Source organism: Mesorhizobium sp. M3A.F.Ca.ET.175.01.1.1 (assembly GCF_004791945.1).
GTDB lineage: Bacteria > Pseudomonadota > Alphaproteobacteria > Rhizobiales > Rhizobiaceae > Mesorhizobium.
This window is the reverse complement of sequence record NZ_SRTP01000001.1, coordinates 56,592-113,538: the sequence shown is the minus strand read 5'-3', so window position 1 is coordinate 113,538 and position 56,947 is coordinate 56,592. Positions and strand designations below refer to the sequence as shown.

Annotated in this window: 50 protein-coding genes and 1 pseudogene (2 of these 51 only partly in view); 23 read left to right on the top strand and 28 right to left on the bottom strand. The window is 64.1% G+C overall.

Features of this window, described 5'->3' with window-relative positions; genetic code table 11:
- Positions 1-32 carry the final stretch of a PilZ domain-containing protein gene (locus tag EN818_RS00530; protein ID WP_095806094.1) on the top strand. Its footprint begins 280 nt before the window's first position, so the window shows 32 of its 312 coding nt (coding positions 281-312); its start codon lies beyond the left edge, outside the window; the stop codon is at positions 30-32.
- 43 nt (positions 33-75) lie between these two features.
- Here EN818_RS00530 and EN818_RS00525 read toward each other — a convergent pair whose 3' ends face one another.
- The 3 genes from EN818_RS00525 to EN818_RS00515 all read right to left on the bottom strand — a co-directional run bounded on the left by EN818_RS00525 (position 76) and on the right by EN818_RS00515 (position 4,770).
- Positions 76-1,881, bottom strand: coding sequence for an ABC transporter ATP-binding protein (locus EN818_RS00525; RefSeq protein ID WP_095806175.1), 1,806 nt, complete (start codon positions 1,879-1,881; stop codon positions 76-78).
- A gap of 366 nt (positions 1,882-2,247) precedes the next feature.
- Positions 2,248-3,927 (bottom strand): NAD+ synthase, encoded by a 1,680-nt coding sequence (locus tag EN818_RS00520; RefSeq protein ID WP_095806095.1) that lies wholly within the window; start codon positions 3,925-3,927, stop codon positions 2,248-2,250.
- A gap of 123 nt (positions 3,928-4,050) precedes the next feature.
- Positions 4,051-4,770, bottom strand: a complete 720-nt coding sequence (locus tag EN818_RS00515) for a DNA-3-methyladenine glycosylase I (RefSeq protein ID WP_095806096.1) — start codon at positions 4,768-4,770, stop codon at positions 4,051-4,053.
- Between the two features lie 319 nt (positions 4,771-5,089).
- On the opposite strand from EN818_RS00515, the gene EN818_RS00510 reads away from it, so the two are divergent.
- Both EN818_RS00510 and EN818_RS00505 read left to right on the top strand, forming a co-directional pair.
- Positions 5,090-5,653 carry a DUF1003 domain-containing protein gene (locus EN818_RS00510; protein ID WP_095806176.1) on the top strand — a complete coding sequence of 188 codons (564 nt, stop codon included), beginning with the start codon at positions 5,090-5,092 and terminating at the stop codon, positions 5,651-5,653.
- The gene (locus tag EN818_RS00505) at positions 5,650-6,258 is read left to right on the top strand and encodes a DedA family protein (RefSeq protein ID WP_095806097.1); all 609 of its coding nucleotides are present in this window, start codon (positions 5,650-5,652) and stop codon (positions 6,256-6,258) included. The genes EN818_RS00510 and EN818_RS00505 overlap by 4 nt, the downstream gene beginning before the upstream one ends.
- An 18-nt stretch (positions 6,259-6,276) precedes the next feature.
- Here the strand turns inward: EN818_RS00505 and EN818_RS00500 are convergent, their stop codons facing one another.
- Positions 6,277-6,636 carry a diacylglycerol kinase gene (locus EN818_RS00500; protein ID WP_095806177.1) on the bottom strand — a complete coding sequence of 120 codons (360 nt, stop codon included), beginning with the start codon at positions 6,634-6,636 and terminating at the stop codon, positions 6,277-6,279.
- A gap of 77 nt (positions 6,637-6,713) precedes the next feature.
- The gene (locus EN818_RS00495; RefSeq protein WP_095806098.1) at positions 6,714-7,133 is read right to left on the bottom strand and encodes a GFA family protein; all 420 of its coding nucleotides are present in this window, start codon (positions 7,131-7,133) and stop codon (positions 6,714-6,716) included.
- Between the two features lie 323 nt (positions 7,134-7,456).
- Here EN818_RS00495 and EN818_RS00490 point away from each other — a divergent pair, with 323 nt between their 5' ends.
- The 3 genes from EN818_RS00490 (at position 7,457) to EN818_RS00480 (ending at position 9,702) form a co-directional block, all read left to right on the top strand.
- Positions 7,457-8,527, top strand: coding sequence for a GGDEF domain-containing protein (locus EN818_RS00490; RefSeq protein WP_095806099.1), 1,071 nt, complete (start codon positions 7,457-7,459; stop codon positions 8,525-8,527).
- Positions 8,528-8,597: 70 nt separating this feature from the next.
- Positions 8,598-8,975: an MbcA/ParS/Xre antitoxin family protein gene (locus EN818_RS00485; RefSeq protein ID WP_095806178.1), complete on the top strand. Its 378-nt coding sequence runs from the start codon at positions 8,598-8,600 to the stop codon at positions 8,973-8,975.
- Positions 8,935-9,702, top strand: a complete 768-nt coding sequence (locus EN818_RS00480) for an RES family NAD+ phosphorylase (RefSeq protein WP_095806100.1) — start codon at positions 8,935-8,937, stop codon at positions 9,700-9,702. Before EN818_RS00485 ends, EN818_RS00480 begins: the two co-directional genes overlap by 41 nt.
- A 66-nt stretch (positions 9,703-9,768) precedes the next feature.
- Here the strand turns inward: EN818_RS00480 and EN818_RS00475 are convergent, their stop codons facing one another.
- The 4 genes from EN818_RS00475 to EN818_RS00460 form a co-directional block, all read right to left on the bottom strand.
- Positions 9,769-10,473 carry a hypothetical protein gene (locus EN818_RS00475; protein WP_095806179.1) on the bottom strand — a complete coding sequence of 235 codons (705 nt, stop codon included), beginning with the start codon at positions 10,471-10,473 and terminating at the stop codon, positions 9,769-9,771.
- A gap of 180 nt (positions 10,474-10,653) precedes the next feature.
- Positions 10,654-12,027, bottom strand: coding sequence for a 3-deoxy-7-phosphoheptulonate synthase class II (locus EN818_RS00470; RefSeq protein ID WP_095806101.1), 1,374 nt, complete (start codon positions 12,025-12,027; stop codon positions 10,654-10,656).
- 156 nt (positions 12,028-12,183) lie between these two features.
- Positions 12,184-15,681: a transcription-repair coupling factor gene (mfd, locus tag EN818_RS00465; RefSeq protein ID WP_095806102.1), complete on the bottom strand. Its 3,498-nt coding sequence runs from the start codon at positions 15,679-15,681 to the stop codon at positions 12,184-12,186.
- A gap of 11 nt (positions 15,682-15,692) precedes the next feature.
- Positions 15,693-15,980 (bottom strand): succinate dehydrogenase assembly factor 2, encoded by a 288-nt coding sequence (locus tag EN818_RS00460; protein ID WP_095806180.1) that lies wholly within the window; start codon positions 15,978-15,980, stop codon positions 15,693-15,695.
- Positions 15,981-16,294: 314 nt separating this feature from the next.
- Between EN818_RS00460 and recG the strand changes: the two genes are divergently transcribed.
- Positions 16,295-18,403, top strand: a complete 2,109-nt coding sequence (gene recG, locus EN818_RS00455; RefSeq protein ID WP_095806181.1) for an ATP-dependent DNA helicase RecG — start codon at positions 16,295-16,297, stop codon at positions 18,401-18,403.
- On the opposite strand, the gene EN818_RS00450 is transcribed toward recG, so the two are convergent.
- The 3 genes from EN818_RS00450 to glmS all read right to left on the bottom strand — a co-directional run bounded on the left by EN818_RS00450 (position 18,355) and on the right by glmS (position 21,478).
- On the bottom strand, positions 18,355-19,110 hold the full coding sequence (locus tag EN818_RS00450) for a DUF502 domain-containing protein (protein ID WP_095806182.1): 756 nt from the start codon (positions 19,108-19,110) through the stop codon (positions 18,355-18,357). The genes recG and EN818_RS00450 overlap by 49 nt on opposite strands.
- Before the next feature lie 83 nt (positions 19,111-19,193).
- Positions 19,194-19,493, bottom strand: coding sequence for a HigA family addiction module antitoxin (locus EN818_RS00445; RefSeq protein ID WP_095806103.1), 300 nt, complete (start codon positions 19,491-19,493; stop codon positions 19,194-19,196).
- Positions 19,494-19,654: 161 nt separating this feature from the next.
- Positions 19,655-21,478, bottom strand: coding sequence for a glutamine--fructose-6-phosphate transaminase (isomerizing) (glmS, locus tag EN818_RS00440; protein ID WP_095806104.1), 1,824 nt, complete (start codon positions 21,476-21,478; stop codon positions 19,655-19,657).
- A 109-nt stretch (positions 21,479-21,587) separates the two neighbouring features.
- Between glmS and EN818_RS00435 the strand changes: the two genes are divergently transcribed.
- Positions 21,588-22,172, top strand: a complete 585-nt coding sequence (locus EN818_RS00435) for an MAPEG family protein (RefSeq protein ID WP_348626981.1) — start codon at positions 21,588-21,590, stop codon at positions 22,170-22,172.
- Positions 22,173-22,282: 110 nt separating this feature from the next.
- On the opposite strand, the gene glmU is transcribed toward EN818_RS00435, so the two are convergent.
- Positions 22,283-23,650, bottom strand: a complete 1,368-nt coding sequence (gene glmU / locus EN818_RS00430) for a bifunctional UDP-N-acetylglucosamine diphosphorylase/glucosamine-1-phosphate N-acetyltransferase GlmU (protein WP_095806106.1) — start codon at positions 23,648-23,650, stop codon at positions 22,283-22,285.
- A 362-nt stretch (positions 23,651-24,012) separates the two neighbouring features.
- Between glmU and EN818_RS00425 the strand changes: the two genes are divergently transcribed.
- Positions 24,013-25,845 carry an adenylate/guanylate cyclase domain-containing protein gene (locus EN818_RS00425; RefSeq protein WP_245420345.1) on the top strand — a complete coding sequence of 611 codons (1,833 nt, stop codon included), beginning with the start codon at positions 24,013-24,015 and terminating at the stop codon, positions 25,843-25,845.
- A gap of 86 nt (positions 25,846-25,931) precedes the next feature.
- Here the strand turns inward: EN818_RS00425 and EN818_RS00420 are convergent, their stop codons facing one another.
- Positions 25,932-26,678: a cytochrome c biogenesis CcdA family protein gene (locus tag EN818_RS00420; protein ID WP_095806108.1), complete on the bottom strand. Its 747-nt coding sequence runs from the start codon at positions 26,676-26,678 to the stop codon at positions 25,932-25,934.
- 162 nt (positions 26,679-26,840) lie between these two features.
- Between EN818_RS00420 and EN818_RS00415 the strand changes: the two genes are divergently transcribed.
- The 8 genes from EN818_RS00415 to rpmG all read left to right on the top strand — a co-directional run bounded on the left by EN818_RS00415 (position 26,841) and on the right by rpmG (position 35,841).
- Positions 26,841-27,218 (top strand): hypothetical protein, encoded by a 378-nt coding sequence (locus tag EN818_RS00415; protein ID WP_095806109.1) that lies wholly within the window; start codon positions 26,841-26,843, stop codon positions 27,216-27,218.
- Positions 27,219-27,542: 324 nt separating this feature from the next.
- Positions 27,543-30,110: a type I DNA topoisomerase gene (gene topA, locus EN818_RS00410; protein WP_095806110.1), complete on the top strand. Its 2,568-nt coding sequence runs from the start codon at positions 27,543-27,545 to the stop codon at positions 30,108-30,110.
- Positions 30,111-30,115: 5 nt separating this feature from the next.
- The gene (rnr, locus tag EN818_RS00405; protein ID WP_095806111.1) at positions 30,116-32,425 is read left to right on the top strand and encodes a ribonuclease R; all 2,310 of its coding nucleotides are present in this window, start codon (positions 30,116-30,118) and stop codon (positions 32,423-32,425) included.
- A complete protein-coding gene (locus EN818_RS00400; RefSeq protein ID WP_095806112.1) occupies positions 32,425-32,859 on the top strand; it encodes a DUF983 domain-containing protein in 435 nt (144 codons plus the stop codon). Before rnr ends, EN818_RS00400 begins: the two co-directional genes overlap by 1 nt.
- 85 nt (positions 32,860-32,944) lie before the next feature.
- Positions 32,945-33,685 (top strand): NUDIX hydrolase, encoded by a 741-nt coding sequence (locus EN818_RS00395; protein WP_095806113.1) that lies wholly within the window; start codon positions 32,945-32,947, stop codon positions 33,683-33,685.
- Between the two features lie 20 nt (positions 33,686-33,705).
- Positions 33,706-34,881 carry an MFS transporter gene (locus EN818_RS00390; RefSeq protein WP_095806114.1) on the top strand — a complete coding sequence of 392 codons (1,176 nt, stop codon included), beginning with the start codon at positions 33,706-33,708 and terminating at the stop codon, positions 34,879-34,881.
- 98 nt (positions 34,882-34,979) lie between these two features.
- Complete coding sequence (locus EN818_RS00385; protein WP_095806115.1) at positions 34,980-35,438, top strand: hypothetical protein; 459 nt, start codon at positions 34,980-34,982, stop codon at positions 35,436-35,438.
- Between the two features lie 235 nt (positions 35,439-35,673).
- Positions 35,674-35,841: a 50S ribosomal protein L33 gene (gene rpmG, locus EN818_RS00380; RefSeq protein WP_040995604.1), complete on the top strand. Its 168-nt coding sequence runs from the start codon at positions 35,674-35,676 to the stop codon at positions 35,839-35,841.
- Between the two features lie 503 nt (positions 35,842-36,344).
- On the opposite strand, the gene EN818_RS00370 is transcribed toward rpmG, so the two are convergent.
- Positions 36,345-37,718, bottom strand: a complete 1,374-nt coding sequence (locus tag EN818_RS00370) for a PleD family two-component system response regulator (RefSeq protein ID WP_095806116.1) — start codon at positions 37,716-37,718, stop codon at positions 36,345-36,347.
- A gap of 27 nt (positions 37,719-37,745) precedes the next feature.
- Positions 37,746-38,117, bottom strand: coding sequence for a response regulator (locus EN818_RS00365; RefSeq protein ID WP_027166515.1), 372 nt, complete (start codon positions 38,115-38,117; stop codon positions 37,746-37,748).
- A gap of 240 nt (positions 38,118-38,357) precedes the next feature.
- Here EN818_RS00365 and EN818_RS00360 point away from each other — a divergent pair, with 240 nt between their 5' ends.
- Together EN818_RS00360 and EN818_RS00355 are read left to right on the top strand one after the other, a co-directional pair.
- Positions 38,358-38,657 carry a DUF3572 domain-containing protein gene (locus EN818_RS00360; RefSeq protein ID WP_095806117.1) on the top strand — a complete coding sequence of 100 codons (300 nt, stop codon included), beginning with the start codon at positions 38,358-38,360 and terminating at the stop codon, positions 38,655-38,657.
- On the top strand, positions 38,654-39,307 hold the full coding sequence (locus EN818_RS00355; protein ID WP_095806118.1) for a hypothetical protein: 654 nt from the start codon (positions 38,654-38,656) through the stop codon (positions 39,305-39,307). Before EN818_RS00360 ends, EN818_RS00355 begins: the two co-directional genes overlap by 4 nt.
- Positions 39,308-39,316: 9 nt before the next feature.
- Here EN818_RS00355 and EN818_RS00350 read toward each other — a convergent pair whose 3' ends face one another.
- Together EN818_RS00350 and EN818_RS00345 are read right to left on the bottom strand one after the other, a co-directional pair.
- On the bottom strand, positions 39,317-40,861 hold the full coding sequence (locus tag EN818_RS00350) for a hypothetical protein (protein ID WP_095806119.1): 1,545 nt from the start codon (positions 40,859-40,861) through the stop codon (positions 39,317-39,319).
- Positions 40,862-40,948: 87 nt separating this feature from the next.
- Positions 40,949-41,524 carry a GNAT family N-acetyltransferase gene (locus tag EN818_RS00345; protein ID WP_095806120.1) on the bottom strand — a complete coding sequence of 192 codons (576 nt, stop codon included), beginning with the start codon at positions 41,522-41,524 and terminating at the stop codon, positions 40,949-40,951.
- A gap of 65 nt (positions 41,525-41,589) precedes the next feature.
- Between EN818_RS00345 and EN818_RS00340 the strand changes: the two are divergent.
- A pseudogene (locus tag EN818_RS00340) lies at positions 41,590-42,919 on the top strand (DNA polymerase IV).
- 18 nt (positions 42,920-42,937) lie between these two features.
- On the opposite strand, the gene EN818_RS00335 reads toward EN818_RS00340, so the two are convergent.
- The 5 genes from EN818_RS00335 to EN818_RS00315 all read right to left on the bottom strand — a co-directional run bounded on the left by EN818_RS00335 (position 42,938) and on the right by EN818_RS00315 (position 47,546).
- Entirely contained in the window at positions 42,938-43,441 is a 504-nt protein-coding gene (locus EN818_RS00335) for a hypothetical protein (protein WP_095806122.1), read from the bottom strand.
- A gap of 156 nt (positions 43,442-43,597) precedes the next feature.
- Complete coding sequence (locus tag EN818_RS00330; protein ID WP_129553929.1) at positions 43,598-44,776, bottom strand: hypothetical protein; 1,179 nt, start codon at positions 44,774-44,776, stop codon at positions 43,598-43,600.
- Positions 44,777-44,818: 42 nt separating this feature from the next.
- The gene (locus tag EN818_RS00325; RefSeq protein ID WP_095806124.1) at positions 44,819-45,829 is read right to left on the bottom strand and encodes a succinylglutamate desuccinylase/aspartoacylase family protein; all 1,011 of its coding nucleotides are present in this window, start codon (positions 45,827-45,829) and stop codon (positions 44,819-44,821) included.
- A gap of 9 nt (positions 45,830-45,838) precedes the next feature.
- A complete protein-coding gene (locus EN818_RS00320; protein ID WP_095806125.1) occupies positions 45,839-46,183 on the bottom strand; it encodes a RidA family protein in 345 nt (114 codons plus the stop codon).
- 37 nt (positions 46,184-46,220) lie between these two features.
- Positions 46,221-47,546 carry an alanine racemase gene (locus EN818_RS00315; protein ID WP_095806126.1) on the bottom strand — a complete coding sequence of 442 codons (1,326 nt, stop codon included), beginning with the start codon at positions 47,544-47,546 and terminating at the stop codon, positions 46,221-46,223.
- Between the two features lie 59 nt (positions 47,547-47,605).
- On the opposite strand from EN818_RS00315, the gene EN818_RS00310 reads away from it, so the two are divergent.
- Positions 47,606-48,541 carry an amidohydrolase family protein gene (locus tag EN818_RS00310; RefSeq protein WP_095806127.1) on the top strand — a complete coding sequence of 312 codons (936 nt, stop codon included), beginning with the start codon at positions 47,606-47,608 and terminating at the stop codon, positions 48,539-48,541.
- Here EN818_RS00310 and EN818_RS00305 read toward each other — a convergent pair.
- From EN818_RS00305 to EN818_RS00290, 4 genes are read right to left on the bottom strand one after another with little or no spacing between them, the layout of a single operon-like run.
- Positions 48,515-49,486 (bottom strand): ABC transporter permease, encoded by a 972-nt coding sequence (locus EN818_RS00305; RefSeq protein ID WP_095806128.1) that lies wholly within the window; start codon positions 49,484-49,486, stop codon positions 48,515-48,517. The two genes, EN818_RS00310 and EN818_RS00305, sit on opposite strands and share 27 nt — an antisense overlap.
- Positions 49,483-50,448, bottom strand: a complete 966-nt coding sequence (locus tag EN818_RS00300) for an ABC transporter permease (protein WP_095806129.1) — start codon at positions 50,446-50,448, stop codon at positions 49,483-49,485. The genes EN818_RS00305 and EN818_RS00300 overlap by 4 nt, the downstream gene beginning before the upstream one ends.
- On the bottom strand, positions 50,445-51,953 hold the full coding sequence (locus EN818_RS00295) for a sugar ABC transporter ATP-binding protein (protein WP_095806130.1): 1,509 nt from the start codon (positions 51,951-51,953) through the stop codon (positions 50,445-50,447). Before EN818_RS00295 ends, EN818_RS00300 begins: the two co-directional genes overlap by 4 nt.
- An 18-nt stretch (positions 51,954-51,971) precedes the next feature.
- Entirely contained in the window at positions 51,972-53,021 is a 1,050-nt protein-coding gene (locus EN818_RS00290; RefSeq protein WP_245420346.1) for an ABC transporter substrate-binding protein, read from the bottom strand.
- 241 nt (positions 53,022-53,262) lie between these two features.
- On the opposite strand from EN818_RS00290, the gene EN818_RS00285 reads away from it, so the two are divergent.
- Together EN818_RS00285 and EN818_RS00280 are read left to right on the top strand one after the other, a co-directional pair.
- Positions 53,263-54,063, top strand: a complete 801-nt coding sequence (locus EN818_RS00285; RefSeq protein WP_095806131.1) for an IclR family transcriptional regulator — start codon at positions 53,263-53,265, stop codon at positions 54,061-54,063.
- Between the two features lie 81 nt (positions 54,064-54,144).
- Entirely contained in the window at positions 54,145-55,032 is an 888-nt protein-coding gene (locus EN818_RS00280) for a DMT family transporter (RefSeq protein ID WP_095806132.1), read from the top strand.
- A gap of 1 nt (position 55,033) precedes the next feature.
- On the opposite strand, the gene dnaE is transcribed toward EN818_RS00280, so the two are convergent.
- A protein-coding gene (dnaE, locus tag EN818_RS00275) for a DNA polymerase III subunit alpha (RefSeq protein ID WP_135904077.1) crosses the window boundary here: on the bottom strand, positions 55,034-56,947 show its 3' portion. Its footprint extends 1,569 nt past the window's final position; 1,914 of the gene's 3,483 nt are visible here — the last part of the coding sequence; the start codon falls outside the window, past its right edge; the stop codon is at positions 55,034-55,036.

Below are 56,947 nucleotides of genomic sequence, written 5' to 3'. Positions count from 1 at the left end.
CCGAGCCTAAACCCAGGCTGCACTACGGCTGACGGCTCAGGCGGCACCCGGCAGAAGCCCGATGCCGCTGCTTCTTCAGGCGACGAGCCCCTTGGTGAGCTCGAGCGCCTGGCGTTCGAACAAGCGACGGTAGACGCCACCGCTCAGGCGGATCAATTCGTCATGCGCACCTTCCTCGATGATGCGGCCGCGGTCGAACACCATGAGCCGGTCGAGCGCCCGTACGGTCGAGAGCCGGTGCGCGATGACGAGCGTCGTGCGCCCGACCATCAGCCGCTCCATCGCCTTCTGGATCAGCACCTCCGATTCCGAATCGAGGCTCGATGTCGCTTCGTCGAGGATCAGGATGCGCGCATCGGCCAGGAAGGCGCGTGCGATCGCCACGCGTTGGCGCTCGCCGCCGGACAGCTTCACGCCGCGCTCGCCGACCAGGGTTCCGTAGCCCTTGGGCAGGTTGGCGATGAAATCGTGCGCGCTGGCGAGCTTCGCTGCCTGCTCGATCTCGGCCTGGGTGGCGCTCGGCCGGGCATAGGCGATGTTTTCGGCCAGCGACCGGTGGAACAGGATCGGCTCCTGCTGGACGATGGCGATCTGGCTGCGCAGCGAGGCTTGCGCCACCTGGGAAATGTCCTGGCCGTCGATCAGGATGCGGCCCGCATTCACGTCATAGAGACGCTGGATCAGCTTGACGAAGGTGGTCTTGCCCGATCCCGAATGCCCGACCAGGCCGATGCGCTCGCCCGCAGCGATCTCGACCGAGAAGTCGCGATAGAGCGGCAGCCGGTGATTGCCGTAGTGAAACGTCACCTTGTCGAAAGCGATGCGGCCGTCGCTGATCAGGATCGGCCCGGCTGCGGGGCGATCCTCGATCCCGAGCGGCTCGGACTGGAAGTCGACCAGTTCCTCCATGTCGTTGACCGAGCGCTGCAGGTTGCGGATATGCGTGCCGATATCGCGCAGATAGCCTTGCAGGACGAAGAACGAGGTCAGCACGAAAGCGACATCACCAGCGCTCGCCTCGCCCCATGACCAGAGCACCAGAGACAGGCCAATGACGGCTGCCCTGAGCAGCATCAGCATGACGCCCTGAGTGGTGCCGTTGATGGTACCGCGCACCCAGGTGCGGCCGGTGCGCAGGCGCCATTTGCCGACAACGCGGGCAAGGCGTGCCTCCTCACGCATCTCGGCGCCGAAGCTCTTGACGACAGCGTTGCAGCTCACCGCGTCGGCCAGCGCGCCGCCGAGGCGCGTGTCCCATGCGTTGGCGAGCCGTGCCGCGGGCGCGACATAGCCGAGCGAGAGCGCGGCGGTGACGGCAATGAACAGCACGGAGCCGGTGGCGACCACCAGGCCCATCAGCGGCCAGAACCAGCCGAGCAGCAGTGTCGAGCCGACCAGCATCACCAGCGACGGCAGCAGCGCAATCAGGATTGTGTCGTTGAGCAGGTCGAGCGCCCACATGCCGCGCGTGACCTTGCGCACGGTGGACCCGGCAAAGGCGTTGGCGTGCCAGTCCGTCGAGAACCGCTGCACTCGGTGAAAGGCATCGGCGGCGATGTCCGACATCATCTTCAGCGTCAATTCGACGATGCCCATGAACGCGGCATTGCGCAGCATGACGCCGGCCAGCGCCAGTGCCACCAGGATCGAGAAGGCCGTCATTGCGGCTTGCCACGCCATCGCATCCGCGCCGGCGCTGCTGGCGACCGCATCGACCAGCCGGCCGGAATAGAGCGGCGTCAGCACGTCGGCCAGAGTCGAGAGCAGGAACGCGACCATGATCAGCGACAGCCGCCACGGCTGGCGCCGCCAGTGCGCGAGCGTGAAGCCGAGCACGCTGCGGAAGGCGCTCGCGCGCAGATCGATCTTGAAACGAGCCATGATGTCATCCAGGCGCAAACGAGCCCGGTCCTATAAATGCGAAATTGGAAAACCCGCGTCGGCGCCGTGCAGCGCCTGGGTAGGCGGAGGTTCAGTATGGTCGGCCGCGCGCCCTAAGGACGGTGACCGGCAGCGGCAAAGGCCTTTGCTGGTGCGGCCTTCCGAACGAACTTCGGAATGCCGGAGCAGAGCTAGGCTTCGCGGCCTCGCACAACGATGTCAAATCCTGCCATACGGTCCTCCCGCAAGGGAAAGCGCGGAGAAGCTCTTATAAGGATGCGCCATCGAGCCGCCAAGACAGACCATGACTGAAAGCGGATCTGCTCCAAGCACTGAGGCGATTTTGCAACAGTAGTGGGTACGCGGCTAACCGCGATCGCGAAATCGGTTGGTGATCGGGTAGCGGCGGTCGCGGCCGAAATTCTTCCTGGTGATCTTCACACCGGGTGCTGCCTGCCGGCGCTTGTACTCGGCGATGTAGAGCAGGTGCTCGACCCGCGTCACGGTCGCCCGGTCATGGCCGCGCGCGACGATCTCCTCGACGCCCATCTCGTGTTCCACCAGGCATTCGAGAATATCGTCCAGCACCGGATAGGGCGGCAGCGAATCCTGGTCGGTCTGGTTTTCGCGGAGCTCGGCCGACGGCGCCTTGTCGATGATGTTCTTCGGGATCACCTCGCCCGAGGGGCCGAGCGCGCCCGGCGGCACATGCGAATTGCGCCAGCGCGACAGCCCGTAGACCTGCATCTTGTAGAGGTCCTTGATCGGATTGAAGCCGCCATTCATGTCGCCATAGAGCGTGGCGTAGCCGACCGACATCTCGCTCTTGTTGCCGGTGGTGACGACCATGGAGCCGAACTTGTTCGAGATCGCCATCAGGATCGTGCCGCGTGCGCGGCTCTGCAGGTTTTCCTCGGTGATGCCTTCCTGCGTGCCCTCGAAGAGCTGCGTCAGCGCATGTCGGAAGCCTTCGACAGGCTCCGAGATCGGCACGATGTCGTAGCGGCAGCCCAGCGCCCTGGCGCAGTCCTCGGCATCCTTGAGCGAATCCTTCGAGGTATAGCGGTAGGGCATCATGACGGTGCGCAGCCGCTCCTCGCCGAGCGCGTCGACTGTCAATGCAGCACAGATGGCCGAATCGATGCCGCCCGAGAGGCCAAGCACAACGTTCTTGAAGCCGTTCTTGTTGACGTAATCGCGCAGGCCCAGCATGCAGGCCCGGTAGTCGGCCTCCTCGCGCTCCGGGATCTTCGACATCGGGCCTTGCGAACAGACCCAGGTGCCGTCCTTTCGCTTCCAGGTGGAGACGTCGACGGTCTCCTCGAATTGGCTCATCTGGAAGGCAAGCGTCTTGTCGGCGCCGATGGCGAAGGAGGCGCCGTCGAAGATGAGCTCGTCCTGGCCGCCGAGCTGATTGGCGTAGATCATCGGCAATCCGCATTCGATGACCTGCCGGATCACCACCTGATGGCGGACGTCGATCTTGGCGCGATAATAGGGCGAGCCGTTCGGCACCAGCAGGATCTCGGCCCCGCTTTCGGCCAGCGTTTCGCAAACGGCGATATCGCCCCAGATGTCCTCGCAGATCGGAATGCCGATCCGCACGCCGCGGAAATTGACCGGACCTTGCAGTTCCGGCCCGGCCTGGAAGACACGCTTCTCGTCGAACTCGCCATAATTCGGCAGGTCGAGCTTGTAGCGCTCGGCGATGACCTTGCCGCCATCGGCGAAGATGATCGAATTGTGTGTGCCGCTCTTGCGCTTCAGCGGCGTGCCTATGATCACGCCAGGCCCGCCGTCGGCCGTCTCCTTGGCGAAATCCTCCGCCGCCTTTTCACAGGTCCTCAGGAAGGCCGGCTTCAGCACCAGGTCTTCCGGCGGGTAACCGGCAAGGAACAGCTCCGTATAGAGGACGAGATCGGCGCCCTGTCGCGCTGCATCGGCCCTTGCCTCCCTCGCCTTGGCAAGGTTGCCGGCGACGTCTCCGACGGTTGGATTGAGCTGGGCGACGGCGATGCGCAGGATCTCGGGAGCGGACTGGGTCATGCTGCGGATTTAGCGTGGCGGCAATCGTCCGGCAATGGCCATTGCTTGTGCCACCCAGGATCGATCGACCCTTGTCGATCGTATCCGATCGATCGAAAGATCGTATCCTGCCCAATCTCCTGCCTAGGCCTGCTCGCCCATATATTCGCGCAACGCCTCCGGCGAGTGGTTTTCGCCAATAGACATGGCCAGGATGCGGGATATGTGCCGCCGTGGCAGCCCGGTTTCCCCCGACCAATGGTTGATCTGGCCTTGGATCTTGTCGAGATCGCGCTTTGAGCTGGGGCTTTCGGCGATGTCCAGGCCAGCGTCTCGCAAGGCCGCCGCCATGTCGGCCGTGACGATGAAGGTGTCCCACTCCAGCCAGCGCAGGAAATACTGGCCGGTGTTGCCGCCAAGCCGGCTGCCGTGCTTGCCGAGATAGGCTGTCAACCCGACCTGATCGTCGGCCGGCCACTCGGCGAGGAATTTGCCGAAGCCGCCATGCTCCTTCGAGACGCTGTCGACGAAGGCTGCGTTATCGCGCACGGATCTGATCTTCTGCGGATTGCGCACGATGCGCTTGTCGGCGGCGAGTTCGTGCCAGAAATCATCCGGCTGGAACAGAAGCCGCTTCGGCTCGAAGCCGAGGAATGCCTCCTCGAAGCCAGGCCATTTCTGCTCGATGACGCGCCAGACGAAGCCCGCGGCGAAGATGCGCTCGGCCATGGTGGAGAGAATGCGGTCATCAGGGATTTTCGCCACCGCCGCGTTATCGGGGATCGGTCCGAGCAGAGATGCCAGCGCATCCTCGCCGCCCTTGCGGCTTGCCGCCCGGGCCCGGATCGTCTCGAAATCAAGCATCTCAACCTCGCTGGTTTCGGGGCAAATCTATCCACTTCCCGTCCGGACCGGTAGCCTCTACCTCTATGAGCAATTCCAGGAAAAGTGTGCTGCGGTTTTCCGTCCGGAATTGCGTGAAAAAAAGAGCAATTCCAGGAAAATTGTGCTGCGGTTTTCCGTCCGGAATTGCGTGAAAAAAAGAGCAATTCCAGGAAAATTGTGCTGCGGTTTTCCATCCGGAATTGCGTGAAAAAAAGAGCAATTCCAGGAAAAGTGCACCGCGGTTTTCAGTCCGGAATTGCGTGAGAACGAATATGTGGTGCTGAAGACGGAGGCGAGGATGAACAAGACGATCGACGACCTGGCACACCGCTGGATGAAGCGCAAACCCGACGGCCTCTCGGCGCTCGAAAGCCGCGTGCTGCAAAGCGCGCTCGAACGCACCACCATCACCAAGGATACCAACAAGGCCGTCGCCTTTCACTCGACCTATGGCGATCGCGTCGCCGACACCATCGCCCGGATCGGCGGCTCATGGTCCTTCATCCTCGGCTTCATTGCCTTTCTCATCCTTTGGACTTTCGGCAATGTCTGGCTTTTGACGCGCAATGCCTTCGATCCCTACCCGTTCATCTTCCTCAATCTCGTCCTCTCAATGGTCGCCGCCCTGCAGGCGCCGGTGATCATGATGTCGCAGAACCGGCAGACCGAGCGCGACCGCATCGACGCCGCTCACGACTACGAGGTCAATCTGAAGGCCGAGATCGAGATCATGGCTCTGCACGAAAAGCTCGACGAACTGCGCCACAGCGAGATCATCGGGCTGCGCGACGAGATCCTGCGCATGGCCGATCAGATCAAACGGATAGACGAGAAGCTCTCGGCCTGGCCGGCAAGCCGATGACCGAAACCATCCATCGTCTCGTCGAGCAGTATGGGCTGGTCGCGGTCTTCCTGGGCTGTGTCGCCGAGGGCGAAAGCGCCGCCATCCTCGGCGGCTTCTTCGCGCATCAGCATGTGTTCGTGCTCTGGCAGGCATTCGTGGCAACGTTTCTGGGCGCCTTCGTGGGCGACACCTTCTTCTTCACGCTCGGCCGCAGCTTTGCTGATCACCCCTACGTCGTCAGACTGCGCAAGCGGCCCGGATTCCACCGCGCCTACCGTCTGCTCAACACGCACCCGAATATTTTCGTGCTGACCAACCGCTATGTCTACGGAATGCGGCTCGTCGGCGGGATCGCCGCCGGCCTTTCGAGCGTGTCGGTGCCACGCTTCGTCGTCCTCAACGCCATCTCATCCGCCGCCTGGGCGGCCCTGTTCGGGACCCTCGGCTATGTCTTCGGCTTGGGCGCCGAGCGCATGGTCGGCCAGGCGCTCGCTCGCCACGAGCGAGTCGTTGTCGCGCTCGCGGTTGGGGTAGGCATCGCTGTCCTCGCCTGGCTGGTCGCTCGCCATTTCGCCGGAAGGGAGCGCGCCAAGGACGCGCGGGAAGGCCAGACAAATCAGTGAGGTTGCTCTCGTAGGGGACTAGATCGGAACCCCGGTCAAACGTTCGATGAGGGCGATCCCCCAGACGCCGGCAACGATGACGATCGAGATCAGGACGGCCAGCGAGCCGCAGTCCTTGGCGAGTTGGATGTCGACGTTGAATTCGCGGCTGAAGGCGTCGCAGGCCGCCTCGATCCCGGTGTTGAGCACCTCCACGATGATCAGAAGCAGCACCGCGGCGATCAAAAGCGCGTAGCCGCGCCATGATACAGAGATGAACCAGCCGGCAGGCAGGGCAAGCGCCAGCAGCAGCAGTTCCTGCTGGAAGGCTGCTTCATGCCCAGCCAGCTTGCGGAAGGCCCGCACGGAATTGATGAAAGCGTCGATCAGCCGCTGCATGCTCAGCCCTTTTCCCATTAACCGGCAGGGGATATCCCAATGGCCGGATCAAGGGAATAAGGCAGCAAGCCCAAAATTCATTCGTCCGCGACCTTGACCGATGGGGTCGACTTCTCGAACTGCGGCAATCCGTCGTCGATGGAGTAGTAGTCGCCCTTGTCGCCAACGAAGATGTGGCAGAGCCCTTGGAGTCCTGTCGGTTCCTCGAACGACCCTGCCAGCACCGATGTGTAGGCATGGTCCCTCGGCTTCCAGAACAGCAGCGAGCCGCAGTTCCTGCAAAAACCGCGTTTCGCAAAGGAAGACGCCTCATACCAGCTGATGTTTTCCGTGCCTTCGATTGCGATATTGGCGTCGGGAATATTGGTTGCGGCATAGAAGGATCCGCTTTGCTTGCGGCACTGAGAGCAGTGGCAATAGATCACTCCGCGCAACGGCCCTCTGGTCCTGAAACGCACCGCGCCGCACAAGCATGACCCACTGTGATTTTCGTCCATTCCCAGCTCCTTCCCATGTCGCCCGATTCGGTCACTGTCGGACAGAATTCCATTTTGCGCTCGTCGGGGCATAGGCAAATGCGACACCGGATTGGCGCTATTCGAAGGCCGTCCGCACCGGATTGCATCCTGTGGTAGCAGAGACGATGAGGAAATTCCGGCCATTAAGGAAACTTTAGCGCGGCTGCACATATGATTTATGCAAGCGAAGGTCGCGTTGGGGACGCGCCGCCGCATCGCATTTCTCAATCAAATCCCCGTATGCGCGACGTCTGGCGGTGGCAGATTCCCGGTCGCTCTGAAGGGGTACAGTGAAGCAGAATATGCAGCCGGCAGCCGTCCCGACCGAGAGGAACACCGACCTCGCCAGCAGCGTGGTGGCGACCATGCGCCAGCTCGGCGTGCTTGGGTTGCCGCGCAACTACGAGATCTTCTACGAGGCGCTCAGCGGCAGTAACCACGAACTCAGCCTTGCCGTCGTCTCTTTGAGCAATCGGCCGACCCAGGAGGATCTCGACCGCATCGGCCGCACCTTCTTCCCCCAGCATCACGGCCCAGCGATTGTCGAGCATGCCAGGGAAGTGGTCGCGAAGGAACTCGAGGACGTTGCCGCGCTGCTGCGCAGCGAGCGCACGCATGTCGAGAAATACGGCCGCATCCTCGATGAGACGTCGAGCGGCTTGAGCAATCGCAGCCTGCTGTCGCAAGAACTGCTGCACAAGATTGCAGGGGCCATGTCAGCCGCCACCAGCTCCACGCTGGACCACAACCGCCAGATCGCCAGCACGCTCAGCGAAAAGACCGCCGAGCTCGAGAGCGTCAAAACCAAGCTCGAGGAATACAAGCGGCTGGCCGATACCGATCCGTTGACGCAGATCAGGAACCGTCGCGCCTTCGACAAGGAAATCACGCGCATCTACAACAGCAATCGCGGCATCCTGTTCAATGCGCTGATCCTTGCCGACATCGATCGCTTCAAGGACATCAACGACCGTTTCGGCCACCCGGTTGGAGACAGGATCATCCAGATCGTCGCCGAAATCTTCCAGTCCAGCGTTCGCGGCGACATGTTCGTGGCTCGCACCGGCGGCGAGGAATTCGCGCTCATCGTCGAAGGCGCCAGCGAGGACACCACTTTCGAGATCGCCGAGCGCATCCGCGTGCTGATCGAGCAGACGCCGTTCACCAGCAGCCAAACCGGCATGAACTACGGCACGGTGACCGTCTCCATGGGCGTTTGCATGGCTTCCGAGGCCGACAGCCCCGAGGATCTGTACACCAAGGCCGATCGGGCGCTCTACCGCTCCAAGGTGAGCGGTCGCAACCGCGTGACCAGGCACTCGAGCATGGCGGGCCGCAACGGCAAGGGTTGGCAGCTCTACAAGAAAGACTGACGCTCAGCGCGACTCTTTCCAAATGAATTTCTGTGACTTATATTTTCCACAGAAATAGATGGGTGCGCACATGCAACGTCCAGTCGCCGCCGCGACGGCGGCAGAGAATGCCGTCATCACCAAGGCCACGCTGCGAGCGGCCGACCTGCTCGACATCACCGCGAGAACGCTTTCCCTCGTCATCGGCGTCTCGGAGGCGAGCGTTTCGCGCATGCGCAAGCAGGAGTTCCTGCTCGAGCGTGGCACCAAGCCATTCGAGCTTGCAGTGCTGTTCGTCCGCCTGTTCCGCTCGCTCGATGCCATCGTCGGCGGCGACGAGACCGTCGCCCGGGCGTGGCTGAAGAACCCGAATACCGCGTTCGACGGCACGCCGCTCCAAAAGATCCTGACGATTGCCGGACTTGTCGATGTCATTGCCTACCTGGACTCCCGACGCGCTCTTGTCTGAGGCCGTGAGGCTCGAAGGCAAGTATTGGCGCATGGTGGAGGCGCAGCACCGCGTCTCGACGTTGAAGCTCGTCGACACGCTCGACGAGCAGGGCCTGCTCGAGGATCTCATCGAGGACACCAAGCCGCAGATCCCGCTGGAATGCCGCCATCTTCACTACCTGCTGGCGACGCCCTTCCGCTACGGCTCGGTCTATCCGCACGGCTCGCGCTTTCGCCGGGCGGGCAAGACCAAGGGCGTCTACTATGCCGCTGAGACGGTGCTCACGGCAGTGGCGGAGATGGCCTTCTATCGCTTGCTGTTCTTCGCCGAGTCGCCACAGACCCAGTGGCCGAGCGATGCCGCGGAATACACGGCCTTCGCTGCGGCGATCAGATGCGAGCTGGCCATCGACCTCTCCCGGCCGCCGCTCGACCACGACGAGACCGCGTGGACGCGTCCGACCGACTATGCCGCCTGCCAGGCCATCGCCGATGTCGCGCGCGAGGCCGGGATGCAGGCGATCCGCTACCGCTCGGCGCGCGATCCGAAGGGCGCCAACATCGCGCTCTTGACCTGCAAGGGATTTGCCAAGGCCAAGCCGCTGGAGCCCCACACCTGGCGCATCCGCATCGGCCCGCTGGGTGTCCAGGCGATCTGCGAATTTCCGGACAGGCGCCTCGAATTCTCGCGGACAGCTTTTGCCGATCCGAGGCTGGCGAACATGCGCTGGGAGCGCGGCCGCTAGTGCATGTCGCCCACAAATGTGCGCGGTTCTGGGCCAACGACATGCATGAACAGCAAAGCCAGCCTCCTATCCCAGGATATTCACCGCCCGCGCCGCCACCAGCGCGATCGTCAGCAGCGAGATCATCGCCTCCGCCATCATCAGCAGCTTGGCGCGCTGGGAGAGCGGCAACGTGTCGGTCGGCGAAAATGCGGTCGCGTTGGTGAACGCCAGGAAGACATAGTCGACGAAGCCGGGCAGCCACCCCTGGATTTCCCGGTCGGGCAGAGTCATCTGCGGAAACAGGAAGTCGGCATGCGCGCGCTTGACCAGGCCGCAGGTCGGGGGACCGCCACGATCGGTGCTCCAGAACCACAACGCGAAGACGATGACGTTGGTGAGCCAGATGTTGAGCGCATCGACGAGCAGCGTCGTGCCGGCGCCCGCATGCCCTTCGAGCAGCGCCCGCACCAGGAAGACCAGCGCTCCGCAGTTCATGAAGCTGATGACGCCGGTCATGGCCAAGGCGGCGCGTCGAATGAAGAGTCTAAACCGGCCGATCGCGTACCAATGTTCGTGGTCGACGGCCTTCTGCGTCGCCATTTGGGTCCACGCCGTTGCGATTGACAGCGGAGCAAGCAGCGCCGCTTCGATCGACGGCGCCAGCCAGCGCGGGCCGAACGATAGATCGTTGATGACCAGAAGCTGCAGGCAGATGACGACGAGCACGGCGGCACGCGCGGACCAGAAGTCGACCGCGCGGTGATGAATGATGGCATGCTCGTGGCGCATGAGGATCGCGAACAGGTTCAAATGCAGCGATGCATTCCAACGCAATCCCGGTTTTGCAATGGCCGCGCAGGGACACTTTTTTGTCAGTCCGACGTGACCGCACTCCGTCTGTTTCATCGCACAAGGAAAAGGCGCCGGATCTCTCCAGCGCCCGATCAGTCAATCAAATATCGCAACAGTTCAGCCGTTGGCAGCCTGCTTGTGCTGGATCGAATGGCTCTTCTTGAGCAGGTCCGAGACCAGGAAGGCCAGCTCGATCGCCTGGTCGGCATTCAGGCGCGGATCGCAATGGGTATGATAGCGGTCCTGCAGGTCTTCCGCCGTTATGGCGCGAGCGCCGCCGGTGCATTCTGTGACGTTCTTGCCGGTCATCTCGACATGGATGCCGCCCGGATGCGTGCCTTCGGCGCGGTGCACCTCGAAGAAGGTCTGCACTTCCTTGAGAATGCGGTCGAAAGGACGGGTCTTGTAACCTGCCGCCTCGATCGTGTTGCCATGCATCGGGTCGGACGACCAGACCACGCTGCGGCCTTCCTTCTGCACCGCGCGCACCAGCTTCGGCAGGTGCTCGGCAACCTTGTCCGAGCCGAAACGTGCAATCAGCGTCAGCCGGCCCGGTTCGTTTTCCGGATTGAGCAGGTCGATGAGTTCAAGCAGTCCGTCCGGCGTCAGCGACGGCCCGCACTTCAGGCCGAGCGGGTTCTTGATGCCGCGGCAATATTCGACATGCGCATGGTCGGGCTGGCGGGTGCGGTCGCCGATCCAGATCATGTGGCCCGAGGTCGCGTACCAGTCGCCGGACGTGGAGTCGACACGGGTCAGCGCCTCCTCATAGCCGAGCAGCAGCGCCTCGTGGCTGGTGTAGAAGTCGGTCTCGCGCAGCGCGAAATTGGTTTCCGACGTGATGCCCACCGCGCGCATGAATTCCATCGTCTCGGTGATGCGATTGGCGAGCGACTCGTATTTCTCGCCCTGCGGGCTGTCGGCGACGAAACCCAGCATCCAGCGGTGAACGTTCTCCAGGCTGGCATAGCCGCCCTGCGCGAAGGCGCGCAGAAGGTTGAGGGTCGCCGCCGACTGGCGGTAGGCCATCTCCTGCCGGGCAGGATCGGGGATGCGCGACTTGGCGTCGAACTCGATGCCGTTGATGATGTCGCCGCGATAGCTCGGCAGCGTCACGCCGGCCTTGGTCTCGTTGTCGGAGGAGCGCGGCTTGGCGAACTGGCCGGCGACGCGTCCGACTTTCACCACCGGCTGGGCGCCGGCGAAGGTCAGCACCACCGACATCTGCAGGAAGACGCGGAAGAAGTCGCGGATATTGTCGGCGCCATGCTCGGCGAAGCTTTCGGCGCAATCGCCGCCCTGGAGCAGGAAGGCGTCGCCCGCGGCAACCGCGGCCAGTTGCTTCTTCAGCTTGCGCGCCTCACCGGCGAAGACCAGTGGCGGATAGGTGGCAAGTTGGGCCTCCGTGGTCTTCAACGCGGCAAGGTCCGGATAGGCAGGGACCTGCTTGATCGGCTTTGCTCTCCACGAATTCGGCGACCATTTCGTCATCGCTGTACCCAACACTTCTTCCCGGCGAGCGCCCTCGCCCGCCATTGCTGCCCCAATACGAGGTGGCGGCTCCTTACACGAAGCCGATTTGCTATTCTAGACGGGAATTTCGGCAGTGGCGAATGCTTGTCCTGCTGGAAACCCGTGGCGTGCCGGTTAGGCGGCTTTGTCGACCAAACGCGCCAATTGCGTCATGACGACAGCGGAGCCCGCCAAGCGCTTTTCAGCGTTCGGCCATTCGCGCATGAAGACGACGCTGTGGTCCGCCCTGATCTTGGCCAAGGAGCCCTGTTCGCCGATGAACTTGACCAGCCCGACCGGGTTGGGGAACTCGCGTTTGCGGAAATGGATGACGACGCCCTTGGGGCCGGCATCGAGCTTCTCGACATTGGCCTTCCGGCACAGCGCCTTGATGAAGACGATCTTGAGCAGATGCGTCACTTCCTCGGGCAGCGGCCCGAAACGGTCGATAAGCTCGGCGCCGAAGCCATCGATTTCCTCGGTCGTCTCGAGGTCGCCAAGACGGCGGTAGAGTGCCATGCGGAGCTGCAGGTCGGGCACGTAGCTCTCCGGGATCATCACGGCGGTGCCGACCGCGATCTGCGGCGACCAACCGCCGTCCTGCACCTCGCCTGAATCCTTCACCTCGGCCACCGCCTCTTCCAGCATCTGCTGGTAGAGCTCGAAGCCCACCTCCTTGATATGGCCGGACTGTTCTTCGCCGAGAAGATTGCCGGCGCCCCTGATGTCGAGGTCGTGGCTGGCGAGCTGGAAGCCGGCGCCGAGCGTGTCGAGCGACTGCAGCACCTTCAGCCGGCGCTCGGCCGTGTCGGTGAGCTTGCGGTTTGCCGGCAGCGTGAACAGCGCATAGGCCCTGACCTTGGAGCGGCCGACACGACCGCGCAGCTGGTAGAGCTGCGCCAGGCCGAACATGTCGGCGCGGTGGATGATCAGCGTGTTGGCGGTCGGGATATCGAGGCCGGATTCGACGATGGTCGTCGACAGCAGCACGTCGTACTGGCCGTCGTAAAAGGCGTTCATGATGTCGTCGAGCTCGCCCGGCGGCATCTGGCCATGGGCCACTGCCACCTTCAGCTCCGGCACTGATCCCTTCAGGAAATCATGGATTTCCGAGAGGTCGCTGATGCGCGGCACGACATAGAAGGAATGGCCCCCGCGATAGCGTTCGCGCAGCAGCGTCTCGCGTATGACCAGCGGATCGAAGGGTGAAATGAAAGTGCGCACGGCCATGCGGTCGACCGGCGGCGTCGCGATCAGCGACAATTCGCGCACGCCGGTCAGCGCCAGTTGCAGCGTGCGCGGAATCGGCGTCGCCGACAGCGTCAGCACATGCACGTCGTTCTTGAGCTCCTTCAACCGCTCCTTGTGCTTGACGCCGAAATGCTGCTCCTCGTCGATGATCAGCAGGCCGAGATTCTTGAACGAGATCGAGCTGCCGAGCAGCGCGTGCGTGCCGACGACGATATCGACCGTGCCTTCGCTGATGCCCTTCTTCGTTTCCGCCAATTCCTTGGCGCCGACCAGGCGCGAGGCCTGAGCGATACGGATCGGCAGGCCGGAGAAGCGTTGCGAGAAGGTCTTGAAGTGCTGGCGAGAGAGCAGCGTCGTGGGCACCACGACCGCGACCTGGAAGCCTTCCATTGCGGCGATGAAGGCAGCGCGCAGCGCGACCTCCGTCTTGCCGAAGCCGACATCGCCGCAGACCAGCCGATCCATCGGCTTACCGGCGCCGAGATCATCCATGACGGAATCGATCGCAGTCTGCTGGTCGTCGGTTTCCTCATAAGGGAAGCGCGCGGCGAACTCGCCATAAAGCCCATCCGCGGGGATCATGGCGGGTGCGGCGCGCATCTGCCGCTCGGCAGCAAGCCGGATCAACTGGCCCGCCATGTCGAGCAGCCGCCGCTTCAGCCGCGCCTTGCGCGCCTGCCAGGCGCCGCCGCCGAGCTTGTCGAGCGGCGCTTCGGCCGAATCCGAGCCGTAGCGCGACAAGAGCTCGATGTTTTCGACCGGCAGGAACAGCCGATCATCGCCGGCATAGTGGATTTCGAGGCAGTCATGCGGCGCGCCGACCGCCTCGATGGTGCGCAGGCCGATGAAGCGGCCGATGCCGTGGTCGGCGTGGACAACGATATCGCCCGAGGACAGCGACGAGGCCTCGGCGATGAAATCGGATGCCTTCTTCTTGCGCTTCGAGCGGCGAATCAGCCTGTCGCCGAGAATGTCCTGTTCGGCAACGACGACCATGGCGTCGGTTTCGAAGCCGGATTCCAGCGGCAGCACGGCGAGACCCGCCTGCCCCGGCTCGAGCTTTTCGACCTCGGCAAGCGTCGCAACCGGCTTCAGATTGCCAAGATGATGTTCGGCGAGGATCTGGCCGAGCCGGTCGAGCGAGCCTTCGGTCCAGCCGGCGACGATGACGCGGCGGCGCGCGGCGCGCTCGTCGGCGATATGCTTCACCACCACGTCGAAGACGTTGGTGTTGGGATCGGCGCGCTCCTCGGCGAAGCTGCGGCCGTGCCGCGAGCCGGCGTGAAAGACCTTTTTAGCTCCAACGTCTGGCGCGTCGAAAACGGTGAAGTCGATGTCTTCACGCGGGCCGAGCGAGGCTTTGAGGTTCTCCGGCGAAAGATAAAGCAGGTCCGGCGCCACCGGCTTGTAGGGCACCGCGTCCTTCAGCGCGCTGTCGGCCTGCTTCCGGCGCGCCTCGTAGTGGTCGAGGATCAGCGTGTGCCGCTCAGCCAGCGCCTCATGTGCCAGATGGTCGAAGACGACAGGCGCATCCGGCAGATAGTCGAACACCGTCTCCAGCCGCTCGTAGAAGAAGGGCAGCCAGTGTTCCATGCCGGCAAAGCGGCGGCCTTCGCTGACTGCCGCATAAAGCGCGTCGTCGCGCGACGGCGCGCCAAAGGCCTCGATGTAGGAGCGGCGGAAGCGGCTGATCGTCTCCGGCGTCAGCGCCACCTCGCTCATCGCTTGCAAGGACATCGACTTGCGCTGCCCGGTCGTGCGCTGGGTCGCCACGTCGAAGACGCGGATCGATTCCAGTGTGTCGCCGAAGAAGTCGAGCCGCAGCGCCTCGCTCCAGCCCGGCGCGAAGAGATCGAGGATGCCGCCGCGGACCGCGAATTCGCCCAGGCCGCGCACCGTCGGCACGCGCTCGAAGCCGGAGGTCTCCAGCCGCGCGATCAGCGCGTTCATGTCGACCTGGTTGCCGGGCTTGGCGTGGAAGGTCTGCGCCTCGATCAGTTCGGCTGGGGGAATGCGCTGCAGCAGCGCGTTGGCGGTGGTGAGGATCACGGCGCGATGCGGCTTCTTCGCCAGCGCGATCATGGCGGAGAGCGCATCGAGCCGCCGCGCGGCCGCATCCGCTCCCGGCGAGACGCGGTCGTAGGGTAGACAGTCCCAGGCCGGCAGTTCCAGCACCGGCAGGCCGGGCGCCGCAAAGGCGAGCGCCTCGATGATCGCCGGCAGCCGCTGGCCATCGCGCGCCACGAACAGCACCGGCTTGTCGGGAGCGATCTCCTGCGCCGTCTGCACCAATGCAAAGGCTTCATAGCCGTCGGCGACGCCGTCGACGATGAACTGGCCGGCCCGGCCCTTTGGCAGACCGATGATAGGAATGAGGCTCATGCTTGATACGTTCAAAATGTCATCGTTCGGCGCGACGCCAGGATCTTCTGCAGCACCGCGCAATCGATATCGGGCGGAACCGGGCGCTCGCCGGTGATCAACGGAAGGAATTCGGTATCGGGGATTTCGAGGAGCTTTTCATATTGGGCGATTTCGTCGCCGGTCAAGGCGCCGATCTCGGCATCGGCGAAGGTACCCAGGATGAGATCCATCTCGCGCATGCCGCGATGCCAGGAGCGGAACAGGAGCTTGCGGCGGCGGGCATCCAGCCCCTCGCTTGATCGCTGTGTACCGGTCATGGCGCCGCATCCCTGTTCGAAGCGGCGCATATAGCGTGGATAGAGATCGGTGTCAGCCTTGCAAGGCAAAGTAAGACAGCCGACAATCAATTTGAAATGACTGCATTCCTTCATGCCCCCCTCGGTCCTGCCGGACATCTCCCCTACGAGGGGGGAGATCAGCCTGCACGTCCGTTTTCGCCAACCTTCAACGTTACGGAATGGGTGAGGCGCCGAAGCTGGCAATCTCCCCCCTTGTGGGGGAGATGTCCGGCAGGACAGAGGGGGGCGCGAAGGAACTCGGCCTTTCCGGATACGCAACAGGCGCTGCGCTGATGCGTCCCTCCGTCCTCGACCCATTATTCGTTCCGATAACCTCGCTTGCCGGCGTTGGTCCGAAAGTGGGAACGCTGATCGAGCGGGTCGTGCCGGCCGATCTCGGCGACCGCGCCGCGCGCGCCGCCGATCTTCTGTTCGTACTGCCCAACACGGTGATCGACCGGCGCAACCGGCCCGGCATCGCGCTCTCCGCCGAGGGCCAGATCGTCACGCTCGAGGTGCGCGTCGACCGCCATCAGCCGCCGCCGCGCGGCAACAGGTCGGTGCCCTACCGGGTCTACGCTCACGACGACACCGGCGAGATCGCGCTGACCTTTTTTCATGCCCATGCCGCCTATCTGCAGAAGATGCTGCCGGAAGGCGAACGGGTCGTCATCTCCGGCCGCATGGAATGGTTCAACGGCCGGCCGAGCATGGTTCATCCCGACCATATCGCGCCGATTGACGAGGCCGAGGGCCTGCCGTTGGTCGAGCCGGTCTATCCGCTGACGGCAGGCTTGTCGGCTAAGGTGCTGCGCCGAGCCATCGGGCAGGCGCTCAGCCGTCTGCCCGACTTGCCGGAATGGCTGGATGACGCTTTCATGCGCCGCCACACCTTTCCGTCCTTCGGCGACGCGCTCGCCCGCATTCATTCTCCCGCCGACCCGATCGACGTTGCCGTCGAAGGCCCGGCCTGGCGGCGCCTCGCCTATGACGAATTGCTGGCCGGCCAGGTCTCGCTGGCGCTGGTTCGGGCAAAGATCCGTCGTCTGTCGGGCCGCCCGCTCACTGGCGACGGCCGCATTGTCGAGAAACTGCGCTCGGCCCTGCCCTACAAGCTCACCCCTAGCCAGGAATTCGCGCTCGGCGAGATCAATGCCGATCTCGCCGATCCCGAGCGCATGCTGCGCCTGCTGCAGGGCGACGTCGGCTCCGGCAAGACTGTGGTCGCGCTGCTTGCCATGGGCCGCGCGGTGGAGGCTGGCGGCCAGGCCGCGTTGATGGCGCCGACCGAAATCCTGGCGCGCCAACACCTGGCAACCATCGCACCATTGGCAGAGCAAGCCGGCCTGCGCACCGCTATCCTCACCGGGCGCGAAAAGGGCCATGAGCGCACAGAGACGCTGGAAGGCCTCGCCAGCGGTGCGATCGACATCGTCGTCGGCACGCATGCGCTGTTCCAGGAATCCGTGACCTTCCACGACCTCGTCCTTGCCGTGGTCGACGAGCAGCACCGCTTCGGCGTCCACCAGCGGCTGGCGATCACCGCCAAGGGCGACGCGCCCGACATGCTGGTGATGACGGCGACGCCGATCCCGCGCACGCTGGTGCTCACCGCCTTCGGCGACATGGACGTTTCGAAACTGACCGAAAAACCGGCCGGCCGGCAGCCGATCCGCACCGTCACCTTGCCCCTGGAGCGGCTGGATGAGCTGGTCGCACGGATGCGCGATGCCGTCGCCGAAGGTCAGAAGATCTACTGGATCTGCCCGCTGGTCGAGGAATCCGAAGAGATCAAGCTGATGTCGGCGGAAGACCGCTTCGCTTCACTCAAGCCGCTCTTCGGCGACCAGATCGGCCTGGTTCACGGGCGCATGAAGGGGGCCGAGAAGGACGAGGCGATGCGCGCCTTCAAGCAGGGCGAAACACGCATATTGATCGCCACCACCGTCATCGAGGTCGGCGTCGATGTGCCGGACGCCACGATCATCGTCATCGAACACGCCGAGCGCTTCGGCCTTGCCCAGTTGCACCAGTTGCGCGGCCGGGTCGGGCGCGGCGACAAGCCCTCCTCCTGCGTGCTGCTCTACAAAGACCCGCTCGGCGAGACGGCGAAGCGCCGTCTGTCGGTTATGCGCGAGACTGAGGACGGTTTCCGGATCGCCGAGGAGGACCTCAAGCTGCGCGGCGAAGGCGAGCTTCTTGGGACCCGGCAATCCGGCACGCCTGGCTTCCAGGTCGCACGCATCGAGTTCCATGCCGACCTGCTCGAAGGCGCGCGCGACGACGCAAGGCTGATCCTGTCGCGCGATCCGGAACTGCAGTCCGAACGCGGACAGGCGCTTAGGCTGTTGCTTTACCTGTTCGGGCGCGATGAGGCGGTGCGGCTGCTGCGCGCCGGCTGAGCCGTGCCGAGCGCCGGATTGGCGAGCGCCCCCTCGATCGGCTCGCCGTTCAGCGTCACCAGCTTGGCCTTGACCTCCGGCGCCACCATGCCGGCCGAAACGATCAGCTTGGCCCCATCCTCGATCGTCATGTCGAGCAGCACGATCTCGGATTTATGCACATACATCAGGAAGCCGGTGGTCGGGTTCGGCGTGCACGGCATGAATACCGCAATCAGCGGATCGCCTTCCTGATCGAGCTTCTGGTTGATCTCGGTTTCCTTCTCGCTGGCGACGAAAACCAGCGACCAGACGCCTTTTCGCGGATACTCGACCAACCCGACCTGGCGGAACATGTCGCCCTTGTTCGACAGCACCGTCTCGAAAATCTGTTTCAGCGAGCGATAGATGCCGCGCACCAGAGGCATGCGGCCGAGCAGCCGCTCGCCGGAATTGACGATGGCACGGCCGACGATGTTTGCCGTCAGGAAGCCAATCAGCGTGATCAGCACCAGCGCCACGATCAGCCCGAAGCCCGGAACCGGAAACGGCAGATAGGTATCGGGGTTATAGCGCGCCGGGATGTAGGGCTTCACCCAGGAATCGACCCAGCCGATGAGTGACCAGGCGATATAGGCGGTGATCGCCAGCGGCGCGCAGACGATGAAGCCCGTCAGGAAATAGTTCCTGAGCCGGGTCATGCCAGAAGTCTTCAGGGCGTCGGACATGGGTTCACCGCAGCGCAGGTTGCGGTTGAACATTAGTGAACCGCAAGCCGCTTTGGAACTGCGAAGTTTTTAAAGAATCCGCGCTATGCGGCGGCTTCGAGCGGCACGATCTTCTCGAGTTCCGCCGCGATCTTCATCGCTTCGGTCTCCAGCTCATAGGCCTTCTGGAAGTTCATCCAAAACTCAGGTGTGGTGTTGAAGAACCTCGCAAGGCGAAGCGCCGTGTCAGGCGTCAGGCCTACCTCTTCCTTGACGATACGCTCGATACGCGTACGCGGAAGATTGAGCTTTTTTGCGAGCGCGCCAGCACTCATGCCGAGAGGAACAAGATATTCCTCGCGGACGAATTCTCCAGGATGGATGGGGCGTGCGAACTTGAGCATAGCTCAGTATCCTCAAAGGGTTAGGGCGAGTGCCCGCTCATGGTAATCAACGATCTCCACATCGCCTTCCCGGCGGCGACCGCTTCAACTGTCTTGCCTTTGAATGAAGTGCAAGGCCATGTATCATTAATTGATACAGCTCGGCGTATCGTTATGTAGACCTATTCCACCGTCACCGATTTGGCCAGATTGCGCGGCTGGTCGACGTCCGTGCCCATGAACACGGCGGTGAAATAGGCCAGCATCTGGATCGGCAGCGCGTAGATGATCGGCGAAATGATCTCCGGCACATCGGGCAGGATGATCGTCTCCATCGTCTTGATACCCGCCTGCGCGGCGCCCTTGGCGTCGGTGATGAGGATGATCTTGCCGCCGCGCGCCGCCACTTCCTGCATGTTCGACACGGTCTTCTCGAAGATGCGGTCATGCGGCGCGATCACGATCACCGGCATGTTCTCGTCGATCAGCGCGATCGGGCCGTGCTTCAGTTCGCCGGCCGCGTAGCCCTCGGCGTGAATGTAGGAGATTTCCTTGAGCTTCAGCGCCCCTTCCATGGCCAAAGGGAAATTGGTGTCGCGGCCGAGATAGAGCACATCCTTGTAGCGCGAGAGTTCGCGCGAGATGCGTTCGATCTGCTCGTCGAGCTTCAGCACCTGGGTGGCGAAGCGCGGCGCCTCGGAAAGCTCGCGCACCAGCCGCTTTTCCTCATCGCGCGAGATCGCTCCGCGCGCAACGCCAGCCCGCACCGCCAGCGACGCCAGCACCGACAGCTGACAGGTGAAGGCCTTGGTCGAGGCGACGCCGATCTCCGGCCCGGCGAGCGTCGGCAGCACGACATCGGATTCGCGCGCCATGGTCGATTCGCGCACGTTGACGACCGCGCCGATCTTCATGCCGGCCTTGCGGCAATAACGCAGCGAGGCGAGCGTGTCGGCGGTCTCGCCCGATTGCGAGATGAAGAAGGCCGCGTCATTGGCCGACAGCGGCATCTCGCGGTAGCGGAACTCCGAGGCGACGTCGATGTCGACCGGCAGCCGCGCATAGCGTTCGAACCAGTATTTGCTGATCAACCCGGCGAGATAGGCCGTGCCGCAAGCCGAGAGCGCCAGCCGGCCGATCTTGGCGAAGTCGAACGGCAGGTCGAGCGGCTTCGACACGCCGGAGACGAAATCCACGTAATGCGCCAGCGTGTGCGAGATCACTTCCGGCTGCTCGTGGATTTCCTTTTCCATGAAATGCCGGCGGTTGCCCTTGTCGACCATGAAGCTGGTCGACAGCGACTGCTGGCGCTTGCGGTCGACCTTGTTGCCGTCGATGTCGTAGATGGTCACGCTGTTGCGGCGCACTTCGGCCCAGTCGCCGTCTTCCAGATAGGTGACGGCGTTGGTGAAGGGTGCCAGCGCAATGGCGTCGGAACCAAGGAACATCTCGCCGTCGCCATGGCCGACGGCCAAAGGCGGACCGTTTCGGGCGCCAACGATCAGATCCTCGTCGCCCTTGAACATGATCGCCAGCGCGAAGGCGCCTGACAGCCGCTTCAGCGCCTTGTGCGCGGCCTCGACCGGCTTCAGCCCTTTCGCAAGCTCCCGCGCAATCAGATGCGCAACGACCTCGGTGTCAGTCTGCGACGAGAAGCTGTAGCCGTCGCGAACCAATTCATCGCGCAATTCGGCGAAATTCTCGATGATGCCATTGTGGACGATGGCAACGCCGTCGGAAAAATGCGGGTGCGCGTTGGTCTCGTTCGGCACGCCATGCGTCGCCCAGCGTGTATGGCCGATGCCGATCGTGCCGTCGAGCGGGTCTTCCTTCAGCCGGCGTTCGAGGTTGACCAGCTTGCCCTCGGCCCGGCGGCGGCCGAGCTCGCCGTTTTCGATGGTGGCGACGCCCGCCGAATCATAGCCGCGATATTCGAGCCGCTTCAGCGCATCGACGATGAGCGGCGCGACCTGCTGCTGGCCGACAATTGCAACGATACCGCACATACCCTGACCCCGATTCCCAGCGCAAACCCAGCGCTATCTAAGGATTGCCGGCTTGCCGCGAAAGTCACTTTGCGTTTCGTTCCGTATCAGCCGGAACGGTCTTTGATGCATGCAACATGACACGCCGCACTTGCAACCCGGTTACTGCAATCGCTCGGCTTGTCAACGCCTCTGGAATGCGAACGTTTATCTTTGCGGTTGCAATTGTTGTTCGGCCGTACTCCATCTGCAAACCACGACGGATTGCATTCCGGCGACAGGTCGCGACCCGATCCGACAAACTGAAGAGGTATCCGAGATGGAACAATATTATCCGGTGGCGATTGTCACGCTTTTGTGCGGCTTGGCCATATTCGGCATGGCGCTGACCGTCGCCCGAACGCACTCCACGACCGGGATCCTTGCGCCGACAATGACAGGTGACCCTTTGCTCGAACGCGCCGTTCGCGCGCATTTGAACACAATCGAATGGCTGCCGATTTTCCTGCCGGCCATGTGGTTGTTCGCCGTCTATTGGAGCCCGAACTGGGCCGCCGGTTTCGGCCTTGTCTGGCTGATTGGCCGCATCGCCTATTTTGTCGGATATCTGGCCGCCCCGCTGAAGCGGTTTCCTGGATTCTTCATCCAGTCGTTCGCCGCCTTGACGCTGCTGCTCGGCGCGCTCGGCAGAATAGTCTATCTTTGGCTGTTTTAGCGTAAGCCGGGAAAATGCGTAGAGTTTTCCGTCGGGAATTGCGCAAAAACAAATACTTAGAGCGCATCAGCGATCCTGGCAAAAGCTGAACGCTCTAAGACCTATCCGACCTATTCCGCCGCCTTCTTCTTCGCCGCCGCGACCGACGCAAACCGCTCCCGCAGCTCCTTGCCTTTGCCGGGCAGCGTCTTCTGGCGGGCGCGGCCGAAGGCCAGCGCATCGTCCGGCACGCTTTCGGTGATCACGCTCCCGGAGGCGATATAGCTGCGGCTGCCGATCGTGACCGGCGCCACCAGCGAGGAATTCGAGCCGATAAAGGCGCCCTCGCCAATGTCGGTGAAGAATTTGGAGTAGCCGTCATAGTTGCAGGTGATGGTGCCGGCGCCGATATTGGCCCCCGCACCGACGCGCGCATCGCCGACATAGGTCAGGTGGTTCACCTTGGCGCCCTCCTCGACAGTCGCCTGCTTGACCTCGCAGAAATTGCCGACCTTAGCCTTCTTTCTCAGATCCGCACCCGGCCGCAGCCGCGCGAACGGCCCGACCTCGCAGTTCTCCCCGATCGTAGTGCCCGTCATATGGCTGAAGGCATGGATGGTGGCGCCAGCGGCAATCTTGACGCCCAGGCCAAACCAGACATTCGGTTCGACAATGGTATCGGCGCCGATCTCGGTGTCGTGCGAGAAATAGACGGTTTCCGGCGCAATCAGCGTCACACCGCCGAGCATCGCTTCGCGCCGCCGGCGTGCCTGCCAGATGGCTTCCGCCTCGGCAAGCTCGGCCCGGTTGTTGATGCCGAGCGCGCTCTCGAAACCGGTTTCCGTGGCAACGACCGTCAGGCCCGTCGCGCTGGCGATCTCGACAATGTCGGTGAGATAGTACTCGCCCTTGGCATTCCGGTTGCCGACCCGATCGAGCAGCGCGAGCGCATGCCTGCCCGCCACCGCCATCATGCCCGCATTGCAAAAGCCGATCGTCCTCTCGGCCGCGGAGCAATCCTTCTCCTCACGGATGGCGACGAGCCGGCCGCCTTCTTCGATCAGCCGGCCGTAGCCGGTCGGATTGGGCGGACGAAAACCGATGACCGCTATCGCCGCGCCGTCCGCCAGCTTTTGCCGGGCGGCTGCCAGCGCTGCCGCGTCGATCAGCGGCGTGTCGCCGAACATGACGAGGATATCGTCGTAACCTTTTGATATCGCTTCTCGCGCGGCAAGCACTGCATGTGCCGTCCCCAGCCGCTCCTCCTGCACGAAGGTCTCGGCCTTCGGCGCAAATTTCTGCGCGGCCTTGCGCATCTCCTCGGCGCCATGCCCGATCACCAGCGCCAGGCCCGTTGCGCCCGCCGCCTCCGCGGCCTTGACGACATGCGCCACCATCGGCAGGCCGGCGATGGAATGCAGCACCTTGGGCATCGCGCTTTTCATGCGCGTGCCCTCGCCGGCGGCAAGGATGACGGACAGGCAGGATCTCTGGCTCATAAAAGGGCAACCGTACGAAAAGCGTTTGAATCAGCATGCTAGCAACGCTGCTCATGCTGCACCAATGCGGTTAAATTCCGGTGAGACGGCGGAGCCTCTCTAAGCGAACGTCTGGTGTGATACCAGATACAAAAGCACCGCCACAGTGGCGTCAGCCGGTTACACAGGGCAGGAAATATCTGCGGTCTTCTGGGAGTGCTGTGTCGGCACTTCCGGATATTGCGTCGGCGTGTCGTCGGTTGGCTGTTGGTGCGGCGACCGGAATGCTCCACGCCTCGCAAGCGGGATAGCGAAATCTCGTGAAGGCAAGGTCAAGCCGCGTTTTCCGCGCCATAAGCGGCGACGGGCGGAGACTGGGAGAGATGGATACCATGCGCGTGGCGCGTCTGGAAGTTGGCAGGACATGGACGCGGGGCGGCCCGCATGCAGGCGCTTGGCCGAACGGTGCATTGACCACGCAGCGCCACCTCGCAGCCATCCTGGCGTGCGACGTCGTCGGCTATTCGCGCCTTATTGAGCGTGACGAACGCGGCACGCTCGAGCGGCTGAAGATCTACCGCAAGGACCTTCTCGAACCGCTGGTCTCCGAGCACCGGGGTCGCATCGTCAAGCTCACCGGCGACGGCATGCTTTGCGAGTTCGCGAGCGTCGTCAACGCGGTGACCTCGGCGATGGCGATCCAGCAGGCCCTGGCAGAACACGAGGAGCAGACGCCCGAGGAAGAGCGGATTCGCCTGCGCATCGGCGTCAATCTCGGCGACGTGGTCTGCGAGGAGGACGGCGACCTCTACGGCGACGGGGTCAACATCGCGGCCCGCCTCGAAAGCATCGCCGATCCCGGCGCCGTGGTCGTCTCGGGCACTGCCTACGACCACCTTCAGGGCAAGCTCGACTGCGGCTTCACGCCGCTCGGCGACGTGCGCCTCAAGAACATCGAACGGCCTGTGCGCGCCTACCGCGTCGAGACCGACGCCGGCGCCTCGGCGGCTGCACCGCCTCCCCTGCCCGAGAAACCCTCGATCGCGGTTCTGCCTTTCACCAACATGAGCGGCGACCCCGACCAGGAATACTTCGCGGACGGGCTGGTGGAGGACATCATCACGGGATTGAGCCGGGTGAACTCCTTCTTCGTGATCGCCCGCAACTCGTCCTTCACCTACAAGGGCCGGGCGGTAGACCTGCGCCAGGTCGGGCGCGAGCTGGGCGTCCGCTACGTGCTCGAAGGCAGCATCCGCAGAGCAGGATCGCGGGTGCGCATCAGTGGGCAGTTGGTGGATGCGATCAGCGGACACCATGTCTGGACCGGCCGCTTCGAGGGCGAGGTGAGCGACATTTTCGACCTGCAGGATAAGGTGACGGAGAGCGTCGTCGGCGCTGTCGAGCCGAGCATCCGGCTGGAGGAGATCAAGCAGGCGCGCATGAAGCCGACCGACTACATCAGCGCCTACGACCTCTATCTTCGCGCGCTGCCGCGCTTCTACAGCATGACGCGCGAGGGCTTTGCCGACGTGCGCCGGCTCACCAACGAGGCGCTCAGCATCGACCCCGGTTTCAACCTGGCGAAGGCACTCGGCGCCTATATCCGCAGCCTGTCCGTGAGCCAGTGCTGGCACGAGCCCGACGATACCCGAGTCGCCGCGCGCATGGCGCGCGAGGTGCTGGCGGAAGCGCGCGACGATCCCACGAGCCTACGCTTCGCGGCGCAGGTGATCGCCTACAGCGCGAAGGAATACGAAATGGCGCTGGGCACGATCGAAAGATCCCTGCTGCTCAACCCCAATTCGGCGCAGGGCCACACGGGCTGCGGCTGGGTGAACGCACATGCCAGCCGCCCGCTCGTCGCGATCAAGCACTTTCACCGGGCCATGCGGCTGAGCCCGGTCGACCCGGAGAAGGGAATCGCGCTCTCCGGCATCGGGATGAGCTATCTGATGCTCGAGCGCTACAAGGAAGCGCTGGCGTGGGGAGAACGCGCTCTGCACGAGATGCCGAATTATGGCTCCTCGCACCGGGTGGTCATCATGGCGCTGGTCAAACTCAACCGGCTGGAAGAGGCGCAGGCGGCGGCGCAGCGGCTGATGGAGGCGTTCCCGACCTACACGCTCACCCTACAGAGACAGATCAACCCGTGGCTGGACAAGGTTTTCGCCGAGCGTTACGTCGAGGCGCTGGGCATTGCCGGCGTGCCGGAGTGATCGTCGTGCCGGAGTGATCGTCGCGGTTGCAGATATGCGCGCTCCTGGGCGTCGCGTCCGGCCACGCGACGTCCCTTATGGCAAAATCACCCCAGCCGTCCCAGCGCCGGAAAATTTTCCAGCAGCCAGTAGGACGCGCTCTGCACGCCGCCGGTGAGGAAGAACACGCCGGCCACGACCAGCAGCGCGCCGATCGCCTTCTCGACGCGACCGAGATGGACGCGGAATTTTCCCAGGAATCGCATGAAGGCGCCGGAAAACAGCGCCGCGATCAGGAAGGGGACACCGAGCCCGAGCGAATAGGCCGCGAGCAGCAGCGCGCCTTCTCCCACCGTCTCGCGTCCGCCGGCCAGCGTCAGGATCGGCCCAAGCACTGGGCCGATGCAGGGCGTCCAGCCAAAGGCGAACGCCAAGCCCATCACATAGGCCGCAACCAGGTTGGCCGGCTTGCCTTGCGACTGGAACCGCGCCTCGCGCGACAGGAGCGGAATGCGCAGGACGCCGAGGAAATTCAGCCCCATGACGATGATCAGCGCGCCCGCCACCATCGCCAGCGGTTCCTGCCAGACGCGCAGCAGCCTGCCGATGGTGGAGGCGCCTGCGCCGAGCGCAACGAAGACGGTGGAGAAGCCGAGCACGAAGGCAAGCGAAGCGTAGAGCAGCGCGCTGCGCGCGCCTTCCCGCGCCGTCACGCCTTGATTGCCGCGGAAATCGTCGACCGAAACGCCGGCCATATAGCAGAGATAGGGCGGCACCAGGGGCAGCACGCAGGGCGACAGGAACGACACCGCCCCTGCCCCGACCGCGCTGACATAGCCGATGTCCAATGCCATTTCATGGCCCCACTGTGCTGGCGCCGATATAGCGACGCCGGCCGCCTCCTGCCAATCACCATTGTGTGGCATGTGGTCGCCTTGTCGCGGAAGAAACGGCCTCCTCGATGCGTTGACGACAGGCGCGCGATCGCCGCGTGCTTGTTCACAGGGAGATTTGTCATGAAATCGATTGCACTCGGGTTTGCAGCCCTCTTGCTCGGCTCTACCGCGTCCCATGCCGCGGAGGCGTGGAAGGAAGCCGAGGTCGGCGGCAAGAAGATCTATACCGATGCCATGGGCATGACGCTCTACACCTACGACAAGGACGAGAAGGGCAAGTCCAACTGCTACGACAAATGCGCCAAGAACTGGCCGCCGCTGAAGGCGGAGGCCGGCGCCAAGGCTGACGGCGAGTGGTCGGTGGTCGAGCGCACCGACGGCACCACGATGTGGGCCTATGAGGGGAAGCCCGTCTACACTTTCGTCAAGGACAAGAAGGCCGGCGACATGACTGGCGAAGGCGCCGGCGGTGTCTGGCACATGGTCGAGGCCGACTGAGTTTCATCGGCCGGCTGCCGGCATCGTCTTTCGCCGGCAGCCGGAACTGGCTTTCGACAGCGCTGCATCGAAGGCATCGGCAAGGCTCGGTGGAGCGGTCGGGTCATCGGTGTTTCTTTGACGGCTGCGAGGCAGGAACCGCCGCATCTCCAAAAATGTGATCTTCGCCATACACTCTAAGAGTGTAAGGCCGGCAATGGCCCGGCAAATTGGCTCCTTCCCCTTGACCGATCGCAAAAGCGCGGCCATGTGAGCGACGAAAAGGTGGGATTTCGTCGTGCGTTGCGGAGTTCTTCCGCCGCCTCACAGCTGATATGAGACCTCATGGACGTCGTCGTCGTCGAATCGCCGGCCAAGGCAAAGACAATCAATAAATATCTCGGCAGGAACTATAAGGTCCTGGCCTCGTTCGGCCATGTCCGCGACTTGCCGGCCAAGGACGGCTCGGTGCGCCCGGACGAGGACTTCGCCATGTCCTGGTCAGTCGACACCGCCTCCGGCAAGCGGCTTGCGGACATCGCCAAGGCTGTCAAGGACGCCGACGGGCTGATCCTCGCCACCGACCCGGACCGCGAGGGCGAGGCGATCTCCTGGCATGTTCTGGAAGTGCTCAAACAGAAGCGCGCGCTGAAGGACAAGCCGGTCAGCCGTGTCGTTTTCAACGCCATCACCAAGGCTTCGGTGATGGAGGCGATGGCGCATCCGCGCCAGATCGATGCGCCGCTGGTCGACGCCTATCTCGCCCGCCGCGCGCTCGATTATCTCGTCGGCTTCACGCTTTCGCCGGTGCTGTGGCGCAAGCTGCCTGGCGCTCGCTCTGCCGGCCGCGTGCAGTCGGTGGCCCTGCGCCTGGTCTGCGACCGCGAATCCGAGATCGAACGCTTCATCCGCGAGGAATACTGGCAAATCGCCGCCATCCTCGGCACGCCGCGCAACGACAGCTTCGAGGCCCGGCTGACCGCCTATGCCGGCAAGAAGCTGCAAAAGCTCGACATCGCCAACAAGGCGCAGGCCGACGACATCAAGGCGATGCTGGAGGGCGCTGTCTTCAAGGCGATGTCGGTCGAAGCCAAGCCGACCAAGCGCAATCCCGGCCCGCCCTTCACCACCTCGACGCTGCAGCAGGCCGCTTCGTCGCGGCTGGGCTTCTCGGCCAACCGGACCATGCAGGTCGCGCAGAAGCTTTACGAAGGCATGGATGTCGGCGGCGAGACCGCCGGTCTCATCACCTATATGCGAACCGACGGCGTGCAGATGGCGCCGGAGGCGATTGCTGCGGCGCGTGATGCTATCGCCAGCGAGTTCGGCGCGAAATACCTGCCCGAAAACCCGCGCTATTATTCGGCCAAGGCGAAGAACGCCCAGGAAGCGCACGAGGCGATCCGCCCGACCGATTTCAAGCGCACGCCGGCTTCCGTCCGGCAATATCTCGATGCCGACCAGGCGCGGCTTTATGAACTGATCTGGAAGCGCGCCATCGCCAGCCAGATGCAGCCGGCCGAGATCGAGCGCACCACGGTCGAGATCGAGGCGGTCAACGGCGCCCGCACCGCCGAGCTTCGCGCGGTCGGCTCGGTCGTGCGCTTCGATGGCTTTATCGCCGCCTATACCGACCAGAAGGACGAGGACGAGGAGGACGAGGAGAGCCGCCGCCTGCCCGAGATCCGCGCCGGCGAACAGCTTGCCCGGCAATCGATCAACGCCACCCAGCACACGACCGAGCCGCCGCCGCGCTATTCCGAGGCGTCGCTGATCAAGAAGCTGGAAGAGCTCGGCATCGGCCGGCCGTCTACCTACACGGCGATCCTGAAGACGCTGGAGGACCGCGACTATGTCGCCATCGATCGGCGCAAGCTGGTGCCGCAGGCCAAGGGGCGCTTGCTCTCCGCCTTCCTCGAAAGCTTCTTCGAGCGCTATGTCGAATATGACTTCACCGCCTCGCTCGAGGAAAAGCTCGACGAGATCTCCGACGGCAAGCTCGCCTGGAAGGACGTTCTGCGCGACTTCTGGAAGGAATTTTCCGGCGCGGTCGACGACATCAAGGAACTGCGCGTCACCGACGTGCTCGACGCTCTCAACGACGAACTGGCGCCGCTGGTGTTCCCGGAGCGTGAAGACGGCTCCAACCCGCGCATCTGCCCGAAATGCGGCTCAGGCAACCTGTCGCTGAAGCTCGGCAAGTTCGGCGCCTTCGTCGGTTGCTCGAACTATCCCGAATGCTCCTACACCCGCCAGCTCGGCGACGCCGCCAACCCGAACGGCGAGAACGGCAACGGCGAGGACGGCGTCAAGCTGCTCGGCAAGGATCCGTACACTGCCGAAGAGATCACGCTGCGCAGTGGCCGTTTCGGCCCCTATATCCAGCGCGGCGAAGGCAAGGACGCCAAGCGCTCCAGCCTCCCCAAGGGCTGGACGGCCGAGTCGATCGATCATGAGAAGGCGCTCGCCCTGCTGGCATTGCCGCGCGATGTCGGCAAGCATCCGGAAACCGGCAAGATGATCTCGGCCGGCCTCGGCCGCTACGGCCCCTTCGTGCTGCATGATGGCACCTATGCCAATCTGGAAAGCATCGAGGACGTGTTCTCGATCGGTTTGAACCGCGCCGTCTCGGTGATCGCCGAGAAGCAGCAGAAGGGCAAGGCAGGCCGCAACGGCGCGACACCCGCGGCGTTGAAGGAATTGGGCGACCATCCCGACGGCGGCGGCAAGATCGTCGTGCGCGACGGGCGTTACGGTCCCTATGTCAATTACGGCAAGGTCAATGCGACGCTGCCGAAGGGCAAGGACCCGCAATCGGTAACCATGGAAGAGGCGCTCGCATTGATCGCCGACAAGGAAGCCAAGGGCGGAGGCGGCAAGAAGCCCTTCCGCAAGGCAGCGAAGAAAGGATAGCGGGCGTGGCGCGCAGGATCTCCGGAAGAAGCCACGGCGATCCGCGCAGCGCCGACACGAGGGCGAAGGTCGTCAAGGACGACTACCGGCCCTCCCGCGACGAAGTCCTGCGCTACATCGCCGAGAACCCCGATCGTTCCGGAAAACGCGACATCGCCAAGGCTTTCGCGCTGCGCGGCGAGGACCGCATCTGGCTGAAAGACCTTTTGCGCGACCTGCAGGACGAAGGGCTGCTGACAAAGGGCCGCAAGCGTCTCACTCGCGCGGGCGCGCTGCCCCATGTCGCTGTGCTCGACATTGTCGGCCGCGATGACGACGGCGTGCTGCTGGCCAATCCGAGCGAATATTCCGGCGCCGGCTCGCCGCCGGTCATCGCCATCCGCATCTCGCGCGGCGCAAACGGCCCTGTGCCCGGCATCGGCGACCGCGTGCTGGCCAAGACCTTCCCGACTGAGGATCCCACAGGCCCAGCCTACACCGGGCGCGTGATGAAGATCTTCGAGAAGCGCAGCGACGCTGTGCTCGGTGTCTTCCGCGTGCTGAAGGACGGTACTTTCCGCATCGAGCCGGTGGAAAGGCGTCAGCCTGAACTGGTGGTCGAGAAGGAATTCCAGAACGGCGCCAAGAATGGCGACCTTGTCGAGGTCGAGCCGGCTCGCGCGTCGCGATACGGCCTCCCGCGCGCCAAGGTGCTGGCGGTGCTGGGTTCGCTCACCAGCGAGAAGGCGGTCTCGATGATCGCCATCCATGCTCACGACATCCCGCACATCTTTCCTGCCGACGTCATCGCGGAAGCCGACGCGGTCAAGCCGGCGACACTTGCCGGGCGCGAGGACTGGCGCGACCTGCCGCTGATCACCATCGACCCGGCCGACGCCAAGGACCATGACGACGCGGTCTTCGCCACGCCCGACAGCGATGAGAAGAATGTCGGCGGGGTTATCGTCACGGTGGCGATCGCGGACGTCGCCGCTTATGTCCGCTACGGCACGGCGCTCGATCGCGAGGCGCTGAAGCGCGGCAATTCGGTCTATTTTCCTGACCGCGTCGTGCCGATGCTGCCGGAGCGCATCTCGAATGACCTCTGTTCGCTGCGGGAAGGTGAGGATCGGCCGGCAATCGCCGTGCGCATGACCTTTTCCGCAGAAGGCCGCAAGCTCAGGCACTCCTTCCACCGCGTCATGATGAAGTCGGCCGCCAAGCTCGCCTATCCGCAGGCGCAGGCCGCGATCGACGGCGCGCCCGATGCCAAGACAAAGCCGATCCTCGACGCCGTGCTGAAGCCGCTGTGGGACGCCTATGCCGTGCTGAAGCGCGGCCGCGATGCCCGTCAGCCGCTGGAACTCGACCTGCCGGAACGCAAGATCCTGCTCAAGGAGGACGGCACGGTCGACCGCGTCGTCGTTCCGGAGCGCCTCGATGCCCACAAGCTGATCGAGGAGTTCATGATCCAGGCCAATGTCGCGGCCGCCGAGACGCTTGAAGGCAAGAAGGAGCCTCTGGTCTATCGCATCCACGACTCGCCGTCGCTCGCCAAGCAGGAATCGCTGCGCGAGTTCCTGCACACCCTCGGCTTGTCGCTGGCGCGCGGCGCGCAGATGCGGCCGGGACAGTTCAACGGCATACTCGAGCGTGTGCGCGGCGCCGACAACGAGGCGCTGGTCAACGAGGTGGTGCTGCGCTCGCAAAGCCAGGCCGAATATTCGCCGAAGAACATCGGCCATTTCGGCCTTAACCTGAAGCGCTATGCGCATTTCACCTCGCCGATCCGCCGCTATGCCGACTTGATCGTGCATCGTGGACTGATTGCCGCGCTCGGCCTCGGCCCGGGCGGCCTGACGCAGGCCGAAGCCGATCGGCTGGAGGAAGTCGGCGCGCTGATCTCCGCGACGGAACGCCGCGCCCTGGCAGCCGAGCGCGACACAGTAGACCGGCTGATCGCCGCTTATCTCGCCGAGCGCATCAACGATACCTTCGACGCGCGCATCTCGGGCGTCACCAAGGCGGGACTTTTTGTCCAATTGCCGCAGTATGGCGCAGATGGTTTCATTCCGGTGTCAAGTCTGAACGGCGATTACTATATCTACGACGAAACCGCTCGATCGCTGTTCGGAGAACGCACCGGCAAAGGGTATCAGCTTGCCGACCGCGTCGAGGTTCGGCTGCGTGAGGTCGCGCCCATGGCCGGCGCGATGCGTTTCGAGATGCTGACCGACCCGAAGCCTTTGCCGGGCTCGCGTCGGTCGTTTCACAAGGCCAAGGGCCGCGCCCGCGCGTCGCAATCGCGTTTCGGGCCGCGCGGCAGGAGAAGATGATGGAGCAACAGGTTTTTGGCGGCGAACATCATTCGGGCCGCGTCGCGCGTCCGCTGTGGGCGGCGATGAAGCGCGGCATGCTCGGCCGCTGCCCGCATTGCGGCAAAGGCAAACTGTTTCGCGGCTTCGCCAAGACCCTGGACGTATGCGAGGTCTGCGGCGAGGAGCTTCACCATCACCGTGCCGACGACCTGCCCGCCTATCTGGTGATCGTCATCGTCGGCCACATCGTGGTCGGCGGCTTCATGGGCGTCGAGGCAACCTCGACGCTCACCATGTGGCAACACGTCCTGATCTGGGTGCCGATGACCATCCTCCTTGCGGTTGCGCTCCTGCAACCGGTCAAAGGCGCCGTCATCGGTCTGCAATGGGCGCTCTATATGCACGGATTCGGCGGCGAAAAGGATGAGTTCGAGCCACATTCGCGCGCCTGAAGAAAAGGACCGGCCGCAGGCTGGTGCAAAGGCCGGGATGCGCAAGTCACTTTCCCATTCGAGAAGTTTCCGCTAGGTCGGGCGCATGGAAGGACTGACCATGGCGGATGTCGACAAGCTCGACAAGGGCTTGGCCGTACGCAGCGGCCCGGCGCTTCGTCCCCGCGACGCCGCGACCCTCATCCTGCTCGACCGCAAGGGCAACGACGTGCGGGTCCTGATGGGGCGGCGCCATGCCGGTCACGCCTTCATGCCCGGAAAATTCGTCTTTCCCGGTGGCCGCACAGATCCCGCCGACAGCCGCATTCCTATCGCCGCCGCACTCCACCATCAGGATGAGGCCAAGCTCGCGACCGGTCCGGGCCGCACAAGCGCTGCGCGGGCGCGGGCCATCGCCCTGTCGGCGATCCGCGAGACCTATGAGGAAGCCGGCCTGCTCATCGGTCGCAAGGGCCCGTTCGCGACGGCAAAGCGCGATTGGCAGGGCTTTGTCGAGCATGGCGTGATGCCGTCGCTCGATGGGCTGCGCGTCATAGCGCGCGCCATCACGCCCCCGAATCGGGTGCGCCGCTTCGACACGCGCTTCTTCAGCGCCTGGCGCAGCGACGTCGCCGTGGAACTGCCCGATGGCGGGCCGACCAACGAGTTGGAGGAACTGGTCTGGCTGCCGCTTGCCGAGGCCCGCAAGGCCGACATTCCCGACATTACCCGCATGATCCTGGAAGAACTGGATAAGCGGCTCGCCCGTGATCCATTGCTGGGCCCGGGCGGCGCCGTGCCCTTCTTCCGGCTGATCCGAAACCGCTTCGTCCGCGAAGTCCTTTAGAAGCAGAGCATTCATATCCCATGACGGTCGATACCCAGCAACAGGGCGACGAACGCGTACACTGGCTGCCGATGATCGCGGCCATCTCCTCGATCAGCGTCGTTGGCATCGCCATCGGCCTCGGCATGCCGCTGCTGAGCGTCATTCTGGAAACGCGCGGCCATTCGGCCTCGATGATCGGCCTCAACACGGCCATCGCCGGCCTCGCCTCGATCGCCGGTGCCCCGCTCGCCACGCCGCTTGCCATGCGGCTCGGCGTTGCCTGGACCATGCTTTTGATGATCGCCGCCGGCGCGCTCGCCTTTGTTGGCTTCCATTTCGCACCGGCCTTCTGGATGTGGTTTCCGCTGCGCGTGGTGCTGCACATTTCGCTGACAGTGCTCTTCATCCTGTCGGAATTCTGGATCAGCACCTCGGCGCCGCCGCATCGTCGCGGCCTGGTGCTCGGCATCTACGCCACGGTCCTTTCGCTCGGCTTCGCCGCCGGCCCCTGGCTGTTCGCCCATCTCGGTTCGAGCGGCTTCCTGCCCTTCGGCGTCACCATAGGACTGGTGACGCTCGCTGGCATTCCCGTGCTTGCGGCGCGCAACGAAAGCCCGGCCATTGTCGCCGATGGCGAAACCAGCCACTTCCTGCGTTATATCTGGCTGGTGCCGACCGCCACTTTCGCCGTGCTGGTGTTCGGCGCCGTCGAGACCGGCGGCTTTGCCCTGTTTCCGGTCTATGGCAGCCGCATCGGCTACTCGGAAGCCGACGCCGCGCTGTTGCTCACCATGATCGGGCTCGGCAACGTCCTTCTGCAGATCCCGATGGGCATGATCAGCGACCGGGTTCCCGATCGCCGCCATCTGCTTCTGGCCTGCGCCGCGGTCGGGCTCATCGGCACCGCCTTCATGCCTTACTTCGCGCAGGATTGGCACCTGATGGCCGCTCTGCTGTTCGTCTGGGGCGGCGTGGTCGCGGCCATGTACACGATCGGCCTCGCGCATCTGGGATCCCAGCTTTCCGGCCACGAACTCGCCTCCGCCAACGCCGCCTTCGTGCTCTGCTACGGCGTCGGCATGGTGCTCGGTCCCCAGGCGATCGGCATCGGCATGGATGCCTTCGGCCCGTCGGGCTTCGGCTGGTCGCTCGCGCTGTTCTTTGCCGCCTATATGCTGCTGATCTGCGTCAGGCTGCTGCGAAAGATTCTTTGACCTCCAATCCGCCGGCGCCGGCCGATCCTGACATCACCGTGTCAGCAGCACCCCTGCTATACCCTTGCTTCAACGCAGGAAGAGTGAGGAGAGATCGGATGATCGACAGCGGCTTTGAAACCAGGTCCCTCAGGATGGAACTGCTTCTGCTCGTCACCTTTCAGGCGCCTGCCGCCGATGTCGAGCGCATCATGGAGGCGGTGACGGCGATCACGCCGCTGCGCATGGGCAAGTATGACAGCAATGCCTATCAGAGCGCCCAAGGCATCGAGCGCTACCGGCCGCTCGATGGTGCCGCGGCCGGCGCCGAGACGGAACTGCGCCGCCGGCCGGGCACGGTCGAGGTCTCTTTCGAACTTCCCGACGACCAGGCGCTCGCCGCCCGCGTTGTAGAGGCGATATTCCAGGCTCACTCCTACCAGGAACCGGTGATCCGCATCCAGCCGCTGCTTGCCAGCCGCTCCAAGGGTCTCGACGACCGCGCCAATCCGAACCGCTGGTGGAACACGACGGGCGACTGGAAGAAGGCCGACTCGTTGGTCCGGCAGGAAGCCTGATCCCGCCGAGGCTGTCCTCGGGATGGGGTTGATAGCTGTCCTCGGGATGGGGTTGATAGCTGTCCTCGGGATGGGGTTGATAACAGAGGGGCTGCAGCGGTTGAGCCCGCCCAAAGGCGGCCCGGGCTTGACTTTCCGGGCGCGTTCTTTATGTGTCGCGCCAAGTTTCCCGCGTCCGGGTGTTTTCCCCGTGCTCCAGCGGCCAAAACTCCACGAACATTAACGGACGAACATCATGGCCAAAGCCGCAAACATCAAGATCAAGCTTCTGTCGACCGCCGACACCGGTTTCTTCTACGTGACCAGCAAGAACAGCCGCACCAAGACGGACAAGCTGTCGTTCCGCAAATACGATCCGATCGCCAAGAAGCACGTCGAATTCAAGGAAACCAAGATCAAGTAATCTGGTTCTCCTGATATGTCGAACGCCGCCCTCGAGGCGGCGTTTTTGTTTGGCGATCCCCCCACGCAACAACCATCGCGGGCGGCTGCGGCGGGACTCTGTCTGTCGTGAATAAAGGGGGCCGGTCGGCGGTTGGCAGCGGTACGAGGAGGCCACTATGTGCCAGCGCCGGCCGGCCGACCCCACGGACCCAGGAGATGCGGCGGACCTGAGCATCATGGGGTATTTTTCTGATCGAGCCGGGCAGTCTACCCTCGTGCCGGCTTCGTCTTCGTTCTATGTGCCCCCAGATTTGCGCAACAACGTATGAAAATCAACCATTTCTTAACCAAAGACCGGGAATCGCTTGGGTTAAGGTAAATTCGTAACCCTGTCGGGTTGACGCCGAATCGGCCTCGCGCGCTGAAGCCCATCGCGACGCCACGTGTTTAGACGACGCGCTTGAGGCTTTGCTCCTATCCATGTCGCCGCCCAAACCGCCGCGCACTTCTAGGCGACATGCGCTAAGCGGCCTTGGCAACGACCCGGTTGCGACCACCGCTCTTGGCCTCGTAGAGGGCGAGGTCGGCGCGCTTCATAAGCGCCGCCACGGTGTCGTTGCCTTTCAGCACCGACGACACCCCGACGCTTACCGTGACTCCGATCGTCTTGCCCTCGCTCCCGACGGCGAAGGGCACCTGTGCGATCTCGGCGCGGATGCGTTCGGCCACCTTCTCGGCAACCGCGCCATCGGTATCCGGCATGACCACGACGAACTCCTCGCCGCCGAAGCGGCAGGCCAGATCGATGCCGCGCACGTTCTTGCGCAGCCGCCTGGCGAACTCGCGCAGCACGTCGTCGCCGCCGTCGTGGCCATGCGTGTCGTTGATCGCCTTGAAGCGGTCGAGATCGGTGATCATCACCGATAGCGGCCGCCGCCTCGCCACCGCGCGGTCGAACAGCGTTTGCAGATGGCTGTCGAGATAGCGCCGGTTGTGCAGTCCGGTCAGCCCGTCGGTCACAGCCATCTCGATGGTCTGGGTGACGCTGGCGCGGAGCTGATCGTTGTAACGCTTGCGCCGCACTTGCGTGCGCAGGCGGGCTGTCAGTTCCTGCTGATCGATCGGCCGCGTCAGGTAGTCGTTGATGCCGAGCTCGAGGCCCCGGATGATACGTCCTTCCTCGCCCTGCTCGGCCAGGAGGATGATCGGCAGGAAACGGGTGCGGTCGAGCGAGCGCAGTTGCGAGCAAAGCCTGAGCGGGTCGAACTCGGCGAACGCCGTCGAGATCAGAACGCACTCGTAGGGCGTCTCGGCGGCTTGGAAGAAGCCGGCATTCGGATCAGTCGCGACATCGATCTCGGCGCTGCCGCGCAGCATCTTCTGGATGCGCTCGCTCGAGGATTTGCGTTCGTCGATGAGAAGCACTCTGGGCTCGGACGCTTCCGTCGCGAAGTTGCGGCTCAAAAGCTCCTCGATGCCGATATTGCGGGTGGTCGAGGCGCGCAGGCGCAGCTCGTCGGTCAGCGACTTCAGCCTGACCAGGCTCTTCACCCGTGTCATCAGCTGGAGATCATTGACCGGCTTGGTGAGGAAATCGTCGGCGCCGGCCTCCAGCCCGCGCACCCGGTCCGAGACCTGGTCCAGCGCGGTGATCATCACGACCGGGATGTGGGAGGTCGCCGGATCGCTCTTCAGCCGCCGGCAGACCTCGAACCCGTCCATGCCCGGCATCATCACGTCGAGCAGCACGACGTCGACCTTGCCGTTCTCGCAGGTTTCGATCGCTTCCGGGCCATTGCCGGCCGTCAGCACCTCGAAATATTCGGCGAGCAGCCGAACCTCCAGCAGCCGCACATTGGCGGGGATGTCATCGACGACAAGGATCCGCGCTGTCATGTTACAAGGCTCCGGATCGGCTCGCCATCAGGCATCGCCCAGGTATGATTTGATCGTCTCGATGAAGCGCGGCACCGAGATCGGCTTGGAGATGTAAGCCTCGCAGCCACCCTGGCGGATGCGCTCCTCGTCGCCCTTCATGGCGAAGGCCGTGACGGCGATCACCGGGATCGAGTGCAACTCGTCGTCTTCTTTCAGCCACTTCGTCACTTCCAGGCCCGACACTTCGGGCAGCTGGATGTCCATCAAGATCAGGTCCGGCCGGTGCTGGCGCGCGAGATCGAGCGCTTCCAGGCCGTTACGGGTGCGAACAGTCTCATAACCGCTGGCTTCGATGAGGTCCCGAAAGAGCTTCATGTTGAGCTCGTTGTCCTCGACGATCATGACCTTCTTAGCCATCAGTTTCCCGTTTCGGCTAGCCTCTCGCTGGGAGGCTGCCGCCATGCGTCCGAGCCGGATCGCACCCAAACCCGCATCGACTTTACGCCAATATCATTGACGAAACGCAAACCGGGGTTCTGCAAAAGGCGCCCGGATTTGACTTGCGGGTGCAGGTCGGAAGCGGCGCAGACTTGCCGCAAGCGACGCTTGCCATTACTGCGGAAAGAGACTCAATCCACACCACGTCAAAAGGTAACGATGACAAACGCAGCGTCAATGCGCGAGGAAGCCGAAACCCTTGCCATCCGGGCGCTCGGCTTCGTCGCTGCCGATCCGGAACTGCTGCCGCGCTTCCTGGCGATTACGGGCATAGAGGCGCATTCGATCCGCCAGGCGGCCGGGGAGCCGGGATTTCTCGCCGGCGTGCTGCAATTCATCCTTGCCCATGAGCCGACGCTGCTGCGGTTTGCCGAGGAGACCGGAACGCCACCGGCGGCCATCGGCAAGGCCTTGCGGGCGCTGCCGCTCGGCAATGAGGATCACGAGCGTTCGATATGAGCGACGATCCGGAAACAGCGCGCCAGATCGAGGAACTTGCCGCCGACGACCGTCCGCTGCTGGTGCTGGATGTCGACGACGTGGTGCTCGAATTCATCCGTCCATTTCCGCATTACCTGAAAAAGCGCGGCTTCGGGCTGACGCTCGCCTCCTTCCGCCTCAGCGGCAATATCGCCGAGACGGCATCCGGGCGGCTGATCGAGCAGGCGGAGGTGACGGCGCTTCTTGGGGATTTTTTCGACGCGCAGGCCGATTGGCAAAGCGTCACAGACGGCGCCGCGGAAGCGCTGGCATCGCTTGGCGGGCGTGCCGAAATCGTCTTGCTGACAGCCATGCCGCACAAGCATCGCGCCGTTCGCCGGGCGCATCTCGATGCGCTTGGCCTGAACTATCCGCTGCTGACCACGGAAATGGCGAAAGGGCCGGCCATCGCCAAGTTGCGCGGAGCCAAGGGCCGGCCCGTCGCCTTCGTCGACGATCAGCCGTCCAATCTGCTATCGGCGCGCAATTCGGTATCGGACGCCCACCTCTTTCACTTGATGGCCGACAATTCGCTGCGCGCCTTCCTGCCGCCGACGCCCGACGGCATCATCTCTGTCGAGGATTGGCGTGAGGCAGCCCCCAAGATTGCCGGCGCGCTCGGACTGTAGTCCAAGCGCTTACGGCTGCAGCTTCGCTCCGGCCCCGCCATCGTCGTTCTCGCCCGAGCCGTTATCCTCGCCGGAGCCGCTGTCCTGGTCAGCGCCATCATTCTGAACGACATCGGCCGGCTTCAACATCGCACCGTTGACCGTGACCGAGCCGTCGGCCTTGGCATTGATGACCCATTCCAGACGACCGTCAGGCAGCGTTTTGCCGAACCCTTTCACGGCCAGGGCAAAGGGAAAAGCCTGGGCCATTTCCTGGTCGCTCTTGGCTCCCTCTTTCAGGGCATCGACGATCTTGTCGTAACCGGCGACATCCACGGTCATGGTCGCATCCGGCTTTTTGCCGGGAAACGTCATCTCGCCTTCCATCGCGATCTCGATGCTGCCGTTCTTCAGCGTGCTGTGGCCGAGGACGAACTTCGGTTTCTTAGCCAGGAAATCTGCGGCCAATGCGTCGCCGAACTGATCCGACAGCGGCGGATTCTTGTTGAGATCAAAGGCTTCGATCGCCTTCTTCGCCATGCTGTCGAGATCGATATTGGCGCCGCCGAAATTGAGATCGACATCCGTCGGCAACAACGCCACGCTCCAACTGGGCAGCATCTGCTGCGGGATCGTCAGGCCGGTGGCCTTGATCGCGTAGTCGATCTTCCCGTCCTGCGCGACGCCGTCCATGCCGAACACGGTGCTGAACTGCGTCGCCCCGAATTTGCCTACAGGGCTCTCCACCTCGAAGTTCTTGAAGCCGTAGGTGCCGTCGATCCTTTCCCAGACGGGCAGCGCGGCCAACATGAGCGATTTGAGCTCCGCCTGGTTAGCCTTGAGCTTGGCTTCGTCCTCGTTGGCGACAGCAAAGGCAAGAAGGTCGAGCAAAGGCTTCGTCCGCACGCCCTTGCCAATCGCATCGACCGAAAGTTCGGGCGTTTTCAGGGTGACCGGAAAATTCATTCCGCTGCCGGGATCGTCGATCTTGATCGTCTCGACGAAGCTCGAGACCTTTTGCGTTGCCTTGAAGTCGACGCCGCCATTGGCCGACTTGGTGGCGGCAATCGTCGCGGTGCCGGCACCGGCGGTGACGTCCGCCTGCTGCTTGGCTTCACGAGACGTCATCGTCATGCCGGCCATCGAGCTGGTGCCGCTGGTGAACGCGGCCAGGTTCGGATCGTAGACGGCGGTGCCCTTGCCGTCCTTGACCGAGACTTGCATGCTTTGCGGGCCTTCGGGTCCGTTGAATTCGAACGACATGGTTTGGGAGAAATCCGAGGTGACGTCCCAGGATCCATCGCTGCGCGGCTTCACCATCAAAGCATAGGGCGCGAGGTCGATCTTGAACGGCTTCTGTTCCGGCAGGGCGCTGACCAGGGCCTTGACGTCGACTGCGATCTTGTAGGCGTCGCCTTCGACCGAGACCTTGAGCACGCCCTTCTCGAAGGCCTGCTTGCCGAAATAGCGCGCCAGATTGTCGGAAAGCTGTTTGGCGCCCTGGCTGTCGACGGCCTGTGCAAGCGCCGGCGCGCTGAAAGCAAGAATGAAAACAAGTGGCAAAACACGCTTCACGTCAGTCTCCGTCGGTCTCGGAAGGCAAATCGTTTCGTCTTCTGGTGGAAAAGAAGCATTACAGCCGCAAGACGAATCCTCAAGCGGCTAAAGCACAAGCCGCATCAGCGGCCGCCCGGGCTTGCGCTCCAGCAGTCTCTCAAACCCGGCCTTCTCGAACACCCGCGATGAGCCGACGAACAGTCCGATCGAGCGCGAATCGCGCGACAGGTCGATCGGGCAGGCTTCGAGCAGCCTGGCGCCGTTCTCGCGCGCGAATGCGATGCCGCCTTCGACAAGGCCATGGCTGATGCCCCTGCCCCGCGCCTTGACGCGGATGAAGAAGCACGAAATCGCCCAGACGCCCGGATCATCAGCATCGGCGGGATCGACCGGCGCGGAGCCCCTGCCCTGATTGTTCCATTCGGGCACGTCGGCACGCGGACCGATCTGCATCCAGCCGACCGCCTTGTCATCTTCGAAGGCGAGAAGCCCAGGCGGCGGGCCGGCTTCGATGCGCGCCTTGATGTGATCCTTGTTGCGCTCGCGGTCGCTGGCGCGGCGCTCTGCCGGCGTCAGGCGGAAATGCGTGCACCAGCAGCCGTAACAGGCGCCTTGCTTGCCGAATAGATCCTCGAAGTCGGGCCAGCGCTCGGGCGTCAACGGCACTATGGTCGTGCTCATGCGTTCTCCCCAGGCCGAGCTTGTTGCCGGCCCTGCACTGTCGTACCATTGCATTTGTTCTCTTTATGTTCGCAGCGATGGCGGCTCCTGTCAACAATCCCGATCATTGGTTTTTGCCGCGACTGCCTGGCTCTCCAGCGCAGCGAAACACGCCGCTGCGAACGCTGCGGCAGCCCCCGCCTTGCCCGCCACCCGGAGCTCTACCGGCTGCACCTCGCGCATATCGATTGCGATGCTTTCTATGCCTCGATCGAAAAGCGCGACAACCCCGCGCTGAAAGACCGCCCGGTGATCGTCGGCGGCGGCAGGCGCGGCGTCGTCTCCACCGCCTGCTATATCGCTCGTATCCAGGGCGTGCGCTCGGCAATGCCGATGTTCAAGGCGCTGGAAGCCTGCCCTGAGGCCGTGGTCATCGCGCCCGACATGGAAAAATACGTCCGCGTCGGTCGCGAAGTGCGCGCGCTGATGCAGGCTTTGACGCCGCTGGTGGAGCCGCTGTCCATCGACGAGGCGTTTCTCGATCTCGCCGGCACCGAGCGGCTGCATGGCATGCCGCCGGCGCTTGTGCTGGCCCGCTTCGCTGTGACGGTCGAAAAGGAGCTCGGCATCACGGTTTCGGCCGGCCTCTCCTACAGCAAGTTCCTCGCCAAGATCGCATCGGATTTCCGCAAGCCGCGCGGCTATTCGGTGATCGGCGAGGTCGAGGCGCCGAGCTTCCTCGCGGCACAGCCGGTGACGCTGATCTGGGGCGTCGGCAAGGCGTTGGCTGCGACGCTGGAGCGCGACGGCATCCGCACCATCGCCCAGTTGCAGCGTATGGAGCGCGGCGAATTGATGCGTCGCTACGGCGTCATGGGCGACCGCCTCTACCAGCTTTCGCGTGGTGAGGACGACCGCCGCGTCGATCCCGACGGCGATGCCAAGAGCGTGTCGGCCGAAACCACTTTCGACGCCGATATTGGCTCGCTGGCCGAACTGGTCCCGGTGCTGCGCGGCCTTTCGGAAAAAGTCTCGGCGCGGCTGAAGAAGGCAGGCATTGCCGGGCGCACGGTGGTGCTCAAGCTCAAGACCCAGGATTTCAAGATCCGCACCCGCAACCGCCAGCTTGGCGATCCGACCCGACTCGCCGACCGCATTTTCCAGACCGGGCTCGACCTGTTGCGACGCGAGGCCGACGGCACCAAGTTCCGCCTGCTCGGCATCGGCGTCAGCGATCTCTCCGACGACGAAAAGGCCGATCCGCCCGATCTGGTCGACGTCCAGTCGCGCAAGCGCGCGATGGCCGAGTGTGCCATCGACGCCTTGCGCGACAAGTTCGGCAGGAAGGCCGTCGAGACCGGCTATACGTTCGGCAAGGGTCGCGGCGCCAATCCGCCTGAGCCGCTCGAGGAATGAATTCGGGAAGGGCGCCCGTCACGTACGCTTCAAATCGATACGGCTCGTCACCACCGTCTTGCCGGTTCTCGGATCGGCGTCGGTGACCGTCAGCCGCATGCCGTCGCCGCTGGTCTTCTCGACGGTCAGCCGCGCTGTGCGGTCGCCGTTCACCTCTTTGGCCCAGCGGATCGCCAGGCTGAGCGCGTTGCCTGAACGCTTGCCGTTCAGTTGCGCCGGTCCAGTGCGGGAGCCCACATAGACCCCGGTGTAGCCCTTGCCGTTGGATTTGAGGTCGGCGCTGATCGCCCGCGTCACCACGACGAGACCCCGGCAGTTGCCGTCCAGCGACAGCGACGTCGAAGTCGCGCCGGAATTGAAGGTGCAGGAGACATTCACCGTCGGCGCGTCGGCGGTGACCTTGACCGTGCCGCTGCCGGCAAAATTGCCCTGGAACGAACGCAGGAAATCAGCGTCGTCGGCATGGGCGTGCGCGGCGGCCAACAGGCTGCCGGCGAGGACGAACGGAAACATTGGTCTCATGGATGTTCTCCCCCGATGGAGCTTGTGAAGCGTGCTTGCTGCCCGCGCAAGCACCGAAAGACTCAAAACGTCAGCGATGGCGCCAGGTTCCGCCATCGACATGACCGTTTTGCAACGGGGTCGGATTGGGGCGAGGTTTTTGTTACCCTGCAGCGCTCAAGTCGAGACGGCTGCTTTGACCCAGTCCAGCCGCGCCGCTGGAACAAGCCCGTAATTGTAGAAATTGATGCCGTCCGCACCTGGCGTCCGTGCCGGCTTCACCTTGGCCGCGAGCACCTCGGGCCCCGGCATCTCAGGATAGAAGAGCCGGTAGCCGGTGCCGAGGAACTTTTCGGCGCCAAGCGCCGCGCGGCCGGCTGCCATCAGTTCGGCAACACCGTCTGCCTGCATGTCATAGGCGCACAGGATCGCCCCGTCGCAGACCTTGCCGAGCGCCGCCAGATCGCAGCCGCCGAGCCAGCCCTCCTTGAGGTCGATGATAACGACCTTGGTCGCCGGATGCGTGGCCTCGCGCAGTTCGGCGACCAGGCTGGTCACCGGCTCGAAGCGCCAGAGGAGATAAGCGTGGAGCTCGGGCCAGGGCCTGAACAGGTCGAGCCCGCCGGCCGGAAAGTCGGGGAAGCGCCGCTCCGGCACCGCGCGCTCGCAGGTCTCGGCGATCCATTGCCTGACGAGCTTGCGCGCCGCCTCGCCGTTGGCCCCAGCCTTCGCCGCGCGCTCCAGGCAGGACGGACAGAAGCACAGCGACAGCAGGAAATCCTCTTCCGGCGTCAGCCCGACACCGTCCTTCTCGTGATGATATTCATGCGCGAAGCCCATGAAGGACGGGCTTTCGAGCTCGATCCTGTTCGGCCTGTAGCTGTGCGAGATGTCCGCTACCAGCGCGCGGACATAGGCGCGCGCGTGCGGATGCGAGGGACAGAGATTGTAGTAGTTGGCATCGCCAAAGGCGTTGCGGGTGACGGCTTCAGGATGACGCATGCCAAGCCGTGTGTTGTGCAGGCAGACCGTCCAGCACGAGATCGCAGGCCCGCCCGCATCGCGCCGGCGCACGAGTGCGTCCAGCACGTCGCCGCCCTCACTGATCACGTCCGCCACCTTGGGCTGGATGGCAAGGTCGGCCCAGCGCGTGGCGGTCGGCTTGAAGTAGATCGTGCCGTCTTCCGGAAAATAGGCCTTTCGGCGCGGGCTGCGCGGCTGCAGGAACCGCCCGGCATGATAGGACGTCGCGAGGCTGATCATGTTCAGCCCAGCACGCTGCGCAATATCACGCTCGACCGTCTCCTGCCCGAGATCCTGGATGTCCCAGGGATAGGTCCACATCGAAAGCTGCATGCTCGTCCTCGGTTTGTTTGCGCCGCCCCGTGCCGTTCGTTGTCAGCCTTCGACCGGCTCGGCCACTTGCATGAGACAGTCGCCCGCTTCGCACATGGTGTGCAAGCGTCGCGAGAGCACGATCCCGCTTTCGGCGAAATGGAGCGCCTCCTCCGCAAGCTCCAGCCGTTCGAGGTCGTGATACCAGCCAGCCACCTGTCCGGCGCTGACGCTGTCGCCCAGCCGCACGGCCGGCTCGAACCAGCCGCGCCGCGTCGCATAGAGGCCCTGGCTGTGGCGCGACAGCGCAAGCAGCCGTGTCGGCGACGCCGTCTCGGCGTCCGGCGCAAGCACCGGCGCCTCGATCACGCCCAGCGCCATCATCAGGCGATCGAGCGCGCGAGCGGTCAGCGCCATCGAATCGACAGTGGCGGTGCCGCCGCCGCCGAATTCGCCGCTGACGCCGATCGCTCCGGCCCGGCGTGCTGCGCCCATCGAGGTCGGCGAAGCCTGGCCGTTGTCGGCGATGAAGCCGAACGGCATGCCGAGCCTGCGCATCAGGTCGACGCCGCGCTGGTGACGCTCAGGATCGGCGTTGCGCTCGACCAGCGCCGTCGGCAGGTGTTCCATCGACGTGCCGCCGGAATGGATGTCGAAGACGACCTCGTGGCAGGAAAACAACTCGGCCTCCAGGAAACTGGCGAGACGGCTGGTCGGCGTGCCGGACGGATCGCCCGGAAAAGCCCGGTTGAGATTGCCGCCGTCGAGTGGCGAGCAGCGCCTGGCAGCCATCACCGCCGGCGCATTTGCCATCGGCAGGATGGTGACGCGGCCCTTCATCCGCTGCGGCTCGAGCCTGCGGATCAGCTTTGCCAGCGACAGCTCGCCCTCATATTCGTCGCCATGGTTGCCGGCCATCAAAAGCAGCGACGGTCCCTCGCCGTTGCGGATCGTGCAGATCGGCACCTTGATCTGGAAATAGGGCGAGCGGTCGATCGAGAACGGGATGCTCAGATGGCCGAGCGTCTTGCCGTTGCGGTCAAAATCGAGCGTGTGGACGAGGCCGGTATGCATGGCTGCCCCTCACACCGCCGCAACCGCGGTCACCTCGATGCGCAGGTCCGGGTCGGCAAGACGCGCCTCGACGCAGGCCCGCGCCGGCAGGCGCTCGGGATCGACCCACGCGTCATAGATCCTGTTCATCGCATCGAAGTCGCCGATCTGCGGCAGGAAGATGTTGACCGCGACGAGCTTCGACTTGCTGCTGCCGGCCTCGTGAAGAAGCGCCTCGACCTTGGCCAGCACATCCTTCGTCTGGAGCTCGATGCCAGCCTTGCGGTCGTTGGCGACCTGGCCGGCTATATGCACCAAGCCGCCATAGACGACCGCCTGCGACATCCGGGAGCCGGACTGGAAGTATTTGATCATATCGGATCCTTTCAAAGGTTCTCTTCTTGGGGCCGGGTCAGCCGAAATAGGTTGGAAAGGCGTGAACTACGCGCCCGCTCTCATCCACGCCGAAGATGACGCGGTAGCGGTCGAGGCAGGTGCAGGGATGCGATATGCCAAACTCGATGACGTCGCCGACGACGAGGTCATCGCCGGGCTGCAGCTTCAGGAAGGCGTGCTGGTCGTTGAGCTTGGTGACTTGCGCTTTCTCCGGCAGGGCGGGCAGCGGCTTACCCGAGCGAAACACTGTCAGCGGCTTTGGAAAACCCTGGTCGAACGAAACGTCGCGCATGCCCATGCCGCAGATCGCCAGGCCCGGTTCGGGCCGGGACAGCACTTCGGCCCAGACGCGCAGCGCGGGGCGGAACGAATGGCGCGCCGAAATGATCGCGCCTTCGACATCAAAACCATTGCGGCCATCCACCGCCCCAAGCGACCGGTCATAGACGCCGTGATCATGGAAGAAGATGGCGCCGCTGCGCAGCACCAGCCTCGCTTTGGCATCCTTTGCGACGATAGGCGAAAGCAATGCGATCACCTTGTCGAAGAACACCGATCCGCCGGCTGTCACGATCAGCGGCGCTTCGCCGCCAACGCTAGCGCGGAGCCTGAGGAACATATCCCCGACCGAAGCCAGCAATCCGGATACCGCCTCGTCGCTCCGCACGGGATTGGGCTGGGCGGCAGCACCTTCGTAGGTCGCGACGCCGGCGATGCGCAGCCGTCCGTCGGTCGCCATGATCGCATCGGCGGTCGCCTCGGCCTCGGCAACGGTTCGCGCGCCTGCTCTCGCCGCCCCGAGCTCGATCAGCACGCGCAAGGGAGCAAGAGCTGCGCTAGCACGCCATGCCGCGGCAAGCGCGTTCACGGCTGCGACCGAGTCGGCGAAGACGTACAACTCGACCTGCGGCCAGGCACCGGCGAGCGCCGCCAGCCGGTTCGCGCCGCCCGTGCCGCCGACCTCGTTGGCGAGGATCAGCCTTGTCAGGCCAGCCTTCAACATCACCGTAGCCTGCCGGATATCCGCGACCGTCGTGCCCCACGCGCCGGCTTCGACCAGCGAGCGGGCAAGGTCGGGCGCCATCGGCGTCTTGCCGTGCGGCGCCACGCTGGCGCCGTGCTGGCGCGCATAGCGCAGGAAGAGGTCGCGATTCGAGGCGAAGGCTGCCTCGTCGAGGGTGAGCAGCGGCAGCGACATGCGGCCATCGGCCGGATGCCAGCCATGCTGTCCGACCAAGCCCGAGTCCAATCCGGACGTCCCTGGCGGGACGCCGCGGATGCGATCGTCGAGGAAAAAATTTTCACGCACGCCGAGCGGCGCAACCGGTGTGTTCGCGCTCATCTGATGCTAACCCTTCCGGCGCCGCCGAATGACTGCCGGCGAAAGATTGAGAGAAGAGCGTGGCCTACTCCGGACCGATCATCGACGCTCACCATCATCTGTGGGATCTCGGCCTCGGGCGGCATCCCTGGCTGGCCGACACCGCGAACGAGCGCGGCGGGCTCGGTGACCTTGGCGCGCTGCGCCGGAATTACCTTCCGCAGAATTATGCGCGCGACGCTGCCCGCCACAATGTCATTGCAACCGTCCATGTCGAGGCCGGCTGGGCGAGCGACGACAGCATCGGCGAGACGCGCTGGCTGGAAACGCTCGACAAGTCGCGTGGCGTGGCAGCGCGATATGTCGTGCATGTGCCGCTCGCCAGCGCGCAGGCACCAGCGCTGATCGAAGCGCAGGCCGCGTTTGATCGCGTCGTCGGCGTGCGAGACATATTGAGCTGGGATCCCGATCCTGCACGGCGTTTCGCGGTCCGCGACGGCATCATGGACGATCCGGCCTGGCGCGCCGGCCTCGCCCTGCTGGCCCGTCACGGCCTCTCCTTCGACCTGATGGTGTTCCCACGCCAGCTTGCCGATGCCGCGCGCCTCGCAGCGGCCTTTCCCGGCCAGCAATTCGTCCTCAATCATTGCGGCAGCCCGATCGATCGCGATGCCGAAGGCATGCGGAGGTGGCGCGACGGGCTTAGGATTCTCGCCGAGCGTGACAACGTCGCCATCAAGATTTCCGACCTCGTCGCCTACGATCATGACTGGACGCTCGACAGCCTGCGCCCCGTCGTCCTGCACTGCATCGACTGCTTTGGGACGACGCGCGCCATGTTCGGCTCCGACTTCCCGGTTGCCGGGATGCACGCCTCGTTCGACGAGGTGTATGACAGCTTCAAGGCCATTGTGGCGGACCTTTCCGCAGGCGAGCAGGCGGCGCTGTTCTTCGGCAATGCCAGGCGCATCTACCGGATGGGCGATTTCTCATCGGCGGGCTTGCTCCCGGCCTGAAAGCAGCAGCAGGCCGAGGATCAGCGAACCGAACAGGATGCTACGCCATCCGGGCGATGCATTGACGACGGTGATCAGCGCGGTGATCGTCACCAGCAGGATCGCGCCGGGAATGGTGCCGGCATAGGTGCCGAGCCCGCCGAGGATGGACGTGCCGCCAAGCACCACCGCGGCGATCGAGGCAAGCAGGTAGGGATCACCGATGCCGACATAGCCCTGCCCGTTCATGCCCAGCACCAGCACGCCGGCCAGCCCCGCCGTGAAGCCGCTGACCCCGTAGACAGCCAATGTCGTTGAGGTGATCGGCACGCCGGACAGCGAAGCCGCCAGCGGATTGGCGCCCATGGCGAAGACGCGCGCGCCGAAAGGCGTGGCGTGCATGACCGTCAGCACAAGCACGGAAACCGCGATCCACAGCAGGATGCCTGCCGGAATACCGGCCGGTCGCGCGTTGCCGAGCCAGTGGACCAGCGGGTTCTCCGCGGTCACGGCGCTGCCACCGGCGATGATGATCAACAGGCCCTGCAGGAAGGTGGCCATGGCGAGCGTCATGATCATCGGATGGACACGCAGCAGCGCCACACCCAAGCCGTTGACCATCCCGATCGCCGTCGTCAGCGCAAGCACCGCGAGCACCGAGGCCAGGCCGGTCGGATCGGCCTGCCATGACAGCAGCGGCAGGCTGATGGCGCTGACGGTGACGATTGCCGCGACCGAGAGGTCGATGCCGCCTGCGATCACCACAAAAGTCTGGCCGGCCGCGACCAGGCCGATGACGGCGCCGAGTTCGACCAGGTAGCGCAGATGGCCATAGGCGCCGAAGCCGCGCGAGACGAAGCTCGCCACGATCCAGACGCCCGCGACGATGGCGAGCGTGAGGAAGGGCCGGCTGCGGAGGATCGCCTTGGCACGTCGGCCGCCGACACTGTCGTTCAAGGCTGTCACGGCTGCACCTTGCGGAATTGCGGGATGGCGACGGCGCCGATGATGATCAGCCCTTGCGCGACATACTGCGCGACCGGCGTGAAGCCGAGGAAGAACATGACGCTGATCATCAGGCTGAGCAGCAGGCTGCCGGCGAGCGCGCCACGCATCGTGCCCTGCCCGCCGAGGAAGCCGATGCCGCCGAGCACCGCGGCGGCGATCGAGTTGAGGGTGAAGGCTGTGCCGATCACTGGATCGCCCGAGCCCGTCTGCGCGGCCACGAACAGGCCGGCGCCCGTCGACAGCAGCCCGCTGATTGCATAGGCGGCGACACGCGCGGCATCGACCGGCACGCCGGAGCGATAGGCGCCGACCGGGTTTTCGCCGGCGGCATAGAGGCTCAAGCCCAGTGGCGTGGCGAGGTAGAGCTTCCACAACAGCACGATCATCACGAGCAGCACGAACGCTGCCGGTGTGTCGCCGGCTAGCAGGTCGGACAGCCATGCCGGGATCGAGCCGCCCGGCCGAGGCAGGATCAGCAGCGCCGCGCCGCCTATGATGAAGGAGCCGGCAAGCGTCACCACGATCGCCGGCAGGCGAAGCCTGACCACGATGAAGCCCGTCGCGGCGCCGATGCCGAGCCCGGCCAGGGCCACCGCAGCAGCGCCGCCGGCGACACCGAGCGGCCCGGCCATGGTGGTCGCGGCGATGACCGCGCCGAGGCTGACGCTCGCGCCGATCGCCAGGCTGATGCCGCCGGTCAGCATCAGGATCGCCTGCGCCATCGCCACCAGCGCCAGGGGGAACCAGCTCTGGGTGAATTTGGCGAAGCCGGCGGCCGTGAAGAGACCCGGGAACAACACGCCATAGGCGATGAGAAACGCCAGCACGACCACGAACAGGCTGCGCACACCGATGTTGCGGCGCGCCTGCACCGGCCAGTAGAGCGCGCGGCTCGGTTTGGCGGAAGAAAGAGCGCTCATGCCGCAACCTTCTGCTTCTCGGCGCCCATCGCTGCCGAGACGATGGCTTCCTCGCTGAGCGCCGCGCGTGAAAGCGTGGTGACGATGCGACCTTCCCGCACCACCGCGACCCGGTCGCACAGATGCACCAGCTCAGGCGTATCGGAACTGAGCAGCACGACGGCCTTGCCGGCGGCGGCGAAGGCGCGAAGCATCAGATAGATCTCGCGCTTGGTCTCGACATCGACGCCGCGCGTCGGATCGTTAAGAAGCAATACCAGCGGATCGTGCGGCATCCATTTCGCCAGAGCGACCTTCTGCTGGTTGCCACCGGAGAGCGCTTGCGCCGGCCTTTGCAGATCGCCCTTGATGGCAAGCTGTGCGGCAAGGCTTCTTGCCTTCTCCCGCTCGGCCTTGCGGCTCCGCAGCTTCAACGCCGGCGGCCGCGCAAAGGCGGGCAGCATCATGTTGGTGATGATCGGATGGATGAGATGCAGGCCCTCGCGCTTGCGATCCGCCGGCACATAGGCGAGCCCCAGCGCATTGGCCTTGGGCACGCCGCCCGGCAGGCCCGAAGTCCCATTGACCGTTGCCGATGCTGTCCTGGCCGGTATGGCGCCGTAGAGCCCAAGCAGCAGGTCCTCTTGACCCTGCCCGACCAGGCCGCCAATGCCCAGCACTTCGCCGGTCCTGATCTCCAGATCGACATCGCGCATGAGCCCGGCGGACAACTTGCGAATGGTGATCGCCGTGGTCGGCGATGATGCTGGCTGCCACTTGGGAAAGAGATCGCCAGGGTCGCGCCCGACCATCAGCCGCACCAGTCCGGCCGCATCTGTGCCTTGCAGCGAGCGGTCCGCCGTGCAGGTACCGTCCTTGAGCACGGTGACGTGATGGCAGAGCGCCATCACCTCGTTCAGCCGGTGCGAGATGTAGAGAATGGCGACGCCTTCGCCACGCAGCCGTTCCAGCAGATCGGTGAGAATTTTCGTCTCCGTTGCCGATAGCGACGAGGTCGGCTCGTCCAGAATGAGAACGCGCGGTTTGCGATAGAGCGCCTTGGCGATCTCGACCATCTGCCGCCGGCCGAGCGAAAGGTTCCCGACCGGCGTCGACAGCGGCTCATGCAGCCCGACCAGGTCGCACGCCGCCTTCGCCCGGGCGGCAAGCTCTCGATAATCGACCAGGCCGAACCGTTTCGGATAGGCGCCCAGCCCGATGTTTTCGGCGATCGACAGGCTGGCCGTCAGGCTGAGTTCCTGCTGCACGACGGCAATGCCGGCCTGCCGCGCCAGCGCCGGCGTCATGCGCGCCACGGCGCGCCCGTCGACCTCGATCGCCCCGCCATCCGGGCGCAACGCGCCGGACAAAAGGTTGATCAGTGTCGACTTTCCTGCGCCGTTCTCGCCGAGCAGCGCATGCACGCGGCCCGGCTGGAGAGCAATGGAAACGTCGCGCAGGACGGGGTTGCCGAAGAAAGCCTTCGACACCCCCCGCGCGGCCAGGAGCGGAGCCGTGGTTGTCAATGCCGCAACCCTTCTGGCTTATTTCTGCGCCAGCAGCTTCTTGAACAACTCCTCATCGTAAGGCGAATAGATGTAGCCGTCAGCCGGGAAATCCTTGGCTCGGGCCAGGTATTCGTCGATGTTGGAATTGTCGATGACCGGCAGCGGGATCTTCACGAAGGCCGGCACGTCCTTGCCTTCGAGCGCCTGGACCGCGGTGTAGGTGGCGAAGGCGCCGAGCCAGTTCGGCTGCATGGTGGCCCAGCTCTTCAGGCCCTTCTCCTTCCACAGCTCGAGGAACTGGCGCGCGTTCTCGCCGGTGATCGGCACCTGGTCGCGGCCCTGCTTGTCGAGCGCCAGAACCGCGCCGGCCGACAGCGCGCCGCCGAGCGACAGGATGCCGTCGATCTCGGGGTTGGCGAAGAGCAGGCTGGTCACGGCTTCCTGGGCCGGCGCGACGTTGTAGGGGGTGTTGGTCTCGGCCAGCACCTTCACGTCGGGATGAGCCTTGAGCTCCGCATCGGCACCCTTGCGGCGATCGTCGCTGACCGAAACGCCGGCCGGTCCGTTGAGGATGAGGATCTTGCCCTTGCCGCCGATGGCGTCGATCAGGAACTTGGCAGCCTGATCACCCCACTGCGAGGAATCGGTGTTGACCTTGGCGGTCACCTGGTCGGTGTCGACGAGGCTGTCGAAATTGATGATGGCAATGCCCTTGGCGCAGGCATCCGCGATGACACGCGCCGGCGCTGTCGAGGACCCGGCGATCAGGATGATGGCGTCGACATTGGAATCGATCATCGACTGGATCTGCTGGATCTGCACGTTGGCATCGCCCTGGGCGTCGGTCACCACCAGCTTGTCGACCAGCCCCTGCTTCTTCAGCGCCTCGACCTCGGCTTCGATCGTGCCCTGCGTCTGCTTCATCCAGGTCGGCACGGAATAGATGTTGGCCCAGCCGATCGTGTACGGCGCCTTGCGATCGCCCTTGATGCACTTGGCGGCGGCATTGGCCTCCGAGCCGGCTCCAAAGGCCATGACGAGACCGAGGCAAAGGGCACTGGCGGATGCGAAAAGCGATGTTCTCATGATGACGGTTCCCCTTCTGTGGTTGTGTCCGGACATGCGGGGTCGGGACGACGAAACGCCCCGGTCGCCGCGCCGCGGAGACCGCTCGTTTCCCGTCTGGACTTCTCTGTCCGTCTTGTTAGTTTGTCCGATATTTCAGACAATGTGTCTGTATATCGGACAAGGCGGATGCTAGACTGAGCCTTGACATCTTTCAAGCGCCTTGAGACGAGGACCGAAAAAATGATCCTGGGCGACAGATATGACTGACGGTGCGACTGAACCGATCGGGGCGGGTGCCGGCGTACAGCCGCAGGGCGGCGAGCGGCGGCGCGGCATCGATCGCGTCATCATGCTGCTCGAAGCGCTGCTCAAGCATCGCTCGCCGATGCGGGTCGGCGACATCGCCAAGATGATCAACGCGCCGCGTTCGACGACATACGAGATAGTCAACAGCTTGCTCGACGCCGAGATGCTGGAGAATGTCGGTTCCGAGGGCTACGTCTATTTCGGCCGGGCGATGCATCTGTTCGGCTGGGCCTATTCGCATCACAATGCCCACTATCGCCGCATCCTCGAAACCCTCGATAGGATGGCGGCCGAGACAGGCGAGACCGTTCAACTCTGCGGCCTGCGCGGCAACAAATACGTCGTCCTTGATTGCCGCGACTCCCCCGGTCCGTTCCGCATCTCCAGCGACGTCGGCGTCGAGGTGCCGATCCCGTGGACGGCATCGGGGCGGCTGCTGGTCGGCCATATGAGCCCGCCGGATCTGAAGAGCTTCATCCCGGCCGAGGATTACAAGCTGCCCGACGGACGCATAATCGCTCCGCAGGATTTCTTCGCCGATGTCGACCAGGCGCGCATGCAGGGCTTCAGCGAGACCTCGGCGCTTGCCGACCGCTTCACCTGGTGCATGGCAGCCCCCATCTGCGACGGCCACGGCGCCATCAACAGGACGCTTTGTTTCGTGCTGCCGATCGACACGCCGGAACCGCGGCGCAATCAGTTGCTCGAATTGCTGCGCGAACGAGCGCGCGGGCTGTCGCTCGCCGGAGGTTAGAACAGAAACACTGCCCTCTGGCCCAGTGGAATGCCGTGGCTACCGGTTGCGGCGAAAGCCCCGGCTTGCCACATAGCGCCGATGGCACCCACTCCCTCGATCCCCAGGGCGGCGCTCTGGATGGCGCTCTCGATCGCCTCCTTCCTGGGCATGTCCATTGCCGGGCGCGAGACGACAGCCGAGTTGAACGTGTTCCAGGTCCTTGAGCTTCGCTCGGTGATCGGCTTCTTCATCCTGCTGCCGCTGGTGATGATGAATGGCGGCTTCGCGGCAATGCGCACGAAGCGCCCGCTTGCCCATGTGGCCCGCAATGTCATCCACTATACCGGCCAGGCAGCATGGCTCTATGCGCTGACGCTGATCCCGCTCGCGGTGCTGATCTCGATCGAATTCACGACGCCGATCTGGACTGCCATCCTGGCCGTCAGCTTTCTCGGCGAGCGGCTCTCAAAGCCAAGGTTGGCAGCGATCGTGCTCGGACTGGTCGGCGTGGTGATCATCGTGCGCCCCAGTGCCGGCTCCATGGATCCAGGCCATCTGGTGGTGCTGGGCGCCGCCGTTTGTTTCGGCATCTCGATGGTGCTGGTGAAATCGCTGACACGCACCGACAGCGTCGTGCGCATCATTTTCTGGATGCTGCTCATCCAGTCGGCAATCGGCCTCATCCCGGCGCTCTATGAATGGCGCAATCCGTCGCTTGCGCTCTGGCCATGGATCGTCGTCATCGCCTTCACCGGCATGTCATCGCATTTCTGCCTGGCCCGCGCGCTCGCCTATGCCGACGCCACCATCATTTCGCCGATGGATTTCCTGCGCGTGCCGCTGTCGGCGCTGGTCGGCTGGCTGCTTTACCACGAACAGATCGACGTCTTCACCGCCGGCGGCGCCATGCTGATCCTGTTGGGCAATCTGCTAAATCTGCAGCGCAAAACGCCGCGGGTGGCCGAAGCCGAAGCCGCGACTCCCTGAGCTAGACCAGTTCCACTTCCACCACGCCGGGAACCGCGCGCATGGCCGATGCGACCTGCGGCGAGATGCGATAGCGGTTGGGCAATTCGATCTCGACCTCGCCCTGTCCGGCCTCCTTGATGAGCACGAAACTCACCTGCCCTTCGCCCTTTACGGCGAGCTGGTTGGCAAGGGTGCTGATCGGCTGGGCGTCGCGCACGAAAATGCGCAGCGCCTTCTGGATGCGGCTGGCCTCGTCCTCCAGCGACTGCACCGTCTGGATGCGAAGATTGATGCCTTCCGGCCGGTCTTCCGCCGAGACCGTGATCACAACCGAGCGGCCTGGCTCCAGCATGTCGCGATATTGCGCCAGTCCTTCCGAGAACAGCACGGCTTCATACTGTCCGGTCGTATCTGAAAACTGCACGACACCCATCTTGTTGCCGCTGCGGGTCTTGCGCTCCTGCTTGGTGGTGACGGTGCCGGCAAGCCGGCCGGCGGCGGCGCCGCGTTTCACCGCCGCCGAAAACTCCGCCCAGTTCTGCACCCGCATCTTCTGCAGCGCCGCCTTGTATTCGTCGAGCGGATGCGCCGACAGGTAGAAGCCGACCACCTGGAATTCGCGGTGCAGCTTGTCTGCGGCCAGCCAGGGATCGGTGGCCGGGAGGTTGAGCGCCTGCGACTGCGCACCGAGCGAGGCACCAAAGATATCCGCCTGGCCGGAGATGGCATTCTGCTGCGCTAGAGACGCCAGCCCCATCATGCGCTCCACGCCGGCCATCATGGCGGCGCGGTCATGTCCGAAGCAATCCAGCGCACCGGCCATGATCAGGCTCTCGAAAACGCGTTTGCCGACGATCTTCGGATCGACCCGTTCGCAGAAGTCGGCAAGGCTCTTGAACGGCCTTTCGCCGCGCGTCTGCACGATGTGCTCGACCGCCGCATCGCCGACGCCCTTCAGCGCCGCCAGCGAATAGAAGATCTTGTTCTCGCCGACCTCGAAGGGGCGGAAGCTGGTCATCACCGAAGGCGCAACCACTTCGATGCCGAGGCGCATCGCATCCTGCCTGAAATCGGCAAGCTTGTCGGTGTTGCCCATATCGAGCGTCATCGACGCCGCCAGGAATTCGACCGGATAATGCGCCTTCAGGTAGGCGGTCTGATAGGAGACGACCGCATAGGCGGCAGCGTGCGACTTGTTGAAGCCGTAATCGGCAAACTTCGCCAGAAGGTCGAAGATGAAGTCGGCCTGCGCCTTGCCGACGCCGCGTTCGACCGCACCCGTGACGAAGCGCTCGCGCTGCTTGTCCATCTCGGCGCGGATCTTCTTGCCCATGGCGCGGCGCAGCAGGTCGGCTTCGCCCAGCGAATAGCCGGAAAGCTCCTGCGCGATCTGCATCACCTGTTCCTGGTAAACGATGACGCCTTGGGTCTCCTTCACCAGATGGTCGATCTTGGGATGGATCGAGGCCATCTCCTCCTCGCCATGCTTTCTGGCATTGTAGGTCGGGATGTTCTCCATCGGGCCGGGTCGGTAGAGCGCGACCAGTGCGATGATGTCCTCGATGCAGTCCGGCCGCATGCCGATCAGCGCCTTGCGCATGCCCGCACTTTCAACCTGGAACACGCCGACCACCTCGCCGCGCGACAGCATGGCGTAAGTGTCCTTGTCGTCGAGCGGTATCGTCGCGAGATCGATGTCGACGCCGCGCCGGCGGATGAGCTTCACGGCCGTTTCCAGCACCGTCAGCGTCTTCAGGCCGAGGAAGTCGAACTTCACCAGCCCCGCCTGCTCGACATATTTCATGTTGAACTGGGTTACCGGCATGTCCGAACGCGGATCGCGATACATCGGCACCAGTTCCGACAGCGGCCGATCGCCGATGACGATGCCGGCGGCGTGCGTCGAGGCATGACGGTAGAGGCCCTCGAGCTT

Bases quoted from the DNA above. Each gene is read 5' to 3' on its own strand.
- EN818_RS00525 (WP_095806175.1), bottom strand. From the start codon at position 1,881: ATGGCTCGTTTCAAGATCGATCTGCGCGCGAGCGCCTTCCGCAGCGTG.
- EN818_RS00520 (WP_095806095.1), bottom strand. From the start codon at position 3,927: ATGACCCAGTCCGCTCCCGAGATCCTGCGCATCGCCGTCGCCCAGCTC.
- EN818_RS00515 (WP_095806096.1), bottom strand. From the start codon at position 4,770: ATGCTTGATTTCGAGACGATCCGGGCCCGGGCGGCAAGCCGCAAGGGC.
- EN818_RS00510 (WP_095806176.1), top strand. From the start codon at position 5,090: ATGAACAAGACGATCGACGACCTGGCACACCGCTGGATGAAGCGCAAA.
- EN818_RS00505 (WP_095806097.1), top strand. From the start codon at position 5,650: ATGACCGAAACCATCCATCGTCTCGTCGAGCAGTATGGGCTGGTCGCG.
- EN818_RS00500 (WP_095806177.1), bottom strand. From the start codon at position 6,636: ATGCAGCGGCTGATCGACGCTTTCATCAATTCCGTGCGGGCCTTCCGC.
- EN818_RS00495 (WP_095806098.1), bottom strand. From the start codon at position 7,133: ATGGACGAAAATCACAGTGGGTCATGCTTGTGCGGCGCGGTGCGTTTC.
- EN818_RS00490 (WP_095806099.1), top strand. From the start codon at position 7,457: ATGCAGCCGGCAGCCGTCCCGACCGAGAGGAACACCGACCTCGCCAGC.
- EN818_RS00485 (WP_095806178.1), top strand. From the start codon at position 8,598: ATGCAACGTCCAGTCGCCGCCGCGACGGCGGCAGAGAATGCCGTCATC.
- EN818_RS00480 (WP_095806100.1), top strand. From the start codon at position 8,935: ATGTCATTGCCTACCTGGACTCCCGACGCGCTCTTGTCTGAGGCCGTG.
- EN818_RS00475 (WP_095806179.1), bottom strand. From the start codon at position 10,473: ATGCGCCACGAGCATGCCATCATTCATCACCGCGCGGTCGACTTCTGG.
- EN818_RS00470 (WP_095806101.1), bottom strand. From the start codon at position 12,027: ATGACGAAATGGTCGCCGAATTCGTGGAGAGCAAAGCCGATCAAGCAG.
- mfd (WP_095806102.1), bottom strand. From the start codon at position 15,681: ATGAGCCTCATTCCTATCATCGGTCTGCCAAAGGGCCGGGCCGGCCAG.
- EN818_RS00460 (WP_095806180.1), bottom strand. From the start codon at position 15,980: ATGACCGGTACACAGCGATCAAGCGAGGGGCTGGATGCCCGCCGCCGC.
- recG (WP_095806181.1), top strand. From the start codon at position 16,295: ATGCGTCCCTCCGTCCTCGACCCATTATTCGTTCCGATAACCTCGCTT.
- EN818_RS00450 (WP_095806182.1), bottom strand. From the start codon at position 19,110: ATGTCCGACGCCCTGAAGACTTCTGGCATGACCCGGCTCAGGAACTAT.
- EN818_RS00445 (WP_095806103.1), bottom strand. From the start codon at position 19,493: ATGCTCAAGTTCGCACGCCCCATCCATCCTGGAGAATTCGTCCGCGAG.
- glmS (WP_095806104.1), bottom strand. From the start codon at position 21,478: ATGTGCGGTATCGTTGCAATTGTCGGCCAGCAGCAGGTCGCGCCGCTC.
- EN818_RS00435 (WP_348626981.1), top strand. From the start codon at position 21,588: ATGCAACATGACACGCCGCACTTGCAACCCGGTTACTGCAATCGCTCG.
- glmU (WP_095806106.1), bottom strand. From the start codon at position 23,650: ATGAGCCAGAGATCCTGCCTGTCCGTCATCCTTGCCGCCGGCGAGGGC.
- EN818_RS00425 (WP_245420345.1), top strand. From the start codon at position 24,013: ATGGATACCATGCGCGTGGCGCGTCTGGAAGTTGGCAGGACATGGACG.
- EN818_RS00420 (WP_095806108.1), bottom strand. From the start codon at position 26,678: ATGGCATTGGACATCGGCTATGTCAGCGCGGTCGGGGCAGGGGCGGTG.
- EN818_RS00415 (WP_095806109.1), top strand. From the start codon at position 26,841: ATGAAATCGATTGCACTCGGGTTTGCAGCCCTCTTGCTCGGCTCTACC.
- topA (WP_095806110.1), top strand. From the start codon at position 27,543: ATGGACGTCGTCGTCGTCGAATCGCCGGCCAAGGCAAAGACAATCAAT.
- EN818_RS00400 (WP_095806112.1), top strand. From the start codon at position 32,425: ATGGAGCAACAGGTTTTTGGCGGCGAACATCATTCGGGCCGCGTCGCG.
- EN818_RS00395 (WP_095806113.1), top strand. From the start codon at position 32,945: ATGGAAGGACTGACCATGGCGGATGTCGACAAGCTCGACAAGGGCTTG.
- EN818_RS00390 (WP_095806114.1), top strand. From the start codon at position 33,706: ATGACGGTCGATACCCAGCAACAGGGCGACGAACGCGTACACTGGCTG.
- EN818_RS00385 (WP_095806115.1), top strand. From the start codon at position 34,980: ATGATCGACAGCGGCTTTGAAACCAGGTCCCTCAGGATGGAACTGCTT.
- rpmG (WP_040995604.1), top strand. From the start codon at position 35,674: ATGGCCAAAGCCGCAAACATCAAGATCAAGCTTCTGTCGACCGCCGAC.
- EN818_RS00370 (WP_095806116.1), bottom strand. From the start codon at position 37,718: ATGACAGCGCGGATCCTTGTCGTCGATGACATCCCCGCCAATGTGCGG.
- EN818_RS00365 (WP_027166515.1), bottom strand. From the start codon at position 38,117: ATGGCTAAGAAGGTCATGATCGTCGAGGACAACGAGCTCAACATGAAG.
- EN818_RS00360 (WP_095806117.1), top strand. From the start codon at position 38,358: ATGACAAACGCAGCGTCAATGCGCGAGGAAGCCGAAACCCTTGCCATC.
- EN818_RS00355 (WP_095806118.1), top strand. From the start codon at position 38,654: ATGAGCGACGATCCGGAAACAGCGCGCCAGATCGAGGAACTTGCCGCC.
- EN818_RS00345 (WP_095806120.1), bottom strand. From the start codon at position 41,524: ATGAGCACGACCATAGTGCCGTTGACGCCCGAGCGCTGGCCCGACTTC.
- EN818_RS00335 (WP_095806122.1), bottom strand. From the start codon at position 43,441: ATGAGACCAATGTTTCCGTTCGTCCTCGCCGGCAGCCTGTTGGCCGCC.
- EN818_RS00330 (WP_129553929.1), bottom strand. From the start codon at position 44,776: ATGCAGCTTTCGATGTGGACCTATCCCTGGGACATCCAGGATCTCGGG.
- EN818_RS00325 (WP_095806124.1), bottom strand. From the start codon at position 45,829: ATGCATACCGGCCTCGTCCACACGCTCGATTTTGACCGCAACGGCAAG.
- EN818_RS00320 (WP_095806125.1), bottom strand. From the start codon at position 46,183: ATGATCAAATACTTCCAGTCCGGCTCCCGGATGTCGCAGGCGGTCGTC.
- EN818_RS00315 (WP_095806126.1), bottom strand. From the start codon at position 47,546: ATGAGCGCGAACACACCGGTTGCGCCGCTCGGCGTGCGTGAAAATTTT.
- EN818_RS00300 (WP_095806129.1), bottom strand. From the start codon at position 50,448: ATGAGCGCTCTTTCTTCCGCCAAACCGAGCCGCGCGCTCTACTGGCCG.
- EN818_RS00290 (WP_245420346.1), bottom strand. From the start codon at position 53,021: ATGAGAACATCGCTTTTCGCATCCGCCAGTGCCCTTTGCCTCGGTCTC.
- EN818_RS00285 (WP_095806131.1), top strand. From the start codon at position 53,263: ATGACTGACGGTGCGACTGAACCGATCGGGGCGGGTGCCGGCGTACAG.
- EN818_RS00280 (WP_095806132.1), top strand. From the start codon at position 54,145: ATGGCACCCACTCCCTCGATCCCCAGGGCGGCGCTCTGGATGGCGCTC.